Below are 57,421 nucleotides of genomic sequence, written 5' to 3'. Positions count from 1 at the left end.
TGACGCCCTGCCCAACATCCGCGTCGACCCGCAGACCTTCGATGTGTTCGTCGACGGCGAGCTCGCCACCTGCGAGCCCGCGACCGAGCTGCCGCTCGCGCAGCGCTACATGCTGAGGTGACGGCGATGCTGGATGTGACATCCCCCAACGAGCTTCGACCGACCGCCTCGGTGGCGGCGCGCATAGGCGTCGGCGGCCCGGTCGGCTCCGGCAAGACGGCCCTGATCGAGCGGCTGATCCCGGAGCTGCGCGGCCGCGGGGTGAACCTCGCGGTGGTGACCAACGACCTCGTCACCAAGGAGGACGCCGAGCGGCTGCGCCGCTCCGGTCTGATCGACCCCGAACGGGTCTCGGCGGTCGAGGCCGGCGCCTGTCCGCACACGGTGATCCGCGAGGACCCGACGCTCAACATGGCGGCCGGCGACGAGATGGAGGCGCGCTTTCCGGGCCTCGAGCTGGTGATCTTCGAGTCCGGCGGCGACAACCTCGCCTCGACCTTCTCGCTCGACTTGGTCGACTGGTGGATGTTCGTGATCGACGTCGCGGGCGGCGACGACATCCCGCGCAAGCGGGGGCCGGGCGTGCTGAAATGCGACCTGCTGGTCGTCAACAAGACAGACCTCGCGCCGCATGTCGGGGTCGACCTCGAGAAAATGCTGGCGGAGGCGCAGGGCGTGCGCGGCGCCAAGCCGGTCGCGGCCACCAACGCCCGAAGCGGAGAAGGCGTCGCGGCGGTCGCGGACGCGATCTGCCGCGCGGTGCTGTTCCGCGAATGAAGCCCGCCCTCTACGGCGAATATTCAGGCGCGGCGTTCCGAGAGCGGCGGGCGGAGCTGGTCTTCGCCCGGGGCGGCGGGCGGTCGGCGCTCGTCCGGCAGGTGACCCCCTACCCGTTCCACGTCACCCGGCCTTTCGCGCTCGACGCCGCGCGGCCGGACCTTGCGACCCTCTATCTGCAGTCGGCCTCCGGCGGGATCTATCGCGGCGACCGGCTGGAGCTCGATCTTGCTGTGCGCCCGGGCGCGGCCGCCCATGTCACCAGCCAGGCCGCGACGGTCGTGCACCACACCGGGGCGCAGCGGGCGCGCCAGATCACCCGCCTCAGCGTCGCGGAGGGCGCGTTCGCCGCGCTGACGCTCGACCCGCTGATCCTGTTCCCGGGCGCGGAGCTGACGGTGGAGACCTCCGTCCATCTCGCGCCCGGCGCGCTGGCGATCCTGGCCGAAGGCGTGGCGGCGCACGACTTTTCCGGCGCGGGCCGGCCGTTCGGCGAACTGCGCGCCGAGACCTCAGTGTTCGGCCCTGACGGAAAGCTGCTGCTCGCCGACCGCTCGACCGTTCCGGGCGCCGAGTTCGCGGAGCTGCTCGGGCCCGGCATGGCGGCCTACGGCTCGGCGCTGCTGCTCGGCCCCGAAGGGCGCCTGCCGGACCCGGCCGCGCTGGAGGCGGCGCTCGACGCTGTCGGATGCCTCGCCGCCGCTTGCCCGGCGCCGAACGGCGCAGGCTTGAGCGTGCGGATGATCGCCTCGAATGGCGGCCGCATCGTCACGGGCGTCGAGACCGTGTTCGCGCTCGGCGCCGAGGCCATGCTGGGCTTTTCGCCTGCGCGGCGGCGGAAATAGCGCCTCCACTTCCGACGCCGGGCTCCATGTCGGCCATGGATCCTCCGGACGAGCCGGAGGATGACGAGGCGCCTCATGACCACGCGCGGCGGACCAAAGCGCTACAGCCGGGCGAGCCTGAAGTAGAGCTCCGAGAGCCGCGCCGGCAGCTCCTCGATGCGCCGGACAGGCAGCGTGTTAGCGCGGCCGAAGATGCGCGCGTCGCAGCCCTCGCCGAGCGTCACGCCGAACACGTCGACGCCGGTCCGCCGCAGGCCCAGCACGGCGCGGCGGGCATCTTCGACGAGGTCGAGCGGGTCGGCGACGTCGATGTCGGACGGTTCGCCATCGGTCAGCGCCAGCACCAGCTTGCGATGCGAGCGCAGCGGCGCGAGTTCGGCGCCGGCGTGCCGGAGCGCCGCGCCGAGCCGCGTCGAGAGGCCGGAGGACAGGCCGGCCAGGCGCGCCATGGCGGCGGCGTCCATCCGGCCGGAAAACTCCTTCACGCGGGTGAGCCGCACCTCGTCGCGGCCGCAGGAGGCGAAGGCCCGCACCGCGAAGCGGTCGCCGATCGCGTCCATGGCGGCGCCGAGCGCGGCGACCGCCAGCTTCTCGATCTCCAGCACCGTGGCGGCCCCGACGCGGTCGCGGGTCGATTGCGAGACGTCGACCAGCGCGACGGTGGCGACGTCCCGGACGCGCCGCCCGGCGGCGCGATGGATGCGCCCCTCCGGGATCTCTCCCACCCGCAGCGCGATGCCGGCCTCCACCGCGGCGTCGAGGTCGAGGTCGAAGCCTTCCGGCTGGCGCTTCAGCCGCGCCGCGCGGCCCACCCGGGCGCCGCGCACGAGCCGCGCGATCCGCTGGCGAAAGCCCGGCAGCGCCTCGAGAGCGGCGGCGAGCGCCCGCCGGTCGCCCAAAGCCGCCGGAGCATCCCGCACCGTGGTCCATCGCGCGCGCTCGACGCCCGCCGCGCGATCCCACTCCGGATAGCTCGCGACCACCTGGCCGGCGGCGTCCGGCTCGATCTCGCGGGCGCGCCCGGCCTCCTCCCGCGGGGGCGCGTCGGCCATGCGGCCGTCGTCGCCCTCCTCCGGCCGCGGACGCGCGGCGTCGACCGCCTGCTCGATCTCCTCCGCCTCGGCGTCCGGCTCGTCACCGAAGTCCCAGAGGCCGAGATTGTCGTCGCGATAGAGCGGCTCGACCACATAGCCCCTGGGATCGAAGCGCAGGCGCATCTGGCCGATGTCGTTGCCCAGCAGCCCTCCGATGGCGCGGGCGAGCGTCGGATCCTCAAGCCGGCCGGAGGCGTCGGCGAACAGGCGGCGGCCTTTCGCGACGAAACCGTCCGGGTCCTGATAGTCCGGGTCGAACAGGGCGCGCGCGAGCCGAGCCATCAGCAGTGCAGCGTTGGTCGCCGCGACCGGCCGGGCGACATGCCACGGCGCCCAAAGCGCCCGCAGCCCCGGGAAGCGCCGCATGGCGAGCGCCTCGACGCGGGCGTCCTCGATCAGGCCGACAAGGGCGATCTGCAGCGGCTTCAGCTTGCCGGCAGGCCGGCGCGGGCCGCCGAAGACGCGGTGCGCCATCGCGTGCGCGAGCGCGGCCCGGTAGGGGCCGGGCGCCGCGTCCGCCGGGACGCCGCGATAGACATGCGGCATGCGGATCAGGTCGCCTGCGAGCGAGACGCGCTGCGGCGCCGGCGCAGCGCCGACGCCTTCGAGCGGAGCAAGCCGCGGCGGCGCGCCCCACAGCGCCGCGCCGAACAACACGAGGCCGCGCTCCAGCTCATGGAATCCGGCCTGGCCGGCGCCCCGCTCCAGCAGCCGCCGCGCGGCCGGGTCCGCCAGCGTGAAGAACGCCTTCAGCCGGCCGCGATCGCCGCCGCCCGCCTTCAGGCCTGCCGCCACGAAGTCCTCGAAGCCGTGGGCGCCGCCGGCCGCGAGCACCATCGCGGAGCGCTCGACCAGTGGCTCGGCGCAGTCCGGCGCCGCGCAGGCGAGCCGGCTCAGCGCGGCCCACCAGCGCGCCCGGTCGGGCGGCGCGAGACGCGCAGCGACGGCCGGGGCCGCTTCGAGCGCCGCGGCGGCGGCCTTCGAGCCGGCGCCGCGGGCGAGCTCCGCGGCGGCGCAGGCGTCGGCGGCGAGGCCAGCCGCCCCGGCGCCGCGGGACATGTCCGTGAGCCGACAAAACAGCGCAAGGCAGCGGCCGCCGGCGTTGGCGTGGACCAGCGCCAGCGCGCCCTCCGCCCAGTCATCGACATCCTCTGCGCTCCAGCGCCGCCGCAGCCTGTCCAGCGTGGCGCGGAGCTGGGCGCCGACGTCCGCCCGGTCGCCCGCAAGACGCAGCAGACGCGTCGCGGCGCCGGCCGCCGCAGCGGGCCGCGACAGCGCGTCGGTGGTCACGACGCGGCCAGGCCCGCCGGCAGGCTCGCCGCGATGGCGGCGCCGAGCGCCTCGCGCAGGTCGGGCTCGTCGGTGATCGGCAGCAGGATCGCGGCCCGAACCGCGGCGTCCGCCGGCGCGCCGGCGCGCAGCAGCTTGCCGGCGTGGATCAGCATGCGGGTCGAGGCGCCTTCGGCGAGCCCCTGCCCGCGCAGATTTCGCGAGCGCAGGCCCACCTCGATCAGCCCGCGCGCCTGCTCGCCCGAGACGTCCGCCTCCCGCGCGACGACCTCGGCCTCGACGGCCGGGGCCGGATAGTCGAACTCGATCGCCACGAAGCGCTGCTTGGTGGACTCCTTGAGGTCCTTCACGGCGCTCTGGTCGCCGGGGTTGTAGGAGATGGTGAGCTGGAAGTCGGGATGCGCCGGGACGAGCTCGCCCCTCTTCTCGAGCGGCAGGGCGCGGCGGGCGTCGGTCAGCGGATGGATCACGACGGTCGTGTCCTGCCGCGCCTCGACGATCTCATCGAGATAGCAGATCGCGCCCCCGCGCACGGCGCTCGTCAGCGGCCCGTCCTGCCAGACGGTGCCCTCCGGCGCGAGCAGGAAGCGGCCGGCGAGGTCGGCGGCGGTCAGGTCCTCATGCGCCGCGACCGTCACCAGCGGCCGGCCGAGCCGCCACGCCATGTGCTCGACGAAGCGCGTCTTGCCGCAGCCGGTCGGCCCCTTGAGCATGACGGGCAGCCGGCAGGCGTAAGCGGCGGCGAAGATGTCGATCTCGTCGCCGACGGCCCGGTAATAGGGCTCGTCACGGATCGCATAGGCGGACAGGCCGCCTGCGAGGGAGGGTTCGGTCATGTGGGGGCTCCGGTCCCGGCCGGACCCTCGGTCCGGTCGCGCTTAGACGCGCGGCGGATGCACCGCCGCCCGGCGTCTCTGCCGGAGACATCCGGCGACAGCCCTGTCGGCCGGATCAGACGGCCTCATGGCCGCCTTCATATTGGGACCAGCTTTCGCCTCGCGCGCAAGCGCTTTGAGGCCCCGCCGCGTCACCCCGCCGCTGACCTGGCGGCGCGCCGGCCGCCCATCCAGGGCGGCAGGACGAAGCGCTCGGTGTTGTAGGGCTCGGGCGCGATCATCGAGAGCGGCTTACGGTGGTCCTGGATCTGGTAGAAGATGTGCGGCATGCCGAGCGATGGGTCGTGGGTCACGACCGGATAGGGCTGCACCGCCTGCCATTCCGGGTGATAGCGGATGACGCCCTGTACGCTGCGGTAGATCATGCCCTTCAGCGCGAAGGCGACCTTGCGGTTCTGCTCGAAATCCCCCGGCGCGCCCGAGCCGCCCGCCATTGCGGCGGCGACCGCATAGTGATGCATGTTGCTGTAGGTCTGACAGCCGATGCCGGCGGTCGAGCCCTCGCCGAAACGGGCGTTGTAGCGGGCCTCGAAGCGCTTCCCGATGTCGTCGCGCAGCAGACCGATCACCGATGAGACGATGACGCCGACGCTCGCCTCCTGGGCGATGTCCGTGAAGGTGCGGTGCATCGCGCCGTATTGAAGATAGACCAGGCAGTCGATCGGCTTCTCCATGAACTGCCGCTGGAAGTAAGCCAGGTCGCCCGCATAGAAGTGGGTGTTGGCCACCACCGCCGGCTGGGCGGCCCGCACCTCCTCGATCACCTCGCGCCATTGGTTTGTCGGCGTCTGCACGATCTTGGGCCCGAAGCACAGCCGCCAGCCATAGTCGGCGGCGGCCGCCGCCATCGATTGCGCGATGACGATGCTGTAGGGCTTCGAGCCCGAGATGATCGCCAGCCGGTCGGAGCTCGGCGTCCACTGGCCGGTGTCGCGCAGCCAGGAGATGAACTTGATGAAGCCCGGCCCGTACCAGTAGTCGGCCGGGTCGGCCATGAAACATCCGAAGTAGCGCTCCGGATCGCTCATCACCGTATCGTGGTGCTGAAGCAGCGTGTTGGCGTGAACGTAGATGATACCGGCGTCGGCGATCGGCTCATATTCCGAGTTCTGCGGCCCGATATTGTAGCCGTTGACGATCGCGTGGACCTTGTGCTTCTCGATCAGCCAGCGCGCTGCGGCCACGACCTCCTCGGCGGTCTGGCGGCAGGTGTCGGCGAAGATCGGCTCGAACCTGCGCCCGAGCAGCCCGCCCCGCGCGTTGAGCTCCTCAACGGCCAGGATCATCCCCTTGCGGAATTCGGCGCCGTCGGCCGCCGACGGTCCGGTGAGCGGGATCATGCTGCCGATCGGGACAGGTGGAAGGTCGGCGGCCACAGCTCAAATCCTCGCCGGAGGCGTCACTGCCGCGACCCTGAAATCAGGCCGGGCTCGAACAGCAGATTGTGCATCAGCACCCGCAGCCGCGGCGGGCTCACGGGCTTGATCAGCACCGGCAGCCCCTCTTCGCGGATGCTCTCCAGCACGCGCGGCTCCGCGTCCGCGGTGACGATCATCGCCGGCGTCGCCACGCCGAATTCCGCGCGCAGCGCCCGGACGACGTCGACGCCGGTGCGGCTCTTCAGATTGTAGTCGGCGACGATCAGGCTGACCGAGACCCCGCTCTGCGCCAGCCGCACGGCTTCCGCCTCGTCGGCCGCCGCGTGGACTTCGATGCCCCAGCGCTGCAGCAGCTGCGTCATGCTCCGGCGCAGAATGTCGTCGTCCTCGACCAGCAGCACCGGCGTTCCGGCGAATTCGCCCGCGACCATCTCGCTGATCTCGGTCTCGCCGCCCTCGCTGTGCCAGATGTTGCCGAGCGGTACGGTGACGGAGAAGATCGAGCCGCGCCCGACCCGCGAGCGCAGCCGGACCGGCAGCTCCAGCAGGTCGGCGAGGCGCTTGACGATGTTGAGGCCGAGCCCGAGCCCGCTCTTCTGCCGCCGCCGCGCCTCGGCGGCGCGGTAGAACTCCTCGAAGACGCGCTCGCGGTCCTCCTCGCGCACGCCGCGGCCGGTGTCGACCACCTCGATGCGCAGCAGGCGGCCCTCCTTGCGGCAGCCGACCAGCACCGTTCCGACCTCGGTGAAGCGGATCGCGTTCGCGACGAAATTGCTCAGGATGCGTTCGAGCAGCGCCCGGTCCGTCGCGACCGTGCCGCGCGGAGTGACGAATTTGAGCTTCAGCCCTTTCTCCTGCGCCTGGTGGCGAAACTGGATGTCGAGCCGCTCGAAGATCTGGGAAAGCTGGAAGCTGGTGACACGGGGCTGGATGCGGCCCGCGTCGAGCTGGCCGATCTGAAGCAGCGCGCCGAGCAGATCCTCCATGATGAGGGCCGCGACGCTCATGGCGTGCAGCATGTCGGCGCGATGCGCCTCGTCTGGCTCGCGCATGCAGTTGTAGATCAGGATCTTTAGCGAGGCGAGCGGCTGCCTGAGGTCGTGGTTCGCCGCGCGCAGGAAGCGCGACTTGGCCTCGTCGGTCGCCTCTGCGACCTCCTTGGCCTCCCGGAGCGCGCGCTCGTTGCGCTTGACGGAGGTCACGTCGGTCAGCGTCTGGACCATGCCGCCGCCCTCCAGCGGCGCCTGCGACAGGTTGAGGACCCGGCCGTCCGCCAGTACGTAGTCGCTCTCCCGGTCGCGCCCGAAACCGGCGCGCTCCGCGCTCTCCCATTCGGCCGCGGACGTCGGCAGCAGCCATTCGCGGGAGCGCGCAAGTTCCCCGACGAAGCTTTCGAACGAGGACCCGATCGGGACCGGGAATTCGAAGATCCGGCGGAACCTCAGATTGGCGTAGCTGAGCGCGCCGTCGGCCGACCAGATCGCGATTCCGGCGGGAACGGCCTCGAGCCCGGCCCGGAGCGCGGCCAGCTCGGCCGCATCCGACGGTTCGGTTCGGCCGAACGCCGCTTCAGCCACGCCCGGCCGCTGCGATGTCGTTGCCGAGACTGATCGCGTAGTGGATGGCGGCGGAGCGGTCGTGGAGGTTGAGCTTCTTCATGACGCTGCCGAGATGCACCCGGATCGTCTGGCTGCTGAGCTCGAGCTCTTCGGCGATGCGCTTGATCGAATAGCCGCGGCCGAGCAGCGACAGCACGTCACGCTCGCGGCCGGTGAGCGCATGCAGGCTCCGGCCCCGTGGAGCCGGCGCGGGCTCGGCCGCCTTCTGCGCGCCTGCCGGCGCCGAGCGCTCGATGATCCGCCGCGGGAACGACACCTCGCCGGCCAGCACCCGCTCGAGCGCCCGCTCGATCTGCTCGCCGTCGGACGATTTCGGGATATAGCCGATCACGCCCTGCTCGACCGAGCGCAGCACATATTCGACGTCCTCATGGACCGAGATCACCACAACCGGCACGTCGGGGAAGTCGGCCCGCAGCCGGCGCAGCCCGGCGAATTCGTCGAAGCCCGGCATCACCAGGTCGACCAGCATCAGGTCGACGTCGGGATGCCCGCCGAGGATCTCGGCCGCCTCCTCGAACGTCTCCGCCTCATAGATGTCCAGCGTCTTGCGCAGGCGACGCATCACCTGCTTGAGCGACTCCCGGACCACCCAGTGGTCGTCTGCGATCAAGACCTTCATGCCCGCACGCGCCAGACGTTTCCGCTCAATCGCCGCTGTCTTGGAATCGCAATGCGCGCGGACCCGCGGCTCGTCACCCGCACGTTGCGCCCTTCTGTCACGCTCGCCGGTCCTTTCCAAGGCCGCCAAAGGCGGAACATGCGACTCGCGCCTCGGCCGCCGCTCTCCAGAAGCGAAATATATCTAGACATTTCCTTGGAGCCAATCTCGGCGACTCGGCACGGCCCGCCGCCCAGGCGGCGTGCGACGAGGCCACCCGCCGGGCGCGCCAATTCAGCACAACGGCCTTTTTTTTACTTCTGGACGTTCCGGCCAAGCGAACCGGCGGGCGCCTGACCCAAGGCAGGGCCGCTCCCTAGGTCAATGGACAGATTAGACGTTTCGTCTAGGCTGACGAGCATGGGGCGCCCCGCGCTCGCCGAACTTGGCTGGGGACAAGCGCATGCGGCGCGTCACCGCCCGTCCGTCCGGACCGACGCGCCCGCAGGGCCGCGGCGGCGCCGGCCGCGCAAGGCTTATCGGGACGGAGGCGAAATGCCGGCTGAACAGGGCGCGGGAAGCGCAGAGCCGCAACCGTCCCTGCGCCGCTACGAGCAGGTGAAACGGCGCTACTTCAAGACGCTGATCTCTCCCGAGATCATCGAGGAGCACCGCAGCAGACCGCTCGGGCCCCACGGCAGGGAGCTCGCGCGGCTCCTGCTTTATCTGCGCCGCGCGCCTGACGCGAAGCCTTACGCGATCATCGCCGTCGAGCCCTTCCGAGCCTACCGGATCGTCGCCGGAAGCCCGCGGGAAACCGGGGCGCCGGACGCCTCGGACGGGAAAATTTACGCCTCCGCGAGCGAGGCGCGACACGGCGTCTTTCTGCGGCGTGTCCTAGACCTTCTGGAGTCCTGAGGAGGAGCAGACGCGATGGCGCATGAGAGCCGCCGACCGCCGCGGCCAGGTTGCAGCCTCGCAGGAGGCGTCACGACGCCGCACCTGAGGCGAGCGGCCGGCGCCTCGACATTGAGCGACGCCGAATGCCGCCGCCCCTGAGCCGCCAGCCGGCCGGCCGCGCGCTGCCCGCCCACGAGGCGCCGAACGCCCATAAAAAGGTCTGCTGGCGCCCCTTGCCGGATACAACCATCTAGCTGACTTCAGTTTCGTATCTAGAAATTTTGGTTATTCGCAATTGACGGCTCTTGCAGGGGCGTTGTAGCTTTCACTCAAGCTTATCGAGCAAAGGCCCTCGCCTCGCTCAGTATAGACAGCCTCTTGTCGTGAGGTTGCAGCACCTTTTCGCCCTCTCGGAGGGCGTTGCTTCAAAGAGGACCGGCATGATCCCGATTCCGAAGAAGGGCACGCCCGAGCGCGAGGCGCTCATCAAGGAACACCGCGAGTGCGTCGACTCCATGAAGGGCGTTGCGGGCTTCTCGGTGCTGAAATGCGAGACGCCGGGCGACACCACCGTGGTGACCGGCGGCGTCCATGACGACCCGGTGCTGAAGCGCGTCCTGCTGCGCATGCGCGGCGAATCCCCCAAAGGCAAGCTGATCGTCATCTGCACAAAGGTCGACGCGGAGTGGCGGATCGGCCGCCTGTCGGGAATTCGCGGCGTCCCGCCGGAGTTCGTCAACGACAAGGTCTACACCGACGAGCAGGAGATCCAGCACGACATCTTCCTGATGCGGCTGGACGAGCTCCCCGAAACTGCAGGAACGCCTGAGGACTTCGAAGAAGGCTGGAAGCACCGGGACGACAACTGGCCGGTCACCTGAGCTGAGCCTCGCCGTCACAGGCTGAGCGGCGGCCGCGCCGCCCAGCGCCGGGCCTGTCGACTGCGCCCCTGCGGGAGAGCGCAGACGGGATCTTCTTGCCTCGCGCAAACATAATGTCTGGAGAAATCTGATGTGCGCCATGCGGTTGACTGGATACGCCGACAAATTCGGCGTCCACCCCGGCGACAAGATCAAGTTCTATGTCAATTGCGACGGCCCGGCCGAGTTCAAGGCTGAAGTCGTGCATATGATCAACGGCGACACCAATCCGCGCGGACCCGGCTTCATCGAGAAGCCGATCGAGGCCGAAATCAACGGCGCCTATAAGGGCCGCAAGCAGATCATCCACAGCGGGTCCTACGGCTATGTCGAGGATGCGCCGCAGCTGCGCGTTGAAAGCTTCACGTTGCAGTGCTGGATCTGGCCGACCACGCCCAAGACGCATCCGCGCTACTGGAAGCACGGCGCGCAGGGCCTCGTCACCAAGTGGATGGACGGCAAGGGCTACGGCCTCTTCATCAATGAAGACGGCCAGGTCGAGCTGCGCATCAATGACCAGAAGATCACGACGGGCGCCCCGATCCGCGATCACGCCTGGCACTTCATCGCCGCGAGCTTCAACGCCGAGACCGGCGAAGCCACGCTCTATCACGAGCCGCAGATCGTCTATGCGCTCGATCCGGTGATCGAGCCGGTCACCGCAAAGCTCGAGACCAGGATCGAGCACAGCTCGGCGCCGCTGGCGCTGGCGGCCTATGTGGAGAAGATGGACGAAGACCCGCTCGGCGCGTCTTCGCTGCCTGCAGGCGTGTGGTTCACCGGCAAGTATAATGGCAAGCTCGACAGCCCGCGCATCTGCAAGAAGGCGCTGAGCCGTTTCGAGATCGAGCAGATGAAGGGCGGCGCGCAGCCCGGGCTCACCGAGCGCCGCAACTCCGGCCCGACCGGCGCGCTCTCCGAGGCGATCGTGGCCGCCTGGGACTTCTGGGACGGCATCAGCACGATCGTCGCCAAGGACAACGGTCCGTACCGGTTCGACGCGCAGCTCGTGAACTGCCCGACGCGGGCGCTGACCGGCTACAACTGGGCCGGCGAGAACTTCGACTGGAAGCACGCCAAGAAGGAATATGGCGCGATCCACTTCCATGACGACGACGTCGACAACGCCCGCTGGGAGGCGGACGTCGAGTGGGCGGTTCCGGCGGAAGGCCTCAAAAGCCGCTTCTACGCGCTGAAGCTCACGACTTCCGAGGGCGACGAGGACTACATCCCGTTCTGGATCGTGCCGCGCATCGGCGAAGAACAGTCCAAGATCGCCGTGATGGTCCCGACCATCAGCTACATGGCCTACGCCAACGAGCACGTGGCCTGCAACGCCGGCGGCGCGGAGCTGTTCGTCTACCGCGTGCCGATCATGCAGCACCAGAACATGTTTTTGGCTGAGCACCGCGAATATGGCGGCTCGATCTACGACACGCACACCGACGGCTCGGGCATCTGCCTGTCGTCGCGGCTTCGGCCCATCCTGTCGATCCGGCCGAAATACGACCACTTCCTGGCCCAGGCGCCGTGGCAATACCCGGCTGACCTTCATCTGATCTACTGGCTAGAGCAGATGGGCTATGAGTACGACGTCATTACCGACGAGGACGTCACCTATGACGGCCTCGCCAGGCTCGAGAACTACAACGTCGTCATCACCGGCTCGCATCCCGAGCACAATTCCGGAACCCAGCTCGACGCGATCCACAACTACACGCAGCGCGGCGGCCGGCTGATGTATATGGGCGCCGACGCCTGGTATTGGGTGCATTCGTTCCACCCGGCCTATGACGATCTCGGTCGCGGCGTGGTCACCGAGATGCGGCGCTGCGAGTCCGGCATCCGGACGTGGCGGGCCGAGCCCGGCGAATACTACCACCAGGGCACCGGCGAACTTGGCGGCATGTGGCGCTTCCGCGGCCGTTCGCTCTATTCGGTCGCCGGCGTCGGCATGACGAACGAAGGCTTCGACATCTCGACCTATTACAGCCGCACCCCGGACAGCCTGGACCCTCGCGTCTCCTGGGCGTTCGAGGGCATCGAATATGACGACAAGATCGGCAATTTCGGTCTCGTGGGCGGCGGCTGCGCCGGCCTCGAGCTCGACATCGTCGACGTCACGCTCGGCTCGCCGCCGCACACGCTGGCGGTCGCGACCTCGGCGGGCCGGCACACCGAGGCCTACCTGCTCGTGATGGAGGATTTCGGCTTCAACCAGCAGGGCCTGGATGGCACCACGCATCCGCGGGTGCGCGGCGACATCGCCTTCCACGAGACGCCGAACGGGGGCGCGTGCTTCGCCTTCTCGTCAATCGCCTTCTGTGGCTCGCTGCCGTGGAACGAGGGCAAGAACAACGTCTCCACGCTGGTGAAGAACGTGCTCGACCGCTTCTCCGCAGACGGCCCGCTGCCGCCGCCGCCGGCCGACGCCATCAGGCATCGTGGGCGCGCCGACTACGAGTCGCCGGCGCTCGCCAGCGCCTGACGGCGACGACGCTTCCGGTCCGCGGCGGCTCCGCCCGCGGACCGGGCTCCCTGCATCCCAGAGAGGCGCCGCCCGTGTCGAACCGTCCGGACCTCGGCTATTTCGACGAAGGCCAGGATCTCGCCAGCGCCGCCTTCTATGCCGAGGCGCTGAAGCCGCCGGGCGAGGCGCGCGTGCTGCCGCCGGCGGCGTTCCGCTCGCTCGCCTTCACCGCGCTGGAGGACGAGGCGGTCTGGACGCGGGACTGGATCTGCGTCGGCGCGCATGAGGCGATCCCGGGCGTGGGCGACCTGCTGCCCTTCACGGTCGGGACGCATGGCGTCCATGTGCAGCGGACTGAAGAGGGCCTCAAAGCTCGCTTCAACAAGGCGCAGCATGGCGGCTGCCGCGCGGTGCCGCTGCAGTGCCAGACCGGCGCCAAGACCCGCTGCTCCTTCACCTCCTGCGGCCACAGCCGCGACCGGGCCGCGATCCCGGCTGGCGAGCTCGGCGACGGCACGCCCGAGATGCACCAGTATCTCGGGCTCCGGCCCGAGCGCCTGCTGACCGCGCAGGTCCGCAGCTGGGGCCCGCTGATCTTCGTCAATCTCGACGTCACGCCCGAAAGCCCCGAGGCGAGCCTCAAGGCGCTCAACAAGGCGGCCGGGTTCTTCGGCAACCACAAGCCCCTTCGATCCGAAGAGATCTGGCTGGAGTTTCCGGCGAACTGGAAGCTGCTCGCGCAGGCGCTGGCGGCCGGCGAGCCGATCGTCGAGGACGAGGACGCCGGCTGGCTGCTCGCGCGGACGGAGCTTTCCGACGCCACGGACACCGTCACGGCCTGGCTGTTCCCCAACCTCGTGCTGCTCGCGACCGACCGCGAGACCTGCACGCTGACGCTCCAGCCGAGCGCGATCGGCCAGACGATCTGCCGGGTCAGTCTCTATGGCGCGTCCCCTGACGCGGACGCGCTCGCGCGCTGGCGCAGCGTGGTCGAGGCGCGCGCCGCCGCGGCTGTGGCCGGGCAATTCGCTGCATCCCGCTGGGGCGCGAGCTTCCGGCCGGAGACCGTCGGCGCGCCCCTCCCGGTTCAGACCGATCCGCATGGCCAGTGGATGGCCCGCGCGCTCGCCCGCCGCATCGCCCGCGTGCCGCGCGCCGCCCTGCCCCAGCCGCTGTTCCAGACCCCGAGGAGCTGACCCGATGCTCTCCGTCCGCGCCGCCTATCATGAACAGACGCCGCTCGCCGCGGCCGCCGCGGCCTATGACCGGGGCGATTTCGTCGCGGCCGCCGAGCTGTTCTCGGAGCTCGCCGAAGCCGGCGACGTCGAGGCGATCACCTGGCTCGGCGCGCTCTACGCTCATGGCGAAGGCGTCGAGGCGTCGCTCGCGAAAGCCTTCGCGCTCTATCGCAAGGCGGCCGAGGCCGGGAACGTGCTGGCGCAGACCAATGTCGGCGCGATGCTGGCGATGGGCCAGGGCGTGGCGCAGGATCCGGTCGAGGGCGCGCGCTGGCTCGAGCAGGCGGCCGAACAGGGCGATCTGTTCGCCCAGTACAATCTCGCGACCCTCTATTCCAAGGGTCAGGGCGTGGCGCGGGACGACGCAGCGGCCATGCGCTGGTACCGCCGCGCCGCGGAAGCCGGCCATTACCCGTCGCAGGCCCGGCTCGGCTTCATCTGCGCCAATGGCGTCGGCGTCGAGAAGGACCGCGTCGAAGGCTATGTGTGGCTCTCGCTCGCGGCCCAGCACGGCGTCGGCAATGCGCTCAACGCGCTCGAAGCGATCGCCTCGCAGATGTCCACGGACGAGAAGCGGCGCGGCGCGGCGGCGGTCGCTCAGTGGCGGTCGAAGACGCCGGAGATCTCCCGCCATGCGCGGCTCAACCCGACCCCGGGCTGACCCGCCATGGTGTTCAGCGTGCAGCAGATAAAGTTCGAATTCCTGACGTACATCAAGGAATTCGGCGGCCGCGCGGGCGACTGGCGGGTGGGCCTCGCGGCCGACGCGCCGGCGGCGCTGTTCGGGGCGCAGAAGGTCGACCCGGAGGCCGATGTCTGGCTCTGGAAGCCGGCGCTCTCGGCGGCCGCGGCCAGAACCGTGTTCCGCTACATGACCGAGCAGTTCCACGTGCCGCCCGCGGAGGGCGCGACCGACGGCGCGTGCGTCTTCCTGTTCAGGCGCGGCGGCGGCGCCTGAGGCGGTCGCGCCGCCTCACTGCATGCCGAGGGCCTGGAGGTAGAGCTCGAGGATCGCCTCCTGCTCCTGCCGCTCGGAGGCGTCCTGGCGGCGGATCTGGACGATCTTGCGCACGATCTTGGCGTCGAAGCCGCGGCCCTTGAGCTCGGCGAACACCTCCTTGATGTCGTCGGAGATGCCCTTCTTCTCCTCCTCGAGACGCTCGATGCGTTCGACGAACTGCTTCAGCTCCTCGCCGGCGACGCCGTCGTTGGTGATGTCCTGAGCCACTTCGGTTCCTGCCAGAGCGTGACGGAGGCGACGACGGCCGCTTGCGCGCCGCCGCTCGGGACGTCCCGAAGCCTCCTTGAGAGGGATGGGTCCGGTTCGCAGAACCACGCGAGTCCGTCAAGCCGCGGGAGGCCGGCGGCCTGGGTATAGCGGGGACGGTCAGTGCTTCGGCTGCCTCTCGGCGAAGGCGGCCTGCTGCTCAGGCGTCGCCTCGCTCTGGTGCCGCGCCTTCCACTCCTCATAGGGCATGCCGTACACCGCCTCGCGCGACTGCTCCTTGGTCAGGGCGAGCCCGCGCGCGTCGGCGGCGTCCTTCAGCCAGTTGGAGAGGCAGTTCCGGCAGAAGTCGGCGAGGTTCATGAGGTCGATATTCTGCACCTGCGGCCGGTCGCGCAGATGCTGCACAAGGCGGCGGAGCACCTCGGCCTCGAGCTCGTCGCGGGTCCTGTCGTCGATCCCGGGAAGCTGGTTCATGATCTCGATCTCCTGATCTCGGCGCGCGAGCCGTAATGCGTGATGCGCCGCGTCTCCGGAAGGTCCAGCAGCGGCGGCAGAAGGCGCGCGAAGCGAAGCGCCCACTCGGTCTGCCCCGCCTCGTCGCGGACGAGGTCCTGGCGGATCTCGACGAGCGTGTGCGGGAAGCCGCGTTGCGTGCCGTGCTGGTGCAGCGTGTCGCCGACCAGCGCGCCGTCATAGGGCTCGTTGTCGCCGACGATAAGCCCGGGCTCCTGCGCCAACGCCGCGAGCAGCGGCCGCGTCAGCCGGTCGTCCCGGTCCCACAGCAGGCCGACATGCCAGGGCCGCGGCGCGCCCTTCCAGGCCGGCGTGAAGCTGTGCATCGAGAGGATCACCGGCGTGTCGCCGGCGTCCACGATGGCGTCGAGCTGCGCGGTGATCGCCTCGTGATACGGCCGGTGAAACCGAGCGATCCGGCGGGCGATCTCGTCGGCGTCGGCCTTGGCGTTGCCGGGCACCACGGCGCCGTCGGAGAGCCGCATCAGCAGGGTCGGATCGTCTTCGCCACGGTTCGGATCGATCACCAGCCGGGAGAAGCGCGACAGCACCGCAGGCGCGCCCAGCAGCCGAGCGAGCGCCAGCGTGACGCCGCGCATGCCGATGTCATAGGCGATGTGCCGCTCGAACTCCGGCGCGGCGAGCCCGAGGCTGCCGAACTCGGGCGGCACATAGTTCGACGCATGGTCGCACAGGATCAGCAGCCGAGAGCCGGGAAGCCCCTCGACGACCTCGAAAGGTCGCTCTTGGTCTTTGGTCGCAGGCGAAAATGCGTCGCAGCTCATGGCCCGCCGGACAATAGTGACGCAGCGTCCCCGATGCCATAGGAAGGGCGCCCCGAACGCCCTGTCCTGTCCCCTGAACCTCATTCTCTTGGAGCAGCGCCCATGAGTCCCGACGAACGCCGCTCGCTCCTCCGCCGGGCGTTCGACGCGGGCGTGGCCGCAGCCCATCCGGCGGTGTGCATTCCGCCTCATCTGCCCACACCCCCGAAAGGCCGTGTGATCGTGCTCGCCGCCGGCAAAGGCGCGGGCGCCTGCGCCGAGGTCGCGGAAAAGTTCTATCGCGAGAAGTACGGTCTCGGACCCGACCGCCTCACCGGTCTCGCGGTCACCCGCCATGGCCACGCGCGGCCGACCGAGTTCGTGAAGGTTGTGGAGGCCGGGCATCCGGTGCCGGACGCCGCGGGCCTCAAGGGCGCGGCCGACACGCTGAAGCTCGCCGAAGAGGCCGGGCCCGACGATCTCGTGCTGGCGCTGATCACCGGCGGCGGCTCCGCCAACTGGGTGGCGCCTGCGGACGGACTCGACCTCGCGGTGAAGCAGGCGACCACCAAGGCGCTGCTGCGCTCCGGCGCGCCGATCGACGCCATCAACACCGTGCGCAAGCATCTGTCGCGCATCAAGGGCGGCCGGCTGGCGCGCGCCGCCCATCCGGCGCGGGTGGTGTCGCTCGCGATCTCGGACGTCCCCCGTGACGACCCGTCGGTGATCGCTTCCGGCCCGACGGTGCCGGACCCCTCGACGCTCGCCGACGCGCGCGCGGCGCTCGAGCGCTACAAGGTCACGCCGCACCCGGATGTGGCGAAGGCGCTTTCCGAGCCGGCGAATGAAAGTCCAAAGCCGGGCGACGCGGCCTTCGCGCATGCCGAATACATCGTGGTCTCACGCCCGGCCGATGCGCTCGCCGCGGTGATCAAGACGCTGGAGGACGCCGGCGTCGAGGTCAGGGTGGTGGGCGCCGATCTCGAGGGCGAGGCCCGCGAGGTGGCGGCGGAGCACGCCGCGATCGCCCGCGGCCTCGGCCGCCTCGATCACCCGGTCGCGCTGATCTCGGGCGGCGAGCTTACGGTGACGATCCGCGGCGAAGGCGGCCGCGGCGGCCCCAACCAGGAATATGCGCTCGCGCTGGTGCGCGACCTCGGGGACCTTCCCGGATGGGCGGCGCTCGCCGGCGACACCGACGGCGCCGACGGCGGCGGCGGTTCGCCCGAGGATCCGGCCGGCGCGGTCGTGGATTCCGGCACGGCCGAGCGCGCCCGCGCCAAAGGCCTCGAAGCCGCCCGTTTTCTGGAGAACAACGACAGCACCGGATTTTTCGAGGCGACCGGCGACGTGCTGCTGACGGGCCCGACCTGCACCAACGTCAATGACCTCAGGATCGTGCTCGTTGACAGCGCTGACGCCTCGCCGCACAACCCCGCCTGACGAGGCCAAGGCGAGCGTCCCCGTCCTCATGCTGATTCGCGACCGCATCTCCTCTCGCGCGCTACGATTGTTCGGACGCTGCTGCGCGGTCGCAGCGTTGGCGGCGGTTGCGTCGCCGGCGCTGGCCGATTTCCGCCTGTGCAACAAGACGGGCAGCCGGGTCGGGGTTTCGATCGGCTACAAGGACCGCGAGACCTGGTCCACCGAGGGCTGGTGGAACGTCGGCTCGAACTCCTGCGAGACCCTTCTGCGCGGGCCGCTCTCCGCCCGTTTTTATTATGTGTACGCGATCGATTACGACCGCGGCGGGGAATGGAACGGCAAGGCCTACATGTGCACCCGCGACAAAGAGTTCACGATCAAGGGCATAGAAGACTGCCTCGCGCGCGGATATGAACGCTCGGGCTTTTTCGAAATAGACACTGGCGAACAGAAGAGCTGGACCGTGCAACTGACGGAACCGACCGCGAACTCCGCGGCAGCCGCGCCCTCGGGCGCGACCACCCCGCCGGCGACAGCCGGCGTCCGGGCAGGCCTCGATTCCGGCTCTTCGGTTCGATGAGACGGCTTCGCAAGGTCAAGATCGTCGCGACGCTCGGTCCGTCCTCCTCGACGCCCGAGATGGTCACGCGCCTGTTCCATGCGGGCGCCGACGTGTTCCGCATCAATATGAGCCACACCTCGCATGAGCGGATGCGCGAGCTGATCGGCTCGATCCGCGCGATCGAGAAGGACGTTGGCCGTCCGATCGGCATCCTGGTCGACCTGCAGGGACCGAAGCTCAGGCTCGGCCGGTTTACGGACGGCGCGGTGATGCTCGAGAAGGGCCAGAGCTTCACGCTCGATTCCGATCCGACGCCCGGCGACAAGACGCGCGTTCACCTGCCGCATCCGGAGATCCTCGAGGCGCTTGAGCCCGGGCATCATCTGCTGCTCGACGACGGCAAGGTGCGGCTCGTCGCCCGTTCCTCGACGCCGACGCAGACCGTCACCGAGGTGATCGTCGGCGGCCGGCTTTCGGACCGCAAGGGCGTCAGCCTGCCGGACACGATGATCAAGACCTCCGCGATGACGGAGAAGGATCACGCCGACCTGCAGGCGGCGCTCGAGGTCGGCTGCGAGTGGATCGCGCTGTCCTTCGTGCAGCGTCCCGAGGACATCGTGGAGGCCAAGGACATCATCCAGGGCCGCGCCGCGGTGATGACCAAGATCGAGAAGCCGCAGGCGATGACGCGGCTCACCGAGATCATTGATCTCTCGGACGCGCTGATGGTCGCCCGCGGCGATCTCGGCGTCGAGATGCCGATCGAGAAGGTGCCGGGCATGCAGAAGCAGATGACCCGCGCCTGCCGCCGCGCCGGCAAGCCGGTGATCATCGCGACGCAGATGCTGGAATCGATGATCACCCAGCCGATGCCGACGCGCGCCGAGACATCCGACGTCGCGACCGCCGTGTTCGAGGGCGCGGACGCGATCATGCTGTCGGCCGAATCCGCCGCCGGCGCCTATCCGACCGAGGCGGTCGCGATGATGGACTCCATCGCCCGCAGCGTGGAGAGCGATCCGTATTACCGCGGCATCATCGACGCTCAGCGCGCCGAGCCGGAAGCGACCGGCGCGGACGCGATCTCGGCCGCCGCCCGCCAGGTCGCCGAGACGCTCGACCTCGCGGCGATCATCTGCTGGACCTCGGGCGGCACCACCGCGCGGCGCGCCGCGCGCGAGCGGCCCAAGACGCCGATCATCGCGCTGACGCCGAACGTCGACACCAGCCGCCGGCTGACGCTGGTCTGGGGCGTGCACTCGATCCTCGCCCCCGACGCGCATGATCTCGACGACATGGTGAACCGCGCCTGCGCCTTCGCGCATGACGAGGGTTTCGCGCTCGACGGCGACCGGGTGATCATCTCGGCCGGCGTGCCGCTGCGCGTGCCGGGCGCGACCAACATGTTGCGCATCGCCACCATCCAGGGCGGCTTCGAGAGCTGACCTTCGCCCTTCCTGGCTGGAAGGGCGCCACGAAGAACGATCCGCAAAAGAGCCCGCGCCGCGGGCTCTTTTTTTGTCCGCGCGGCTGCGGTCGGCGTCGGCGGGTCTCAGACGCGCCGGAGCGCGCCCTGCATGACCCGGCGCACCGCCCCGGCGGCGGGCGCAAGCCCCAGCATGCGGTCGCAGGCGTCGGCCGCCATCGCTTCGCCGAAGGCGTAACCCTGCGCGTATTCGCAACCGAGATGGAACAGCTCCACCGCGTCGGAATCCGTCTCCACGCCCTCCGCCACGGCCTCCATCCCGAGGTCGTGCGCAAGCCGGATGATCGACTGCAGGATCACCGGCCGCTGGCCCCCGCCGCGCGGGCGGACGAAGGACTTGTCGATCTTCAGCACGTCGAACGGGAAGCGCTGCAGGTAGGCGAGACTCGAGTGCCCGGTGCCGAAGTCGTCGAGCGAGAGGCCGGCGCCGAGCTCGCGCATGCGTGTCAGCATCTGCGCCGCGTGCTCGGGATTCTCCATCACGAGCCCCTCGGTCAGCTCGATCTTGAGCGAGCCGGCCGGCAGATTGACGCGGGCGAGCACGTTCTTGATGTCCTGGACGAGGTCCTGCCGCAGGAACTGGCGGGTCGACACATTGACCGACATGAACAGCGGCGGCTCGCCCGGCACCTCGTCCTGCCACCGGGATAGCTGGCGCGCGGCCTCGTCGAGCGCGAACAGGCCGAGGTCGACGATCAGGCCGCTTTCCTCGGCGATCGCGATGAACTCCGACGGCGGGCGGCGGCCGTAGCGCGGATGCTCCCAGCGCAGCAGCGCCTCGAAACCCGCAATGCTACGATCGTCGAGCCGCACGATCGGCTGGTAGAAGACCTTGATCTCGTTGCGCTCGAGCGCGCGGTTCAGCTCGCCAGCGATCAGCAGCCGATCGGTCGTGGCGGCGCGCATGTTCGGCCGGAACGACTCGATGTGGTCGCCGCCAAAGCGCTTGGCGTGGTACATTGCCACCTCGGCGTTCTTGACCAGCTCTTCCGCCGAAGCATCCTGCACGCCCTCGGCCGTCGCAAACCCGATCGAGGCGGTCAGGAACAGCTCCTTGCCGCCGAACGCGATCGGCGCTCTGAGCGTCCGCTTCAGCGTGTCCGCGAAGGCCGGCACGGCGGCCGGGTCGCGCTCCGAGACCAGCAGCACGCCGAACTGGTCGCCGCCCAGCCGGGCCAGCGTGTCCTGCGGCTTCAGCAGGCGGGAGAGCCGGCGCACCACGGTGATCAGGATGGTGTCGCCGGTCGCGATCCCGACCGTCTCGTTGATCTTCTTGTAGCGGTCGATGTCGAGCACCATGACGGCGGGGCGCAGCCCCTGGTCGCTCCGCGCGAAGCCGAGCGCGGCGTCGAGCCGGTCGACGAACAGCTCGCGGTTCGGCAGACCCGTCAGGGCGTCGTGCACCGCGTTCTGGAGGAGACGCTCCTCGGTGGTCTTTGCGGCGTTGACGTCGAGCAGCGTGCCGACGCAGCGCACCACCTCGCCATCCGCGCCCACCACCGGGCGGGCCCGCAGCGAGTACCAGAAATAGTGGCCGTCCTCGCCGCGCATCCGGAAGGTCTCGACCAGCCGGCCGCGGCGCTCCTCGAGCAGCGCGTCGAGCGCGGCGCGGAAGCGGTCGCGGTCGCCCGGATGCACGAGCTGCAGCCATTCGGCCGGCGAAGCCTCCAGCGCGCCGCGGCGCAGCCCGAGCGCTTCCTCGAGCTCATGGCTGGCGTGGATGCGGTCGCCTTCGACATCCCAGTCCCAGACATAGTCGCCGGCGCCCGTGACCGCGAGCGCGCGGCGTTCGATGTCCGAGACGCTGCCCTGCAGGATCGCGCCGCCCGCGAAGGCGTGCTGCATCACCGTGAAGCCGATCAGCAGGACGATCAGCACCAGCCCGCCGACGAGGGCCGGGGCGACGAGTTCGTTCGCCAGCCCGCCGCCGACGGCGACGGCCGCGGCCCCCACCCAGGCGAGCAGCAGCAGCCAGGTGGGCGCCAGCATCACGGCGCGGTCGTAGCCTTTCATGGCGAGCCAGACGATGATGCCGAAGCCGGCCGCCGCGACCGCGACCAGCGACAGCCGCGCGATGCCGGCCGCGATCGGCGCGTCATAGGCCGAGAGCGCCACCAGCGCGACAAGGAACACGAGCCAGCCGCCCATGACGTGGGCGTAGCGTACGTGCCAGCGGTTGAGGTGCAGATAGGCGAACAGGAACACCAGCAGCGTCGCGACGAAGGTCGCTTCGCTGCCGGCCCGCAGGATCCGCTCGGCCTCAGGCGCAAGATCGAACACCCGCCGCCAGAAACCGAAATCGACCCCGAGATAGAACAGCACCGCCCAGGCGAGCGCGGCCGCCGCCGGGAACATCACGCTGCCCTTGACCACGAACAGGATCGTCAGGATCAGCGCTAGCAGGCCGCCGATGCCGAGCAGGATGCCGCGATAGAGCGTGAAGGAGTTGACCTTGTCCTTGTAGGCGTCGGGCTCCCACAGGGTGAGCTGCAGCAGCTCGGGCGAGCTCAGCTCCACCACGTAGGTGACCGTCGCTCCCGGATCGAGCGTGAGCAGGAAGACGTCGGCGTCGTCCGATTGCTGGCGGTCCGGACGGAAACCCTGGCTCGCGGTGACGGCCCGGATCCGCTCCTCGCCGAGGTCCGGCCAAAGCGCCCCGGAGCCCACGAAACGGTAATGCGGCGAGACAAGCAGCCGGTCGATCTGCTCGTCGCCTTCGTTCTTCAGCGAGAACACCGCCCATTGCCGGCCGTCCCCGGGGGACTCGGAGTGGACTTCGATCCGCCGGGTGATGCCGTCCGGTCCCGGGACCGTCGCGACCTGAATGCGGTCCGCTTCGCCCTGCGGCCGCTCGACCGCCTGAGTGAGGTCGAGCGCCTGGTCGTCCGGACGCAGCGACAGCGTCTGCAGCGCCGCGGAGGGCGCGGCCCAGCCAATCAATGCGGCGACGAGAACGATCGCCTGAAGGAGGGCGCGGGAAAAACGCAACGCCTCAGCTCTCCCTGTTGCCGGCTGGCGGCGATCGTCGACCTGAGGCGGCGGAACCGGCAGCGTCCCGCCGAACACGGCGAAGCGGGCGGCACGTTAGCCTACGGCGTCGCCGCGAAGAAGCGCGTAGAGCAGGTGATCCTGCCAAAGTCCAGCAATGCACAGATACTCGCGGGCGTATCCCTCCCGCTTGAACCCGGTACGCTCGAGCAGGCGAATGGACGCGGCGTTGCGCGGCAGGCAGGCCGCCTCGATCCGCCGCAGCTTGAGCGACTCGAACACGAAGGGCGTCAGCGCCCGAACCGCGGCCGTCATATGGCCCTTGCCGGCGTGCCGCTGCCCCATCCAGTAGCCGATCGAGCAGGTCTGCGAGACGCCGCGGCGGATCTGGCTCACCGTCACGCCGCCGACCAGCTGTCCGTCCTCGCGGAACACGAAGAACGGATAGGCCTGGTCGAGTTCGAGCTCGCGGACGTAGCGCTTCAGCCGTTTGCGGTAGGCCAGCCTCGAGACGTCGTCATGCGGCCAGGTCGGCTCCCAGGGCTGCAGGAAGGCCCGGCTTTCGTCGCGCAACGTCGCCCAGGCCGGGTAGTCGATCATCTGCGGCACGCGGAGGAACACGCCCTGCCCCGAGAGCGTCGGAACCGCCTCCACCGCAGAGAGCGTGCGGAAGAAGGCCACCGGGCGCCCTCAGGCGGCCGTGGCGCGGACGCCGAGGCGCTCCGCCAGCCGTTCAGGCGGGGTCAGCCGCCGGATCGGGCCGATCGCCGCCAGGGTGAAGGCGCTCGCCAGCATGTCGCGGCCGGCGCGGCGCGCGGTCTCGACCGTCACGGCGTCAATCTTGGCGATCGTCTCGGCGACGTCGAGCGGCCGGCCATAGGCGAGCTGGTGGCGCGCATGATGGTCGGCGCGCGAGGCCGGCTGCTCAAGCGACATCAGCAGGCCGGCTTTCATCTGCGCCTGCGCGCGGGCGACCTCGCGCTCGTCCGCGGCGTCTGCGGCCTCGTGCAGCACGTCGATCATCACGGGCAGGATGTCGGCCGCGTCTCCCGCGCCGGTGCCGGCGTAAACGCCGAACAGCCCGGTGTCCGAATAGCCCCAGTGGAACGCATGGACCGCATAAGCGAGGCCGCGCTCCTCGCGGACCTCCTGAAACAGGCGGGACGACATGCCGCCGCCGACCAGATTCGCGAACACCTGCGCGGCGTAGGCGTCCGGCGCGTCGAACGGGCGACCCTCGAAAGCGAGCGTGACGTGCAACTGCTCGAGATCGCGCTTCTCGCGGCGGTCGCCGCCAGCGTAGCGCGCGCCCGACGCTTTCTGGGCCTCCCCGCCCGGCAGCGTCGCAAAGCGGCGCTCGGCCTCGGCCACCACAGCGTCGTGCTCGACTGCGCCCGCCGCCACCACGACGGCGTCCGACGCCCGATAGCCGCGATCCCGGAATCGCCGGAGCGCGTCCTGGTCGAGCGCCGTGACGGTCTGCTCGGTGCCGAGGATCGAGCGGCCGAGCGGCTGGCCTGGGAAGGCGGCCTCCTGCAGCCAGTCGAAGATCAGGTCGTCGGGCGTGTCCTCGACCGCGCCGATCTCCTGGACGATGACGTTCTTCTCGCGGGCGAGCTCGGCGGCGTCGAAGGTCGGCTCCACCACGATGTCGGCGAGCAGATCGAGCGCGAGCGGAATGTCGCCCGCCATGACGCGCGCCGAATAGCCGGTCTGCTCGACGCCGGTCGCGGCGTTCAGGTCGCCGCCGACCTGCTCGATCTCCTCGGCGATGGCGCGCGCGGAGCGCCGTCGAGTGCCCTTGAAGGCCATGTGTTCAAGCAGATGCGCGAGGCCGTGCTCGTCCGACGCCTCGGCGCGCGCGCCCGCTCCGAAAGTGACGCCGACCGCGGCGGTGCCGAGCTCGGGCATCCGGTCGGTGACGACCGCAAGCCCCGACGGCAGGATGGTGAACTTCGCGCTCACGCCGCCGCCTCCCGCGTGACGCGGGCGCGCTCGGCCACATAGGCCTCGACGGCCGCAAGATCGTTGGGGAGCCGGTCCAGCCGCTCGGGCTTCGAAAGCAGGTCGGCGAGATGCGGCGGCAGCGCGGGCCGGATGCCGGAAGCCGTCTCGACGGCCTCGGGGAACTTCGCCGGGTGGGCTGTCGAGAGCACGACCGTCGGCGTCGCAGGATCAAGCCCGGCCCGCTCCGCGACCGAGTAGGCGACCGCCGTATGGGTGTCGAGCAGGTAGCCGGTATCGCGCTTCAGCCGACCGATGGTCTCGGAGACCTGCGCCTCGTCGGCGCGCCCGGCGTCGAAATCCATCCGGATGTTCGCAAGCGTCGCCTCGTCGAGCTCGAAGGCGCCCGACTGCGACAGCGAGGACATGGCCCGGCGCACGGCCTGGGCGTCGCGGCCGCAGGCGTCGAACAGCAGCCGCTCGAAATTGGACGACACCTGGATGTCCATCGAGGGCGAGGTGGTGGGCTCGACGCCGCGCACCTCGTAGCGGCCGGTCGCGAGCGTGCGGGCCAGAATGTCGTTCACGTTGGTCGCCACCACCAGCCGGCCGATCGGCAGGCCCATGCGCTTGGCCACATAGCCCGCGAAGACGTCGCCGAAATTGCCGGTCGGCACCACGAAGTCGACCGTGCGTCGCGGCGCGCCGAGCGCCACCGCGGCGACGAAATAGTAGACGGCCTGCGCCAGCACCCGCGCCCAGTTGATCGAGTTCACGCCGCCGAGCGCGATGCGGTCGCGGAAGGCGTGGTGGTTGAACATCGCCTTCACCAGCGCCTGCGCGTCGTCGAACGAGCCGTCGATCGCAACCGCGTGGACGTTCGCCTCGGTCGGCGTCGTCATCTGGCGGCGCTGCACCTCGCTGACCTTGCCGTACGGCATCAGGATGAAGACGTCGGCCCGGTCGCGGCCGCGGAACGCCTCGATCGCGGCGCCTCCGGTGTCGCCCGAGGTCGCGCCCACGATCGTCGTCCGCAGGCCGCGCTCGGCCAGCACATGGTCCATCAGCCGCGCGAGCAGCTGCATGGCGATGTCCTTGAAGGCGAGCGTCGGACCGTGGAACAACTCGAGCACGAACCGGTTGGCGCCAGTCTGGACGAGCGGCGTCACCGCCGGGTGGCGGAAGGTCGCGTAGGCCTCGCGGATCATCTCGCCGAGCTTCGCGGCCGGGATCGCGTCGCCCACGAAGGGCGTGATCACGGCCTCGGCGACTTCGGCGTAGGGCTTGCCGGCGAAGCCAGCCATCGTCTCCGCCGAGAGCGTCGGCCACTCATCCGGAACATAGAGCCCGCCATCGCGGGCGAGCCCCGCCAGCAGCGCGTCGGCAAAGCCGAGCGTCGGCGCCTCTCCGCGAGTCGAGACATAGGCGACAGACATGGGCAGGCGGTACTCGCGTAATCGGGCGTTGAGGGGGCTCAAACTAGGCTCGCGTGGATGCCGTCGCAAGCGAGAGAGCGAGCGGCTTGCGCTTAGAATTGGTGGTCGGGCGCGCGAGCGGGACCGCCGTCGGCGATACCGTCGAGTAAGTCGTCGCAGCGCTCTTGGCAGAAATCGGCCGTTAAGCCGAACAAGCTTGATAAGAACTGCCTCTGAGCAGCCCTTTCGTCGAGAAGCGAAACCGAAACATCTAACGCCCACTGATCGCCGTAGGCATACCTGCTCTCGGACAAAGCACGCCCGGGCTTGTAAGGATAGTTTGGTGGCAGCAACCCGACGGAGAGCCGCGTCCCAAGATCGCGATGCGCTCCCTCTACGGCATCCCTCAATTCCGTTCCTATGCGCGCGGGGAACGCCGCAGCGCATCGCCTAAGATCCGCGCTGGGGATCTTCCCACCGAAGTACGCATAGACAACAAAGCCGTCGCCTCCGATGTCGGTCGAGCCGCCGGTGAGGACTTTCGGGGGCGCGCGGTCCGGGTAAAGCCGTCTCGCAAACTCAGAAACGATCGCAGGCGTGACCGTCGGCGTATCCGAGCACAATACGATCATTGAGGCATTGGCAGTCCTCGGCCCTATACCGCCGCGCTCCAGCGTCGGAGCCTCGCCTGCAAAGGCGGGGCATGGGAGGGACAGGAGGATCGCAAAGACCCCGCTGATGCCGATTGAACGCGCGCAAGGGATCAAGGCTGTGCCTCTCGTCGGACCTTCCACGCGAGAGCGGCGAAAACGGCGACGAGCGCGGCCGCGAGGCCATACCAGGTCAGCGCATATTCGAGATGCCGGTTCGGGAAGGCGACGCGCGTCTCGCCGCCCTGCGGCAGACCGCCCGGATTGGGCGTCGCGTCGGCGTCGATCGTGAACGGCGCGGCGTCGGCGACACCGATGGCGGCCGCGATCGCCTGCGGGTCGCGGGTGAAGAACAGTCGCTTCTCGGGGACATCCGCGGGCGTGAACATGTTGCGGTCTTCGGGCTCGCGCAGCAGGCCGACGACGGTCTTCTCGCCTGAGGCGTGGCTCTCCGGGCGCGTGGCGGGATCGGCCTTGGCTTCCGGCACGAAGCCGCGGTTGACCAGCACGGAGCCGCCGTCGCGAAGCCTGAGCGGCGCGACGATCCAGTAGCCGGGGCCTCCATAGGGTCCGTTCTGGTCCGTCAGCAGCGTATAGATCCGGACCTCGCGGGCATGATCGAAGGTTCCGACCGCCTGCACGCGGCGATAGCGCCACTGGTCGAGGTCGAGCGTCGGCCACGCCGATGGCGCCGGCAGCGGCGCAGGCGGGGCCGCCATGCGGGCGGCGATCGTCGCGACCAGCGCGTTTTTCCAGGCGAGGCGCTCGAGCTGCCATGTGCCGAGACCGATCAGGATCGCGACGCCCACGAGGGTCGCGAGCCCGGCGCGCAGCAGCCGGCCCCTGGAGGCGACCGCGGCGCTCAGAGGTCGAGCCGCCCTTCGGCGGCGTCATGGCGGTGCTGGAGCGCGATCAGCGCGCCCTTGAAGGCGCGTAACAGCGTGAGACAGACGATCAGCACCACCGGCAGCGAGACCAGCAGGTGAACCCAGATCGGCGGGTCGTAAGTGAACTCGACCCACAGGACGAAGCCGAGCGCAGCGAAGCCCGCGACCAGCATGACGAAGACGGCCGGTCCGTCGCCGGAGTCCGCGAAGCCGAAGTCCAGGCCGCACGCGGAGCAGGAAGGCCGCAGCTTGATGTAGCCCTCGAACAGGCGCCCGCGACCGCAGCGCGGGCAGCGCCCCGCGGCGCCGGCGAGAACCGAGGCGCCGGTCGACAGAGCAGCGCGGCCGTCGTCCATTCGCGCATCCCTCAAACGGACGAGGCCGCCGGCGGTCGCCGGCGGCCTCCGATGTTCAGCCCCGCGAACGCTCTCAGTGAGCGCCGGCCGGACCGTGACCCCAGACGTAGATGGCGGCGAACAGAAACAGCCAGACCACGTCGACGAAGTGCCAGTACCAGGCGGCGGCCTCGAAGCCGAAATGCTGCTTCGGCGTGAACGCCCCGCCCATGGCGCGGAACAGGCAGACCAGCAGGAAGATGGTGCCGACGATCACGTGGAAACCGTGGAAGCCGGTCGCCATGAAGAAGGTCGCGCCGTAGATGTTGCCGTGGAAGCTGAACGCGGCTTCCCGGTACTCGATCGCCTGGCAGGTGGTGAACAGCACGCCCAGGATGACCGTCAGCAGCAGGCCGAGCTTCAGGCCGCGCCGGTCGTTGTGCAGCAGCGCGTGGTGCGCCCAGGTCACCGTGGTGCCGGAGGTCAGCAGGATCAGCGTGTTGAGCAGCGGCAGGTGCCAGGGGTCGAAGGTCTCGATGCCGTTCGGGGGCCAGACGCCGCCGGTGAGCTCCGTGCGCTGGAACTGGTGGACCTCGCCGGGGAACAGCGCGGCGTCGAAATAGGCCCAGAACCACGCCACGAAGAACATCACTTCGGAGGCGATGAACAGGATCATGCCGTAGCGCAGATGCAGCTGCACGACGCGTGTGTGCAGGCCGCTGTTGGCCTCGTTGATGACGTCGCGCCACCACGCGATCATCGTGTAGAGCACGCCAGCGAGGCCGATCAGCGCCACATAAGGCGGCGCGCCCTTGAACCAGTGGACCGCCCCGACCGCCAGCACGAAGGCTGAGATCGAGCCGATGAAGGGCCACGGGCTCGGGTCGACGAGGTGGTAGTCGTGATGCTTGGCGTGGGCGTCGGCCATCGGGGTCCCCCAGGTTTCCTCAGGTTCCGCGCGGCCAGTTCTCCGGGCCGTCGCGGGGCGCGCTCATTCAGGTCTTCGGCCGCTCCGGCCCGGCCGCCGAGGCCGATTTGGCCGAGCTGTCGGGATAGAACGTGTACGACAAGGTCAGTTGGCTGATGCCGTCAAGCTCGTGATCGTCGGCGAGCGACGGATCGACGAAGAACACCACCGGCATGTCGATCGACTCGCCCGGCTGCAGAGTCTGCTTGGTGAAGCAGAAGCACTGGATCTTCGAGAAGTAGCCGCCGAGCTGCTCGGGCGTCACATTGTACGTGGCGGTGCCGGTGATCGGCTTGTCCGAAACGTTCTGCGCGCGGAACAGCGCGAGCTTGGTCTCGCCGATCCGCACCGTCATCTCGTTCTGTTCCGGGCCGAACTTCCAGCCGAGCCCCGGCGCGACGTTGCCGTCGAAACGCACGGTGATCGCGCGGTCGAGCTTCGTCGCCGGCGCCTGTTCGGCGACCTGCGTGGTGCCGCCATAGCCGGTCGCGCGGCAGAACATGTCGTAGAGCGGCACGGCCGCGAACGACGCGCCCACCATCGCGGCGGCGATTGCGGCGCAGCTCAGCGCGACAACGGCGTCGCGGCGCCCACGGGACTGCTTCATGTCGCGCCCCTCCCCGCTCATAGCGCCCGGTTGGCGACGTTCGCGCCCATCTTGAAGATGGTCACGAGGTAGAACAGGCAGACCAGCGCCGCGAGCGCGAGCGCGATCGCGAGGCTGCGCGACCGGCGGCGGCGCTTCTGCTCCTCGGTGAGGACGACGCCTCGTTCATCGTCATCGGCCACGGCGTCACATCCAGCCGCCGAGCAGGTCGGGCAGCGCGGCGACGCCGAGCGCCTTCTCGGCCAGGAGCGTGAAGAACAGCGCGAACAGGTGAAGCAGCGAGAAGCCGAACAGGCCCATCGCGGCGCGCCGGGCGGCGTCGCCCTCGCGCACGCGCCACACCACCCAGGCCCGCTGAACGAAGACCAGCCCGACCCCGACCGAGACCGCCAGATAGGCCGGGCCCCCGAGGCCGATGAAGGCCGGCGCCACGCCGAGCGGCGCGAGCGCGATGGCGTACAGCAGGATCTGCCGCCGCGTCTCGTCAGGACCGGCGACGCAGGGCAGCATCGGAACGCCGGCGCGGCGATAGTCGTCGGACTTGACCAGCGCCAGCGCCCAGAAGTGCGGCGGCGTCCACATGAAGATGATCGCGACCAGCACAGCGCTGGCGAGACTGACCGAGCCGGTCGCCGCGGCCCAGCCCACCATCGGGGGCATGGCGCCGGCGAGACCGCCGATCACGATGTTCTGCGGCGTCCAGCGCTTCAGCCACATCGTGTAGATCACGACATAGAAGAAGATCGTGAAGGCGAGCAGCCCGGCGGCGAGCCAGTTGGCCGTGAGGCCGAGCATCAGCACCGAGCCGGCCGACAGCGTCGCGCCGAAGCCGAGCGCCTCGCCGGGCGTCACCCGGCCGGACGGCACCGGACGGTTGGCGGTGCGCGCCATCACGGCGTCGATGTCGGCGTCCCACCACATGTTGAGCGCGCCCGACGCCCCGGCGCCGATCGCGATGCACAGCAGCGAGATCGCCGCCAGCACCGGATGGATTCCGTGCGGCGCCGCGACGATGCCGGTCAGCGCGGTCACGACGACGAGCGACATGACCCGCGGCTTGAGCAGCGCGAGATAGTCCTCGACGCCCGCGAGGCTCGGCCCCGGCAGGGCCGGGATCGCGGCGCGCTCGAGACGGTCTTCCTGAATCAGCGACATGTGGCGATGCGCCTTGCTCGTTCGGACGCGCCCCCGGCGGCGCCCGAACGCAGTTCCTCAACTGAAGAGGACCGCGCCCCGGCGCGATCCCCGGTTTGTGGCGGAAGGCGCCTGAGCGCCTACCGCCTGCGTTCCGTCACTTGATGCGCGGCAGCGTCTCGAACTGATGGAACGGCGGCGGCGAGGACAGCGTCCACTCGAGCGTGGTGGCGCCTTCGCCCCACGGATTGGCCCCGGCGACGCGCTTCTTCGAGAACGCCTCGAACACGCCGTAGAGGAAGATGAACACGCCGAGCGCCGAGATGTAGGAGCCGATCGACGAGACCATGTTCCAGCCGTGGAACGCCTCCGGATAGTCGGCGTAGCGGCGCGGCATGCCGGCGAGACCGAGGAAGTGCTGCGGGAAGAACACCAGGTTCACGCCGACGAAGGTGACCCAGAAGTGCGCCTTGCCGATCGTCTCGTTGTACATGTAGCCGAACATCTTCGGGAACCAGTAGTACCAGCCCGCGAAGATCGCGAACACGGCCCCGAGCGACAGCACGTAGTGGAAGTGCGCGACCACGTAGTAGGTGTCGTGCAGCGAGCGGTCGATGCCGGCGTTGGCCAGCACGACGCCGGTGACGCCGCCGACTGTGAACAGGAAGATGAAGCCGATCGCCCAGATCATCGGGGTGCGGAGCGAGATCGAGCCGCCCCACATGGTCGCGATCCAGGAGAAGATCTTCACGCCCGTCGGCACCGCGATCACCATCGTGGCGAACACGAAGTAGGCCTGCGTGTTCACCGAGATGCCGGAGACGTACATGTGGTGCGCCCACACCACGAAGCCGACGACGCCGATAGCCACCATCGCATAGGCCATGCCGAGATAGCCGAAGATCGGCTTCTTCGAGAAGGTCGAGATGATGTGGCTGATCATGCCGAAGCCTGGCAGGATCAGGATGTACACTTCCGGGTGGCCGAAGAACCAGAACAGGTGCTGGAACAGGATCGGATCGCCGCCGCCCGACGGGCTGAAGAAGGTCGTGCCGAAGTTGCGGTCCGTCAGCAGCATGGTGATCGCGCCGGCGAGCACCGGCAGCGACAGCAGCAGCAGGAAGGCGGTGATCAGCACCGACCAGGCGAACAGCGGCATCTTGTGCAGCGTCATGCCCGGGGCGCGCATGTTGAAGATCGTGGTGATGAAGTTGATCGCGCCGAGGATCGACGACGCGCCCGCGATGTGCAGCGACAGGATCGCGTAGTCCATCGCCGGGCCGGGCTGGCCGGTGGTCGAGTATGGCGGATAGATCGTCCAGCCGCCGCTCACGCCGTGCGCGCCGGCAGCGCCGGGCACGAACATCGAGGTGATCAGCAGGCCGATCGCCGGGATCAGCAGCCAGAACGAGATGTTGTTCATGCGCGGGAACGCCATGTCGGGCGCGCCGATCATCAGCGGCACGAACCAGTTCCCGAAGCCGCCGATCATCGCCGGCATGACCATGAAGAAGATCATGATCAGGCCATGCGAGGTCACGAAGGCGTTGAAGACGTTCTCATCGCCGAAGATCTGCAGACCCGGGTTCTGCAGCTCCATGCGGATCCCGATCGACAGCGCGCCGCCGAGAATGCCGGCGCAGATCGCGAAGATCAGGTACATCGTCCCGATGTCTTTGTGGTTCGTCGAATAGACGTACCGGCGCCAACCCGTCGGGTGCGCATGATGAGCCGGCGTGTGCCCGTGCGTCGCTGCTGTGGCCATGGCGATCGTCTCCTCAGTCTTCTTTCAGGCCGTCAACGCGACGCGACGGACGTCAGGGAGCCTGCGCTCGCCTGCTGGAGCACTTTCTTGGCGGCTTCGGTGTCGGTCTTCGCCGCATCGAGCCACTTGTTGTACGTGTCTTCGCTCACGACCTGAATCGCGATCGGCATGCCGGCGTGCTGCAGGCCGCAAAGCTCCGAGCACTGGCCGTAGTAGACGCCTTCCTTCTCCGCCTTGAACCAGGTCTCGTTGAGACGGCCCGGCACCGCGTCCGCCTTGATGCCGAAGGACGGCACGGCGAAGGAATGGATGACGTCCTCAGCCGTGACCTGGACGCGCACCACCTTGTTCACCGGCACCACCGCGGTGTTGTCGACCGCGAGGCGGTAGGGTTGGCCGGGCTGAAGCTCTTCGGGCGCCAGCATGATCTGGGTGAGCGTGAGTTCGCCGGCGTCGGGATAGACCACGTCCCAGTTCCACTGGCGGCCGACGACCTTGAGCGTCAGGTCGGCCTTGGGCGGGGTGTACTGGGCGTAGAGCAGCCGGAACGACGGAATCGCGATCACCACCAGGATGAGCACCGGGATCACCGTCCAGGCGACCTCGAGCAGCGTGTGGTGGGTGGTCTTCGACGGGACCGGGTTCTTCTCTTCGCGGAACCGGACGACGCAGATCACCAGCAGCGCCAGCACGAACAGCACGATGGCTGTGATGATGATCAGCAGGAAGCTGTGGAAGCTGTGCGCCTGATGGAAAATCGGCGTCACTGCGTCCTGAAAGCCGATCTGCCAGGGCGAAGGCTGCCCCTCTCCTGCAATGGCCGGAGCGGCGGCTGCGACCGTCGCTGCAAGCGCGGCGGCCAGGAGCGTCGTCGGACGTCCGGTTCGGAGCATGTCTGCGAGCCTCTCGTCGCTTCCCGAAGCCCTTTGGCAGGGCCCCCTTTGTTGTCACGCGCGAGCGCCGCCCCGCAAGGCCGGAAGCGAGGCCGCGCCGCTTTTCGCCGTGCTGGGTTCCGGCGGGCCACACTCGCCGCGGTCCGCGCCCAATTTGGCGGACTTCTGAAACCATAAGCGTCGCGAAAGCTCAATGTGACCAATCGTAGGCAGCGATGCGGCATTTGGGCGCGAAATTCCGCCCGCGCCGTGTGCTCTCAGGGCGAACGGCTGCGGCGGGCGCGCTTTGCTTGACACCGCCTTGGGCTCTGTTACGCCCCAGACACCACGCACCGGGAGACCGCCGAACGTGCCCTCGAAACGCTCCGTGGCGCTGATTCTCGCCGCCGTCCTCGCCGCCTTCTCGCCGGCCGCGGCCTCAGCTCAGGGCGCCGTCAAGGCGACGCATGGCGACTGGCAGATGCGGTGCGACACGCCGCCGGGCGCTGAGGGCGAGCAGTGCGCGCTCGTCCAGAGCGTGACGGCCGAGGACCGGCCCAATGTCGGCCTGACGGTGATCGTGCTGAAGACCGCCGACAAGAAGAGCCGCCTGCTGCGCGTGCTCGCGCCGCTCGGCGTGCTGCTGCCCTCGGGCCTTGGGCTCAGGATCGACCAGACGGAGGTCGGCCGCGCCGGCTTCGTGCGCTGCCTACCGAACGGCTGCGTCGCCGAGGTGGTGCTCGAGGACAAGCTCGTGAACCAGCTCAAGACGGGCAAGCAGGCGACCTTCATCATCTTCCAGACGCCCGAAGAAGGCATCGGGGTTCCGGTCTCGCTCAACGGGTTCGGCCCGGGCTTCGACGCGCTGCCCTGAGCGGCCGGCCGGGCTCAGGCGCGCTGCGGCGCGCCGCAGACATGCGCGATCGCTGACGCGAGACGGGCGACGAGCGGCTCCGCCGCGCCGGAAATCTCCGCGCCGTCGATGGACTTCACCGTCATCACCAGCCGGACGCTGTTGGTGGCGAAGACGGCGTCGGCGCGCATGAGCTCTTCCGTCGCCAGCGCGCGCTCCACCGGCTCGAGCCCGACGGTCGGCGCGAGCTCCAGCGCTGCGGCCCGGATGATCCCCGGCAGAACGCCTTCCGAGAGCGGCGGCGTGACGAGTTCGTCGCCGAGGATCGCGAACAGATTGGCCATCGCGGTCGAGCCGACGCGGCCCGCGACGTTCAGCATCAGCGCGTCGTCGGCGCCGGCGGCGCGGGCTTCGTCGAAGGCGATCACATTGTCGAGATAAGACAGCGTCTTAGCGCGGGACGCGAAGGACGTCGGGTTGCGCCGGACCGACACGCCCGCGAGGCGCGCCGGCGAGAACAGCGCGGCCTTCGGGTAGGCGGACGCGGACGCGATCACCGTGGGCGTTGGATCGCCCGGGAACGCGAGGCCGCGCGCGCCGCCGCCGCGCGTGACGGTCAGCCGGATCACGGCGTCGGTCCCGGGCTGCGCCAGCGCCGCCACCTCCGCGGCGAGAAAGTCGCGGTCCACCGGCAGGCGGATTTCGGCGGCGGCGGCGGAGAGCCGGTCGAGATGCGCCTCTAGCAGCGCCGGCCGGCCGTCGAACGCCGCGATCGTCTCGAACAGCCCGTCGCCTAGCGTGAGGCCCCGATCCGACAGGTCGAAGGCGACGGCGCCCTTTTCGACCGGGACCCCGTTCAGGCGGTGCATGGCTGCCGGCGCTCGGCGATGGCGAGGAAGTTTTCGAGCAGCTTGTGCCCGCCCTCGGTGAGGATCGATTCGGGGTGGAACTGGACCCCGAAGGTCGGGTGTTCGGCATGGGCGAGCGCCATCGCCTCGCCCTCCTCCGACCGGCCCGTGACGGCGAGCGGCCCGGCATAGCCTTCGTCGAACTCGACGATCAGCGAATGATAGCGCGCGACCGACACCGGGTTCGGCAGCCCCTCGAACAGGCCCGTCCCGTCATGCCGGACCCGGGAGGCGCGGCCGTGCAGCGGCCGGCGCGCCCGCTCGACCCGGCCGCCAAACGCCTGGCCGATCGCCTGATGGCCGAGGCAGACGCCCAGGATCGGGATCGCGCCCGACAGCCGGCGGATCAGCTCGAGCGAGACGCCAGCTTCGTTCGGCGTGCACGGACCGGGCGAGATCACGATCGCGTCGGGCCGCGCGCGCTCGATCTCCTCCACCGTCACGGCGTCGTTGCGGACGACCTCGGTCGTGCGGCCGAGCTCCTCGAAATAGCGCGCGAGGTTGAAGACGAAGCTGTCGTAATTATCGAGGACGAGGATCACCTGAGGCCTCCCGCCGCCGCGAGCGGCCGCGCGCCCTCGGCCTGCTCGGCGAGCCGACCGCCGAAGGCGTCGAACACGGCGCGCGCCTTGGTGAGCGTCTCGTCATATTCGGCCGCCGGGTCCGACAGCGCCGTGATGCCGCCGCCGGCCTGGAACAGCGCCTTGCCCTTGGCGATGGTCGCGGTCCGGATCGCGATGTTGAAATCGGCGTCGCCCGAAAAGCCGATCCAGCCGATCGATCCGCAATAGACGCCGCGGGCGTGGCGCTCGATCTCGGTGATGATCTCCATGGCGCGCAGCTTTGGCGCGCCTGTGATGGAGCCGCCCGGAAAGCTCGCGCGCAGCAGATCGACGACGCCGAGCCCCTCGCGCAGCTGACCGGTGACCACCGAGACGAGGTGATGGACCGACGCGTAGGTCTCAAGGCCGCACAGGGTCGGGACCTCGACCGTGCCCGGCCGGCAAACGCGCGACAGGTCGTTGCGCAGCAGGTCGACGATCATGACGTTCTCGGCGCGGTCCTTCTCGGACCCGAGCAGCGCGCGCGACGACGAGCCGTCGGCGATCGGGTCCGTCCAACGCTTCGCGGTGCCCTTGATCGGCCGGGCCTCGACGCGGTCGCCTTCGACCCGCACGAAGCGCTCTGGCGAACTCGACGCCACCACCACGTCGCCGAAATCCAGATAGGCCGCGAAGGGCGCGGCGTTGCGCGTCCTGAGGCGCCGGTAGAACGCCCAGGGATCGAAGCCCTCTGGCAGATCGGCCAGGAAGCGCTGGGCGACGTTCGCCTGGAAAATGTCGCCGGCGAGCACGTATTCGACGGTCCGGGCGATCGCCGCCACATAGGCGGCGCGGTCGAAGTTCGACGCGAAGCTGAGCGGCGCCGCCGGGAGCGCGGGTTTTCTCGTCGCCGCCGGACGCGACAGCCAGACCAGCGCCTGCTCCGCCCGCGCCTTCGCGCGATCGTCGCGCGCGCGGCCCTCCGGCGCCGGCGCGCCGGTCGAGATCAGCCAGGCCCTGCCCTTGGCGTGGTCGCAGGCGACGACCCAGTCGTAGAGCGGCAGGATCGCGTCCGGGACGCCGAGATCGTCGACCTCCGGCGCGGGCAGCCTCTCCAGGCGACGGCCATACTCATAGGAGACGAAACCGGCGGCGCCGCCTTGGAAAGGCGGCAGATCAGGGTGCGGCGCGGCCCGCATGGACTCGAGCGCGCGGCCGAGCGCCGTAAAAGCGTCCCCGACGGGCTCCCCGCCGAGCGTCGCGCCGCCGTCGCGGGCGTCGAGCACCGCGTAGGGGTCGGCCGCCAGATAGGAATAGCGCCCGAGCGTGGCGTGCGGCATCGCGCTGTCGAGGAAGACGAGATGCGGCAGGCCCGCGAGCCGTTCGGCGAGCGCGGGCATGTCGGTGGTGGGAAGCTCGTGAACCTGCATCGCCCGCACGCGTAACGCCGCGGCGGCGGAAACGCGCTGCGGCTTCAAGTCCCAAGATAAGCCTCCCGGGCGGCCGCGTCATGGGCCGCGCCCGAATCCGGCCGCGAGGCGGACCACAGCCCGGCAGACGTTCTATAACGCTTGGCCGATAACGTTTGGCCGGCGGCGCGACGAACGCCGACGGGAGCCCGGCATGCGAGCCGCGCCAGGAGGAGCTGATGGAGGAGTCGAGCATGGCGCGGCCGGCGCAGCGCGACTGCGTCGTCGTGATGGGACCGTCGGGCGTCGGCAAGACCACCATAGCCGAGTTGCTGTCGCGCCGGCTGGGCTGGAGCTTTGCGGAGGCCGACGAGTTCCACCCGCAGGCGAACATCGACAAGATGACGGCCGGCGTGCCGCTCACCGACAAGGATCGCGCGCCATGGCTTGCGCTGATCCGCGACTGGATCAGCGCGGAGGCGAAAGCCGGCCGCTGTTCGGTCGTGACCTGCTCGGCGCTGAAGCGCCGCTACCGCGACGTCTTGCGCGACGCCGGAGCGCGGGTGCGCTTCCTCGAACTCGCCGCCGATCCGGAACTGATCGCGGGCCGGCTCGCCGGCCGCAAGGGCCACTACATGCCGCCCTCGCTGCTGGGATCGCAGTTCGCGACGCTGGAGCCGCTGACGCCCGACGAAGATGGCGCGCGGATCAGCGTCGTCGCCGGGCCCGAGGCGGTCGGGGACCAGGCGCTCGCGGCGCTCGGTCTGGCGGCCGATCTGCGATCCGCCCGCGGCGGCGCCCGCTGAAGCGACTGAGGGCGAGCCGATGACCCCCGCCGCCGCCGACGCCCCCGGGCTTTCTGCAGCGCCCTTGCTGATCATCGCCGCGCTCGCGGTCGCTGCGCTGCTCGTGCTGATCATGCGGTTCAGGATGCACGCCTTCCTGGCGCTGATCCTGGTCAGCCTGATCACCGGGCTCGTCGCCGGCATCCCGGCCGAGAAGGTCGTGCCGACGCTGCTCTCCGGCTTCGGAACGACGCTCGGCAGCGTCGCGCTGCTGGTCGGGCTTGGCGCCATGCTGGGCCGGCTCGTCGAGGTCTCCGGCGGCGCGCAGGCGCTCGCCGATGATCTCATCCGGCTGTTCGGCGAAAGGCGCGCGCCGCTCGCGCTCGGCGTCGCTTCACTGATCTTCGCCTTCCCGATCTTCTTCGACGCCGGCCTCGTCGTGATGCTGCCGATCATCTTCACGGTCGCGCGGCGGGTCGGCGGCGGGCTGCTGCGCTACGGCATTCCGGCGGCGGGCGCGTTCTCCTGCATGCACGTCTTCGTGCCGCCGCATCCCGGGCCGGTCGCCGCGACCGAACTGCTCAAGTCCGACATCGGCCTTGTCACCCTGGTCGGCTTCGTCATCGCGATCCCGACCTGGTACGTGACCTCCTACCTGTTCGGCCTGTGGATCGGCCGCCGGATCGACGTGAAGGTTCCGGACATCCTGAGCGGCGGCCCGCAGGCGGCCGCCGTGGCGAACCCGCCGAAATCCTCCACCGTCATCCTGCTGCTGCTCCTGCCGCTCGCGATCATCTTCCTGAACACCGGGCTCGACGCGCTTGGGGCGGCGGGGACCTTCGACCGCAAGGCGCAGTGGTTCCAGGTCGCGCGCGGTCTCGGCGCCACCCCGATCGCGCTGCTCGTGGCGGTGCTGGTCGCCTCTTACGCGCTCGGGGCGCGGCGGGGCCGCAGCGGCGCGGACATCGAGAAGCTGGTCGATTCCGCGCTGGGGCCGATCTGCTCGATCACGCTGATCACCGGCGCCGGCGGCATGTTCGGCGGCGTCCTCAGGGCGAGCGGCATCGGCGACGCCCTCGCCCAGGCGCTCGACGGGCTCGGCCTGCACATCTTTATCGCCGCCTATGTGATCGCCGCGGCGCTGCGGATCGCGCAGGGCTCCGCGACGGTCGCGCTGATCACCGCCGCCGGGCTGGTGCAGCCGGCCGTGGAGGCGGCGGGCTATGTCGGCGTCGACCGCGCGGCGATCGTGATCGCGCTCGGCGCCGGCTCCGTGATCGCGAGCCACGTCAACGATTCCGGGTTCTGGCTCGTCGGCCGGTTCTTCGAGATGGACCTCAAGACCACGCTGAAGACCTGGACGGTGCTGGAGACGCTGATCAGCCTGATGGGCTTCGCGCTCGCTGGCCTGGTCTTCGCGCTGTTCTAAGAGACGCGGGCGGCGCCCCGAACATCGATCAGCGCCTCGAGCGTCTCCAGCCGGTCGGCCTCGTGGGGCGGCTTGTCCCAGCGGATCCGGGCGACGCGCGGAAACCGCATCGCGACGCCGGACTTGTGGCGGGCGGAGCGCGCCACGCCCTCGAAGGCGACCTCGAGAACGAGCCCGAGATCCTCAGTGTGCGAGACCTCCCGCACCGGCCCGAAACGGTTGATCGTGTGCTTGCGCACGAACCGGTCGAGCTCGACCAGCTCCTCGTCCGTGAAGCCGAAATAGGCCTTCCCGACAGGCACGAGCTGCGGTCCCGCGTCGTCCTCGGTCCACAGGCCGAAGGTGTAGTCGGAATAGAAGGACGAGCGCTTGCCGTGCCCGCGCTGCGCGTACATCAGCACGGCGTCCACCGTCATCGGGTCATGCTTCCACTTGAACCACAGTCCCTTGGGCCGGCCGACCACGTAGGGGGCGTCGCGGCGCTTCACCATCAGCCCCTCGACAGCGGCTGAGTCGCCCGCCCCCGCGGCGGCCGGGTCGAGCCGCGCCGCCGCGAGCTCGTCCCAATCCGCGAACGGGACGATCGGCGAGAGGTCGACCCGCGGATTGCTCTCGCGCGCGATGAAAGCCTCGAGCCGCGCCCTCCGCTCCATGAACGGCTTTTCGCGCAGATCCTCCTCGCCCTCGACCAGCAGGTCGTAGGCGCGGATGTGGACCGGAAACTCCGATATCAGCTTCGGGGTCACGCTCTTCCGGTTGAGCCGCTGCTGCAGCACGTTGAAGCTCTGCACGCGGCCGTCGCGCAGCACCAGCAGCTCGCCGTCGATCGCCGCGTCAAAGGTCAGCGCCTCGATCAGGTCCGGAAAGGCGCCGGAGACGTCCTCGCCGGACCGGCTCCACAGCCGCGCCACATGGCGGCCGTCCTCGTCCCGCCCGGCCGAGGCCTGCACGCGGATGCCGTCCCACTTCCACTCCGCCACGAAGTCCGCGGGATCGAAGGCGCGATAATCCGCGTCCTCCAGCGGATGGGCGAGCATCGGCGGCCGGAACGGCGCCGGGTCCAGCGCGGACGGCTTCTCGCCCCGGCCTTCCACCCAGGCGAACAGGTCCTCGTAAGGCGGCTCGAGGCCGGGCCAGACCAGCTCGATCTCGTCGGGCTTGTGGTCGCCAAGCGCGGCGACCGCGGTCTTGGCCAGCCGCGCCGAGGCCCCGATCCGCAGACTGCCGGTGATGAGCTTGAGCAGCGCCCAGCGCCCGACCTCGTCGAGCGCGTCGAGCCAGGTCGCGAGCCGGCGCGGCAGGTCGAGCTTGGCGGTCGAGGTCAGCCCCTCGACGATTTCGGACAGCGGCGGCACCCGGTTGGCGCGCGGCTCGCCGGGCCACATCAGCGCGACCGTCTCGGCGAGGTCTCCGACATAGTCGTAGGACAGGCCGAACAGGACCGGGTCCGTGCGCTCCATGATCAGAGCGCGGATCATCCCGGGCTTGGCGTGCCGGAACGACAGCGCGCCGGTCAGCGCCGCCAGCGCCCAGCCGCGCTCCGGATCCGGCGTCTCGCGGAAATAGTCCGCGATCAGCCGCACCTTGGCGTTGCGCCGCGGCTCATAGGCCAGCCGGTCGAGCAGGAAGGCGAAGCGGTTCATTCGCCGGACGCCTCCTCGGCGGGCGTCTCTTCGGCCTCGCCCTCGTCGCCATAGCCGACGAGACGCAGCGGGCGCGCCTTCAGGCCGGCCGCGCCGCACCAGTGGACCAGCGCGTCCTCCTCGCCATGCGTCACCCAGATCTCCTCAGCGCCGGTGTCGAGGATGGTCTGGCGAAGCTCGTCCCAGTCCGCGTGGTCGGAGACCACCAGCGGCAGCTCGACGCCCTTCTGGCGCGCGCGGGCGCGCACCCGCATCCAGCCGGAGGCCGCGACCGTCACGGGGTCAGGAAACTTGCGGGCCCAGAGCTCGCGCAGCGCGGAGGGCGGGCAGAGCACGATCGCCCCGGCGAGCGCCTTTCGGTCGGCGGCCATCACCCGGATCGTCTCGCCGAGATCGACGCCGAGCGCCCGGTAGGTTTCGGTCACCCGCTCCATCGCGCCGTGCAGGTGAATCGGCCTGTCCCAGCCGGCCTCACGCAGCAGCTTCATCAGCCGCTGCGCCTTGCCGAGCGTGTAGGCGCCGACGAGATGCGCGCGATCCGGAAACAGCTCGACGCTGTCCAGCAGCTTGGCGACCTCGCCGGCGGCGTCCGGGTGCCGGAACACCGGCAGGCCGAAAGTCGCCTCGGTGATGAAGAGATCGCACGGCACGACCTCGAACGTGGCCGCGGTCGGATCATGGGCGCGCTTGTAGTCGCCCGAAACGACCGCGCGAAAGCCCTTCCACTCCAGCAGGATCTGGGCCGCGCCGAGCACGTGGCCGGCGGGGTGGAAGCTCGCCTTCACGCCGCCGCCGACATCATGCACCTCGCCATAGGCGGCGGGCTGGCGCGTCGCGCAGAACGCCTCGCCATAGCGCGCCGCCATGATGGCGAGCGTCTCGGGCGTCGCCATCACGGCGGCGTTGCCGGGCCGGGCGTGATCCGCATGGCCATGGGTGACCAGCGCCCGCTCCACGGGGCGGAGCGGATCGATGTGCAGATCGGCGGGCGGACAGTAGAGCCCCTTGGGGCTCGGACAGAGCAGGTCTTCGGGGCGCATCTGGCCCACAGATATGCTTTTGCGGCCCGAGAAACAGACGGCGCGCCTCTATCCCTCCCTCGCAGGGCAGAGGGTGGACGGCAGAGCCGGCCGGGTGGGGTGCTCGCAAAGGCAAAGCAACACGCCCGACGAAGAGCCCCACCCGACCCGTCGCTGCGCCGGGCCACCCTCCCCAGGCTGCGCTTGAGGAGGGATCAGGAACCTCGCCCCTCCCTTCCATCTCCTGCGCGCTTATCTTTCCCGCTGTGACCGCCCTCCCCCGCCCAGAGAACGCCGCAGTGCTGCCCGAGCGCTTCATGCGCTGGTTCGCGGGGCGAGGCTGGACGCCGCGCCCGCACCAGCTCGAGCTGCTGGCGCATGCTCGCGCCGGGCGGGATTCCCTGCTGATCGCGCCGACCGGGGCCGGCAAGACGCTCGCGGGCTTCCTGTCGACGCTGGTCGAGCTCGCGGCCGCGCCGCGCGGCGAGAGCGAGGGCATCCACACGCTCTACGTCTCGCCGCTCAAGGCGCTCGCGGTCGACGTCGCGCGCAATCTCGAGCGGCCGGTGAGCGAGATGGGGCTCGGCGTCCGGATCGAGGGCCGCACGGGCGACACGCCGGCCTCGCGCCGCCAACGCCAGAAGCGCCAGCCGCCGGACATTCTCCTCACCACCCCCGAGCAGGTCGCGCTGCTGATCGGCGACCCGGGGGCCGCAAAACTGTTCGAGACGGTGCGGCGGGTCGTGGTCGACGAACTGCACGCGCTCGCGCCCACCAAGCGCGGCGACCAGCTCGCGCTGGCCCTCGCCCGCGTGCGGGCGCTCGCGCCTTCGGCCACGATGGTCGGGCTGTCCGCGACCGTGCGCGATCCCGATGAGCTTCGCCGCTGGCTCGTCGACCCGCGCCGCGGGCAGGAGCTGGCCGATCTGGTCGAGGTCAGAGGAGGCGCCGCGCCGGTCATCGACGTCCACGAGACCGACGAGCGCCTGCCCTGGGCCGGGCACTCCGCGGCGCACGCCATGCCGGCGGTGTACGAGGCGATCCGGAAGCATCGCACCACGCTCGTCTTCTGCAACACCCGCGCCTTCGCCGAACTCGCCTTCCAGGAGCTGTGGCGGATCAACGACGACAATCTGCCGATCGCTCTGCATCACGGCTCGCTCGACGTCGGCCAGCGGCGCCGGGTCGAGGCCGCGATGGGCGAAGGCCGGCTGCGCGCGGTCGTCTGCACCTCGACGCTCGACCTCGGCATCGACTGGGGCGACGTCGACCTCGTGGTGCAGGTCGGCTCCCCGAAGGGCTCGTCGCGCCTGCTGCAGCGGACCGGCCGCGCCAACCACCGGCTCGACGAGCCCTCGAAGGCGCTGCTGGTGCCGGCGAACCGCTTCGAGGTGATCGAATGCGAGGCCGCGCGCGAGGCCGCGCTCGCCGGCGAGCAGGACGCCGAGGCCGCCAAGCCCGGCTCGCTCGACGTGCTGGCGCAGCACGTGCTCGGGGTCGCGTGCGGCGGGCCGTTCGACGAGGACGCGCTCTACCGCGAGGTGACGTCCGCCGCTCCTTACGCCGACCTCGACCGCAAGACCTTCGCCGAGGTGGTGCAGTTCGTGGCGACCGGCGGCTACGCGCTGCGCGGCTACGAGCGGTTCGCCAAGATCCGGCGCACCAAGGACGGGCTGTGGCGCGTCTCGAATCCGATGGTGGCGCAGAGCTGGCGGCTCAATGTCGGCACCATCGTCGAGGCCACCATGCTCAAGGTGCGCTTCGCCCGGTCGAAGGGGCCCGTCGGCCGCATGGCTGGCGGGCGCGTCATCGGGCAGGTCGAAGAATATTTCGTCGAGACGCTGACGCCGGGCGACACCTTCATGTTCGGCGGCGAGGTGCTGCGCTACGTGGCGCTGGTCGAAAACGAGGTGTTCGTCACCCGCGCCGTCTCGGAGACGCCGAAGGTCGCGGTCTACGCCGGCGGCAAGATGCCGCTCACCACCGGCATCGCGGCCCATGTGCGGTCGGCGCTCGCGGACCCGGCGCGGTGGGGCGCGCTGCCGACGCAGGTGCGCGAATGGCTCGGCTTCCAGCAGGAGCGCTCGCTGATCCCGCAGCCCGACCAGCTGCTGATCGAGACCTTCCCGCGGGGCGGACGGCATTTTCTCGTCGCCTACCCGTTCGAAGGCCGGCTCGCGCACCAAACGCTCGGCATGCTGCTCACCCGCCGGCTGGAGCGCGCCCGCGCGAAGCCGCTCGGCTTCGTGGCGACCGACTATGCGCTCGCGATCTGGGGCATGGGCGATCTCAGCGCGATGATCGACGCGGGCGCGCTGTCGCTCGACGCGCTGTTCGACCAGGACATGCTCGGCGACGACCTCGAGGCCTGGATGGCCGAGAGCGCGCTGATGAAGCGCACCTTCCGCAACTGCGCGATCATCGCCGGGCTGATCGAGCGGCGCTTCCCCGGCAAGGAGAAGACCAGCCGGCAGGTCACCATGTCGACCGACCTCGTCTACGACGTGCTGCGCCGGCACGAGCCCGACCATCTGCTGCTGCGCGCCGCCCGGGCCGACGCCGCGCGCGGGCTGATCGACCTCGAGCGCGTGGCGGAGTTCCTGGCGCGCGCGCGCCAGCACATCGTGCACCGCGCGCTCGACCGGATCTCGCCGCTCGCCGTGCCGATCCTGCTCGATGTCGGCCGCGAGCAGGTCTATGGCGAGGCGCAGGACGCCCTGCTGCGCGAAGCGGCCGAGACGCTGGTCGAGGAGGCGATGGGGCCGCGGTGAGTTTGGCGGTATCCCACGATGGACCGCGCCGAACAGTTCCTGCTACGTTCCGGCCGATGATTCTCTCCGCCCTCCTCCGCCGCGACGAAATCGAGCCGACGCTCTCCATCGCAGGAGCGACCCTCGTGGTCGACGTCTCGGGCGCGCTTTACGAGCCGGCCTCCGGCGCGCTGATCGTCGCGGACCTTCATCTCGAGAAGGGCTCGTCCTTCGCCCGCCGGGGCCAGTTCCTGCCGCCTTACGACACGGCTACGACGCTGGGCCGTCTGGCGGGCGCTCTGGAGACCTACCGGCCGCGCGCCGTGATCGCGCTCGGCGACAGCTTCCATGACCGCTGGGGCGCGTCCCGGCTCGGCGCCGGCGACCGCGAGACGCTGGCGGCGCTCCAGCTCGGCCGGGACTGGATCTGGATCGCCGGCAACCATGATCCGGAGGCGCCGAAGGGCTGCGGCGGCGAGGCGGTGGACGAAATGCGGCTCGGGCCGCTCACGCTGCGCCATGAACCGCAGGCCGGCGCAGCGCCGGGCGAACTCGCCGGTCACCTGCATCCGGTGGCGAAGGTGGCGGCGCGCGGGCGCGGCCTGCGTCGCCGGCGCTGCTTCGCGACCGACGGCGCGCGGGTCGTGCTGCCGGCTTTCGGCGCCTATGCGGGCGGGCTGAACGTACGCGACGCCGCCTTCGGGGGCCTGTTCGGCGCAGCCGAGATGACGGCGTGGGTGCTTGGCGAGACGGCGGTGTACGCAATCCCAGCGATCGGGCTAAGGCCCGACTGAGGCAGCGCCGTCAGGCGCGGCTCACCACGTGTAGCGCAGGCCGACCGTCTGGTACTGCGAACCGCCGCTGTTGCGGTTGAACACGCTGAGCTTGCCGCCCGAGCGGTGGTGGAACCGGAACACCACATCCCAGTGCGGATTGTCCGGCAGGCCGAAGGTGATCTCGGGCGAGAGGTAGTGAAGTATGTGCGAGGTGTGGCTCGCCTTGTCGCGCTCGATGCCGTCGATCTTCGAGGCCCAGTTGAGCCCCGTCGATACGGCGACAGTGGTGCGCAGATAGTCGTTCCACGGGAACGCCTTCCAGCGCCAGTACAGCGCCCCCCAGGCTTCCGCCGCGTGCAGGTCGCCGAATCGCTTGCCGACGCCGAGCTCGGTCTCGAACGCCCACAGGTCCCGATAGGTCAGAACCTCGCGCGAGAAGGAGCCGCTCACCAGCGTGGAGTCCTTAGTCTTCCAGTTCCACGGCGCGGTGTTGAACTTGGTGAAGATGTCCGACATCGGCGTGCTGATGTAGCGGCCGACATAGATCGTCGCCGAGCAGTTCATCTCGCAGGGACCGAAGGGCGAGTGGAACTGCAGCGCGCTTTCCGCAGCCGGGGCCTCCACCGCCGTCGCCGGGGCTTCGGGGGCCAGATCGGCGGCCCGAGCAGGACCGGCCGCCGCCATGCACAACCCCATCGCTACGGCTCCGAAACGGACCGCCTGCAACACCACGCTGTTTCTCACGAAATCTGCCGCCCCTGAAGACGTTTTCCCGCCCGCTCCGAGCGCACAGCTAGCACTGTCCGCCGCGTTTTCCAATCGGGCCTCAGCCGGCATGGGCTACCACCACGGCCGCCGCTGTGGTCGAGATCGTCGCAAGCGTGGCGAGCAGAATGCGCAGCCGCGGGTACCAGCGCGGCGCCGCGAAGCGGGTCGCCCGGGCGGCGTCGAGCGCGCCGTGCGCCGCAAGCCCGAAGGACAGCAGGCCAAGCCCCGCCGCGCCGCCGGCCATCAGCCCGAGCCAGCTCCAGAGCGGCGGCGCGACCGCGATGACGTAGAGCAGGTTGCGCGTCCCACGGGCGGGATGCCGCAGGGCGAGACCCCAATGCGCGCCGCCGAGGAAGGAGAGAATCACGGCACCATAGCCCGTGAGGGCGGCCGGAACGTCGACGCCTTCCGCGGCCCCCGGCTGCAGGGCGATGATCAGCGACAGCCCGATGAAAGGGACAAGCCCCGCCAGCCCGAGCGCCAGCGGAACCTCAGGGATCTCCCGATCCCCGCCGACCGGCTCTGATGCGATGAGCGTCATGAAGAGCCCTCAGCCCGGCGGCCAGAATAGCAGCAGGCGCGAGGCCGAACAGGCGCTGGCGCCCGACGCGCCACGGGCGTCGCCTTTCGGAGACAGTCGGCGCCGGAGAGGCGTCAGCGCTTGGCGGTCTTCGCCGCCATCTGGTCCCAGCCGCCGGCGGGTTCGGGCGGCGTGTTGGCGGCGGCGTCGACCGGCCGCGGCCGGAACGCGTCGACCGCCGCCTTCGCGGCCGGCAGCCCCGCGCCGAGCGCCTTGGCCACGTCGTCGCGCTTGCGCGCCGCGTCGTCGTCGCCCTGCGCGGCCGCGAGCGCGAACCATTTGTAGGCCTCCGCGAGGTCTCGCTTGCCGCCGAGGCCGCGGGCGCGCAGCACCGCCAGATTGTACTCGCTGTCCACCAGGCCGCGCTCGGCGGCCATGCGGAACCAGACGACGGCGGCGTTGTAGTCCGGCTTGCCGAGCCCGCCCTCGGCGTGGATCACGCCGAGATTGTGCATCGCCCGAACATTGCCCGAGGCGGCCGCCTGCTCGTACCAGCGGCGCGCCGTCTGGACATCGCGGGTGACGCCCGTGCCCTTCTCGTAAAGGCTTCCCAGCCGGTGCTGCGCCGGCGCCAGCCCTTGCGCGGCGGACTTCTCCAGCCAGCGCGCAGCGGCCGTCGGATCCGGCGCCACGCCGCGGCCTTCAAGCAGGCGGGACGCGAGCTCGAACTGCGCGGCGGCGTCGCCCGCGGCGGCCTTGCTGCCGAGCAGCGACTTGCCGAGCGCCGGCGGGAGATCGTCGGCGTTACGGGAAATCGAGCCGGTCACCGCCGGATCGGCGGTCTTCCAGGCCTCGGCGCCCTTCGGGGCGGCTGCGCCGCCGGCGGTTCCGAAGGCGTACTGGGTCAGATCCGCAGCCGGGGCGCGCGGCGCCGCGATCCGCGCCGGCTTGTCGGCCTCCGGCGCGGAAGCGGATTTGTCGGCGGCGATCTCGGGCGCGGGCGGGGTGAGCTCCGAGCGCTTCTCTGCGGGAGCCTCAGCGGGGGCCGGCTCAGCGGGCGCTGGCTCAGCGGCGTTCGGCTCAGCCGCGGCCGGCGAGCTCTCGTCGGCGGGCGCGGCGCTGGAAGGCTCCGAGAGCGATGTGGGCGCCGGCTCCGGCGCGAGCTCGGGCTCGCCGCCGGTCATGCCGCTCGCGACGTAAAGCGCGGCGAGCACGATCAGCGCCGCGCCGACGCCGATCAGGATCGGCCGCTTGCGGGCCTTGAGCGCCGCCAGGACGCCGGTCAGGCGGGAGGCGCGCGCCTCCTCGATCTCGGTCGCCTCAGCGACCTCGTCTTCGGCCGCCGACTGCACGGCGGCGCGGCGGGCGGCGGCGATGAAGGAGGCGGCCGTCTGGGCGGCGGAGGACTGCCCCGCGAATTCGCCGCGGCCGTGCGGCGCGCTGCCCGGCTCCAGCGGGTGGTCGGGCGCGAGATCGAGGTCGAGCTCGATCGGCCGGAACGGGGCGGCCTCGGGCTCGACGCGAGGGGCGGCGAGCTGCTTGCCGGGCGCTTCCGCCTCGAGCTCCGCCATTGCACGGCGCGCCGCTGCGCGAGCCGCCTCGGTGGCGCTTGCGTTGGGGGCCTCGGCGACCGCCCGGGGCCGCTCGGGCTCGGGCGCCGGCGGCGGGGTCCAGGCGGATGCGGCCGGCGCGAGCCCGCGCGGCTCGCGGTCCTCCATGCGCTCGAGCAGCCGCTCCAGCGTCAGCCGAACGGCGTCGAGAGTATCGGCGGTGCGGCGCTCGGCCTGCGAGGCCGCGCTCCGGAGCTCGGCGAGGGCCTGCGCGATCTCGCCGCCTGCAGCGCCGCCCGAAAGCGCCGAGCGGCTCGCGTCGGCCGCGGCGCGCGCGGCTTCCGCGCTGAGATTGGCGCAGCTCTGTTCGATGCGGGCGGCGACGCCCGTCATGGCCGCATTGAGGTCGTCCAGCCGGCCGTCATTGCGCTCGAGCCCGCAGACCAGCCGGCCGATCTGCTCCTCCAGCGCCTGAGAGGACTGCGCTTCGCCGGGGCGCGCGCCGAGCAGCTGCTCGGCGATCGAGCGCACCGCCTCCTCGACCCGATCGAACGAGGCGCCGCGGGCCCGCGTCGCCGCGGCCATGTCGTCGATCCGCTCGCCGAGGCCGTCCACCTTGCTGACGAGCTCGCCGATGGCTTCGGGCTCCGTTCCGGAGGGCCGCGCCGCGAGATTCGCCGCGAGCGTGTCGATCTTGCGGCCGATCCCGTCGAGCGCCTCCGGCCGGGCGACGGCGGCGATCTTCTCGATCTTGTCGTCGATGATCTCGAGCTTGCCCGAGATGTCCTGGAAGGCGGGGCCGCTCGGCGCCGCCGGCGGGCGCGCCTTCAGACCCTCGGTCAGGGCCTCGATCTGGCGGCCGAGATCGCTCATCGCATCCGCCCGCGGGCGGGTCTCGAGCTCGGCGCGGAACGCCTCGTTCATGCGTTCGAGCTCGTCGGCGCGGGCGCGCGACGTTTCGGCGATGGCGTCGATCTTGCCGTCGAGCGCCTCGACCTGGCCGGTCAGGCCTTCGACGGCCTCGCGCGCCGGAATGGCGGCGCTCTCGTGCCGGTCGAGCCGGGCGACGATCGACTGGATTTCGGCCAAGAGCTCCTCGACGGCGGAGGCGCGCGGAAAATGGTCGAGTTCGCCGCGGACCTCCTCGATGCGCTGCGCCAGCGCCTCGACGGCCTCGGCGCTGCGGGGGCCGATCGCGTCGAGCCGGGCGGAGATCGCCTTCAGCTCGGCGGCGAGTTCGTTGATGATCTGCGGGCTCGCGGCCTCGCCGCGCATCTGCTCGACCTGGGTCACCAGCGCGTCGATCGCCTTCAGCGCGCCGGAGTCGAGCCCAGAGGGCCTAGCCTCGCCAAGGAGTCGCGACAGCGTGACCATCTCGCCGGTGAGCCCGTCAAGATCGGAGCGCCGCGGCAGCTCTTCGATCGTGCGGCTGAGCCGCTCGATCTCGGAGCGCATGCCGGCGATGACGTCCGGATCGATCGACGGACGCGCGGCGGCCGGCGACCTGGGCTCCTCCCGTAGAACGGCGCGCGGCGGCGAGGCGTCGGCCTCGTCGTCGAGGGTTTTTTGGCGCGCGGCGATCTCGGCCAGCGCGGCCCGCAGCGACGCGATCGGCGGCGCCTCGCGGCGCGCCGGCGCGGCGGGCGCCGGAGCGGGCTTCGGGCTTTCGGTCAGCGTGCGGGCGAAATCGGTCAGGCGCGCCTCGATCTCGGGAGCGACGTCCGGCGCGCGGCGTTCTGCGGGCGCGGGCTCGGCGCTGTCGACGCGCTTTGCGGTCTCCGCCCAGCGCGCCAGGCCTTCCAGCGCCTTGGTCAGGCGGTCGTCGGTCTCGGGGGCGCGTTGCGCGAGCATCCCGACCAGCCGTTCGAGCTCCTCGGGGGCCGGCTCCCCCGCCTGCCTCGCGCGGGCGAGACGTTCGGAGAGCGCCGTGAGCGGGCGAGCCTCCTCGTCCGGCCTCACATGCTCCTGCTGGCGGCCTCTCGGGTCGCTCACGCTCATATGATCCACCCCGAGAGCCCCCCGCGGCAGCGGGAGCCTTGCGAAACTGTTAGCGACGCGGCGCGCCGATCCGCCTCCGGCCACTTTTGACCGCCATGGTAAACAACCCGTTAACCACCCATGGACGGCGACGGCCGCGGGCGCGTCCCTGCGGCGTCTGGCGCAGCGGCGCGCGGTCGGGCAGATAGGCCGCCCGTCCAAGCCTGCGCGAGCCTCCAGATGTCGGCGCCGACCTCCTCCGAGCCTGCGCGGACGCGCAGCGTCCTGACGATCTACCGCCGCACATGGGGGCTGCTCGGCGGCGAGCGCCGGCTCGCCGGCTGGCTCGCGGCCGGCAATGTCGCGCTCGCGGTCGCGGCCTTCGCCGAGCCGGTGCTGTTCGGCCGCATCATCGACCGGCTGACGAAAGGCGGCGAGGGCATCCCGGAGCTCGCGGCGCTCTGGGCGGCGCTCGCGCTCGCCGCCATCGGCGGACGGGTGCTGGTCGGACTGCACGCCGACCGGCTGTCGCATCGCCGGCGGCTCGCCGTGATGACCGAGGTGTTCGGCCACGCGCTGTCGCTGCCGCTCAGCTTCCACCGCCGGACCCATTCGGGGCGGATCGTGAAGGCGCTGATCACGGGCGCGAACGCGCTCGCGGACGTCTGGCTGTCCTTCTTCCGCTCCGGCTGCGCCACGCTGGTGGGGCTCGTGGCGCTGCTGCCCGCAAGCCTCGCGCTCAACCCATGGCTCGGCATGATCCTGATCGCGCTCGCCGTGATCTTCGGCGTCGCGATCACGCTGCTGCTGCGGATGACCCAGAACCGGCAGGAGAACGTCGAGAGCTACCATTCGGACCTCGCCCAGCGCGCCGCCGACGCGATCGGCTCGGTCGCCGTGGTGCAGAGCTTCGCGCGGGTGAACGCCGAGATGGCGGGGCTGAACGGCGTGATGCGCCGGCTGCTCGACGTGCAGATGCCGGTGCTGTCCTGGTGGGCCTATGCGGCGGCCGCGACGCCCGCCGCCGGCACGATGACGGTGCTCGGCGTCGTGCTCGCCGGCGCTGCGCTGAACGCGCAGGGGCTCGCCTCCGTCGGCGACATCGTGACCTTCGCGGCCCTTGCGACGCTGGTGATCGGACGGCTCGGCGACGCCGTGTCGCTGATCAACATGTTGCTGCTGAACGCGCCGCGCATCGGCGAGATGCTGGATCTGGTGGACGTGCGGCCGGAGGTGGCGGACCGGCCGGGCGCCCGCGATCCGGGCCGGCTCGCGGGCCATGTCGCTTTCGACGGCGTCTGCTTCGCCTATGAGCCGGGCCGCCCGACGCTCGTGGACGTCACTTTCGACGCGCGTCCGGGCGAAATGGTGGCGCTGGTCGGCGCGACCGGCTCCGGCAAGTCCACGACTCTCGCTTTGCTCCACCGCGCCTTCGACCCGCAAGCGGGACGCGTGACGATTGACGGCCTCGACATCCGCGACATGACGCTCGACGGCCTGCGCCGGAACGTGGGCGTGGTGTTTCAGGAGCCGATGCTGTTCGCCCGCTCGATCGCCGACAATCTCCGGGTCGGCAAGCCCGACGCGACCGACGCCGAGCTCGAGGCCGCCTGCGCCAAGGCCCAGGTGCTGGACGTGATCCGCCGGCTCCCGGAAGGCTTCGAGACGCTCCTCGGCGAACGTGGGGCGTCGCTTTCCGGCGGCGAACGCCAGCGGCTCGCGATCGCCCGCGCGCTGCTGAAGGATCCGCCCGTGCTGGTGCTCGACGAAGCCACCAGCGCGCTCGACGCCGCCACCGAGACGCGCGTCCAGGCCGCGCTCGACGAGGCCCGCCGCGGGCGCGCGACCCTCGTCATCGCGCACCGGCTCGCGACGGTGCGCAGCGCCGATCTCGTACTTGTGTTCGACCATGGGCGGATCGTCGAGCGCGGCTCGTTCGCCCAGCTGGTCGCCGCGGACGGGGCGTTCGCACGGCTTGTCGCCGCCCAGGAGCTGACGGCGCCGAAGCCGGCCGTCCTCAAGGTCGGGGAACCGGCCGCGATTGGCAATCCAGCCTCCAGCGGCTAAGCATGACGCTGCCGAGAGACTGACCCAGAGCGGTCGGCGCAGCCCGCGAGCCCCGCCCGCCCCAGCACGCATGTTTCGAGTTCCGCCGATGACGATGCAGATCCGCCGCCTCGCGGCGCCCCTTCTCGCTCTCATGCTCGGCTGGACCGGCGCTGCGGCCGCCAATCCGATGATCGTGGTCGACGTCCGGACCGGCGGCGTGCTCGAGGCCAACGAGGCGACGACGCCCTGGTATCCGGCCTCGCTGACCAAGCTGATGACGACCCTCGTCGTGCTCAACGCGATGAAGGCCGGCCGCCTCACGCCGCAGACGCCGCTGGTCTACAGCGCCCGCGCGCAAGCCGAGCCGCCGAGCAAGATGGGTTTCCAGGTCGGCCAGACCGTGACGGTCGACGACGCGCTCAAGATGCTCATGGTGCAGTCGGCGAACGACATCGCGGTCGCGCTGGCCGAGGGCGTGTCGGGCAGCGTCGAAGCCTTCGTGGCCGAGATGAACCGCACGGCCCAGCAGATCGGGATGACGAAAACGGTCTTCGTCAATCCGAACGGCCTGCCGGTGAGGCCCGGCCCGGACCTGCAGCACAGCACCGCCCGCGATCTTGCGGTGCTCGCGGTGACGCTGGTCCGGCAGCATCCGGAGCATGCGTGGCTGTTCAACATCGACGCCATCCGGATCGGCAACCGGATCCTGCGCAACCACAACGGCCTGATTGGCCGCTACCCGGAAGCCGACGGCATGAAGACCGGCTACACCTGCTCGGCCGGTTACAACCTGGTGGCGACCGCCACGCGCGGCGACCGCAAGCTCGTGACCGTCATTCTCGGCTCGCCCAATCCTCTGCTGCGCTCCGAAAAGGCGATCGACGCGTTCGAGCGCGGCTTCCAGGCGACCTCCGCGCGGGTGACGCTCACGGCGCTTCCGGACGTCACCGCCGCCTTCACGACCGATCTCAGGGAGCAGATGTGCGGCAAGGCCTTCGCCAAGGAACGCATGGCGCGGCGGAAGGAGGCCGACGACCACCCGTGGCGGGACCGGCTGATGACCAAGCCGGCGGTGTCGCCGATCCTGGTGGCGGCGGCCCCGGCGCCGGGGCAGACCCAGGTCGCCGGCGAGCCGAGCGGCGTGGACGAGGATTCGCCTTCGGCGTTCGCGCCGACGCCCGGAACCACGCCGGCGATCGCCGGACAGACGGTGAAGCCCGGCTCCGCCAAGGTGCATTCGCTCGCCGCGCCGAAGCCCAAGGCCAAGCCGGCCTCCAAGAAGGCGGCCTCGAAGTCCAAGAAGACGCTGCCGACCGCCCTGAAAAGGGAAAAGGTCAAGATCGACCTCAAGCCGGCGCTGAACGGCGGCTCCAACGGCAACGGCGCTGAGCCGGTGCCGGGCTCGATCTATCGCAAGGCCGCGCCGGCCGACGGCAAGTCGGCCTTCTGAGGCCGACCGCGCCCTTCCGCACATGACCGCCCAACGGCCGGAGCCGATCCCTCTCGCGGTGCTCACCGGCTTCCTCGGGGCCGGCAAGACGACCCTGCTCAACCGGCTGCTGCGCGACCCGGCGCTCGCCGACGCCGCGGTCGTGATCAACGAGGCCGGCGAGATCGCCGTCGACCACCTCCTGGTGGAGCATGTCGCGGACGGCGTCGTTGCGCTCGCCGGCGGATGCCTGTGCTGCTCGCTGCGCGGCGACCTGATCAACACGCTCGAGGATCTGCTGCGCGCCCGCGACAACGGCCGCATTCCCCCCTTCCGCCGGCTAGCGATCGAGACCAGCGGACTCGCCGATCCGGTCCCGATCCTGCAGACGCTGACGCTGCACCCCTATCTCGCGATGCGCTACCGCCTCGCCGCCGTGCTCGCCGTGGTCGACGCGACCTCCGGCCCCGAGACCATCGCGGCGCATCCGGAAGCCGCCCGGCAGGTCGCGATGGCCGACCGGATCGCGCTGTCCAAGCTGGACCTCGCGACCGCGGAGGACATCGCCCGCACGTCCGCCCTGCTCGGCCGGCTGAACCCGGCGGCGACCGTCATCGACGCCCGCGAGGCGGAGGCGGACGCCCTGTTCGGCGAGGCGGCGCCGCGGGTCCGGGATATGGCGCCGCTCGCCGAGGCGCATGGCGCGATCCGGGCGATCTCGCTCGCCAGCGAGGCGCCGCTGACGCGGGCGAGCTACGACATGTTCGTGGATCTGCTGCGCTCGGCGCACGCGCCGAAACTGCTGCGCCTGAAGGGCCTAGTGAAGATCGCCGAGGACCCGGCGCGCCCGCTCGTCGTGCAGGGCGTGCGCCACGTCTTCGCCGAGCCGCGCTTTCTCGACTCCTGGCCGGACGGCGACGACCGGACGCGGCTCGTCGCGATCGGCGAAGGCCTCGCGCCCGACCTGCTCGCGACGCTCTACGCCGCGTTCGCGGGGACGGTCGCGCCCGACCGGCCGGACCGCGCAGCCCTGCTCGACAACCCGCTCAGCCCGCGCGGCGGAGGGCTGCTCTCCTAGACGCCGCTGTAGGCTGGACAGAGCGCCCCGCAGCGGGCTTCAGTCCAATCCAATCACGACGCCCGCCGTTCCGGCGAGACGGGCGCGAGCAGGAGGGGACATGGCCGGAAGGTCACGATTGGCGCGCGAATGGGCCTGTCTCGCGGGCGTCCTGCGGGCGCTCAAGGCGACCACGCATATCGGCCGCAATCGCACGCGCGTCTTCCCGCACGTCATCGCCGAGCTCGCCGAACAGCATGGCGATCGGCTCGCGCTGATCTCGGACCGCGAGACCTACACCTACGAACAGCTCGACGCCCGCGCCAACGCCTATGCGCGCTGGGCGCTGGCGAACGGCGTGCGCAAGGGCGACGTGGTCGCGCTGATGATGCCGAACCGGCCCGACTACCTCGCCTTCTGGGTCGGCGTGCTGCGGGTCGGCGGCGCGGTCGCGCTGCTCAACACCAACCTGTCGGGCGGCGGACTGGCGCATTGCGTCTCCATCGTGCGGCCGAAACACGTGGTGATCGGCGCCGAGTTCGAGGACGCCTACCTCTCGGCCGCGCCGTTCGTGACCTCGACGCCGGCCCCGGCCGTCTGGCTGCATGGCGCGGGCGCGGCGGGCTGGCCGCGCATCGACGCAGCCGTGGAGGCGCTTTCGGGCGATCCCCTGCCGCCCGCCGAACTGCCGGAGCTCACGATCGAGGACCGCGCGCTCTTCATCTACACCAGCGGCACCACAGGCCTGCCGAAGGCCGCCAACATCAACCACTACCGGCTGATGTCGATCAGCCACGGCTTCTACGGCGCGATGGGCATCGAGGCCGAGGACCGGATGTATGACTGCCTGCCGATGTACCACACGGCCGGCGGCGTGATCGCCGCCGGCAGTCCGCTGCTGGCCGGCGCATCGGTGGTGATCCGCGAAAAATTCCAGGCGCGCCGGTTCTGGGAGGACGTGGTCGCGACCGAATGCACGCTCGCGCAATATATCGGCGAGCTCTGCCGGTACCTGATCCACCAGCCGGAATGCGACGCGGAGAAGCGCCACAAGCTGCGCCTCGTCTGCGGCAATGGCCTGCGCCCGGACGTCTGGCCGCTGTTCGCCAAGCGCTTCCGGGTCCCGACCATCCTGGAATGGTACGCGGCCACCGAGGGCAATGTCGCGCTGTTCAACTTCGACGGAACGCCGGGCGCGGTCGGTCGCATTCCCTGGTATCTCAAGCGCAAGTTCCCGGTGAAGATCGTGCGCTGCGACCTCGCGACGGGCGAGCCGACGCGCGGGCCGGACGGGTTCTGCGTCGAGTGCGCGCCGGGCGAGCCCGGAGAGGCGATCGGCCTGATCCTGAACGATCCCGCCAAGCCTTCGGCGCGTTTCGAGGGCTACGCCGACCCCGAAGCCACCCGGCGCAAGATCCTGTCCGACGCGTTCCAGAAGGGCGATCGCTGGTTCCGCACCGGGGACCTGATGCGGCGCGACGAGCGCGGCTACTTCTACTTCGTCGACCGCATCGGCGACACCTTCCGCTGGCGCGGCGAGAACGTCGCCACCACCGAGGTGGCCGAGGTGATCTCGACCTATCCAGGGGTCCGCGAAGTCTCGGTCTACGGCGTCGCTGCCCCGGGCTATGAAGGCCGCGCCGGCATGGCGGCGGTGTCGCCGGCGGGCGCGGCCTTCGACCTCGAGGGCCTGCACGCGCATATCGAGCGCCATCTGCCCTCCTACGCCCGCCCGGTGTTCCTGCGGATCACGGGCGAGCTGCAGGTCACCGGAACGCTGAAGCAGCGCAAGGTCGAGCTCGTGAGCGAGGGCTACGATCCTTCGCGCGTGACCGACCCGCTCTACGTCGCGCATCCGGAGGAGCGGCGCTTCCGGCCGCTGGATTCCGCGCTTCACGCCGAGATCGGCGCCCGCCGGATGCGGCTTTAGGGGCGTCCGCGACGCGGCGGGTCTTGCTGATTAACGAATTCCTGCCAGCCGGCGGCGGATTTTCCAGAATCGCGCCCGCGCTTCGTTTACGGCGTTTCCGAACCCATCCTTAAGCGAACTCCGCTACTCGTCGGGGGACCGGATGAGGACGAAGCCAGACATGAGCGTCGAGGCGAGCACGCCTTATGATGCGGGGCGGCAAGCTCGCATGAGCGGCCCCGCGCGGCTCGCTGCGCGCGCGCGCCGGCTGATCGCCGACCGGTCCGACACCGCGGTCGCCCAGAAGGTCGCCGGCGGCGCCTTCCTGATCCGCGTGGTCAACGCCGGCATCGCCTTCCTGTCGCAGATCCTGCTGGCGCGCTGGATGGGCGACACCGAGTACGGCGTCTACGTCTATGTCTGGACCTGGGTTCTGCTGCTCGGCGGGCTGACCAGCTTCGGCCTCGCCTCGGCGCC

50 protein-coding genes (2 of these 50 cut by a window edge) are annotated in these 57,421 nt (G+C 70.4%); 22 read left to right on the top strand and 28 right to left on the bottom strand.

The window, feature by feature from the left end:
- The 3 genes in view from ureC to VM780_RS16540 are tightly spaced (at most 5 nt apart) and all read left to right on the top strand, a layout consistent with a single transcriptional unit that may run on beyond the window.
- A protein-coding gene (gene ureC / locus VM780_RS16550) for an urease subunit alpha (RefSeq protein WP_325449334.1) crosses the window boundary here: on the top strand, positions 1–121 show its end. Its footprint begins 1,592 nt before the window's first position; only the last 121 of its 1,713 coding nucleotides appear in the window; the start codon falls outside the window, past its left edge; it ends in the stop codon at positions 119–121.
- A gap of 5 nt (positions 122–126) precedes the next feature.
- Positions 127–777, top strand: coding sequence for an urease accessory protein UreG (gene ureG / locus VM780_RS16545; RefSeq protein ID WP_325449332.1), 651 nt, complete (start codon positions 127–129; stop codon positions 775–777).
- The gene (locus tag VM780_RS16540; protein WP_325449330.1) at positions 774–1,622 is read left to right on the top strand and encodes an urease accessory protein UreD; all 849 of its coding nucleotides are present in this window, start codon (positions 774–776) and stop codon (positions 1,620–1,622) included. Before ureG ends, VM780_RS16540 begins: the two co-directional genes overlap by 4 nt.
- Positions 1,623–1,723: 101 nt before the next feature.
- Here VM780_RS16540 and VM780_RS16535 read toward each other — a convergent pair whose 3' ends face one another.
- The 5 genes from VM780_RS16535 to VM780_RS16515 form a co-directional block, all read right to left on the bottom strand.
- Positions 1,724–4,006, bottom strand: coding sequence for a nitric oxide reductase activation protein NorD (locus VM780_RS16535; protein ID WP_325449328.1), 2,283 nt, complete (start codon positions 4,004–4,006; stop codon positions 1,724–1,726).
- Positions 4,003–4,842, bottom strand: a complete 840-nt coding sequence (locus VM780_RS16530) for a CbbQ/NirQ/NorQ/GpvN family protein (RefSeq protein WP_325449326.1) — start codon at positions 4,840–4,842, stop codon at positions 4,003–4,005. Before VM780_RS16530 ends, VM780_RS16535 begins: the two co-directional genes overlap by 4 nt.
- A 191-nt stretch (positions 4,843–5,033) precedes the next feature.
- Positions 5,034–6,278 carry an ABC transporter substrate-binding protein gene (locus VM780_RS16525; protein WP_325449324.1) on the bottom strand — a complete coding sequence of 415 codons (1,245 nt, stop codon included), beginning with the start codon at positions 6,276–6,278 and terminating at the stop codon, positions 5,034–5,036.
- A gap of 23 nt (positions 6,279–6,301) precedes the next feature.
- Complete coding sequence (locus VM780_RS16520; protein WP_325449322.1) at positions 6,302–7,858, bottom strand: ATP-binding protein; 1,557 nt, start codon at positions 7,856–7,858, stop codon at positions 6,302–6,304.
- Positions 7,851–8,522 carry a response regulator transcription factor gene (locus VM780_RS16515; protein WP_325449320.1) on the bottom strand — a complete coding sequence of 224 codons (672 nt, stop codon included), beginning with the start codon at positions 8,520–8,522 and terminating at the stop codon, positions 7,851–7,853. The genes VM780_RS16520 and VM780_RS16515 overlap by 8 nt, the downstream gene beginning before the upstream one ends.
- Before the next feature lie 534 nt (positions 8,523–9,056).
- On the opposite strand from VM780_RS16515, the gene VM780_RS16510 reads away from it, so the two are divergent.
- From VM780_RS16510 to VM780_RS16485, 6 genes are all read left to right on the top strand, one after another.
- Positions 9,057–9,419 (top strand): hypothetical protein, encoded by a 363-nt coding sequence (locus VM780_RS16510; protein WP_325449318.1) that lies wholly within the window; start codon positions 9,057–9,059, stop codon positions 9,417–9,419.
- A gap of 422 nt (positions 9,420–9,841) precedes the next feature.
- Complete coding sequence (locus VM780_RS16505; protein ID WP_325449316.1) at positions 9,842–10,282, top strand: N,N-dimethylformamidase, small subunit; 441 nt, start codon at positions 9,842–9,844, stop codon at positions 10,280–10,282.
- Positions 10,283–10,421: 139 nt separating this feature from the next.
- A complete protein-coding gene (locus tag VM780_RS16500) occupies positions 10,422–12,809 on the top strand; it encodes a N,N-dimethylformamidase beta subunit family domain-containing protein (protein ID WP_325449314.1) in 2,388 nt (795 codons plus the stop codon).
- Between the two features lie 74 nt (positions 12,810–12,883).
- Positions 12,884–13,987, top strand: a complete 1,104-nt coding sequence (locus tag VM780_RS16495) for a ring-hydroxylating oxygenase subunit alpha (RefSeq protein WP_325449312.1) — start codon at positions 12,884–12,886, stop codon at positions 13,985–13,987.
- Positions 13,988–13,991: 4 nt separating this feature from the next.
- The gene (locus VM780_RS16490) at positions 13,992–14,690 is read left to right on the top strand and encodes a tetratricopeptide repeat protein (protein ID WP_325449311.1); all 699 of its coding nucleotides are present in this window, start codon (positions 13,992–13,994) and stop codon (positions 14,688–14,690) included.
- A gap of 18 nt (positions 14,691–14,708) precedes the next feature.
- The gene (locus VM780_RS16485; RefSeq protein ID WP_325449309.1) at positions 14,709–14,987 is read left to right on the top strand and encodes a hypothetical protein; all 279 of its coding nucleotides are present in this window, start codon (positions 14,709–14,711) and stop codon (positions 14,985–14,987) included.
- A gap of 15 nt (positions 14,988–15,002) precedes the next feature.
- Here VM780_RS16485 and VM780_RS16480 read toward each other — a convergent pair whose 3' ends face one another.
- From VM780_RS16480 to VM780_RS16470, 3 genes are all read right to left on the bottom strand, one after another.
- Positions 15,003–15,257: a DUF2312 domain-containing protein gene (locus tag VM780_RS16480; protein WP_325449308.1), complete on the bottom strand. Its 255-nt coding sequence runs from the start codon at positions 15,255–15,257 to the stop codon at positions 15,003–15,005.
- Positions 15,258–15,416: 159 nt separating this feature from the next.
- Complete coding sequence (locus VM780_RS16475; protein WP_325449306.1) at positions 15,417–15,731, bottom strand: DUF1244 domain-containing protein; 315 nt, start codon at positions 15,729–15,731, stop codon at positions 15,417–15,419.
- Entirely contained in the window at positions 15,728–16,555 is an 828-nt protein-coding gene (locus VM780_RS16470) for an N-formylglutamate amidohydrolase (protein WP_325449305.1), read from the bottom strand. Before VM780_RS16470 ends, VM780_RS16475 begins: the two co-directional genes overlap by 4 nt.
- A 102-nt stretch (positions 16,556–16,657) precedes the next feature.
- On the opposite strand from VM780_RS16470, the gene VM780_RS16465 reads away from it, so the two are divergent.
- Genes VM780_RS16465 through pyk form a run of 3 tightly spaced genes read left to right on the top strand, consistent with a single transcriptional unit; the run spans position 16,658 to position 19,966 of the window.
- Positions 16,658–17,977, top strand: coding sequence for a glycerate kinase (locus VM780_RS16465; RefSeq protein ID WP_325449303.1), 1,320 nt, complete (start codon positions 16,658–16,660; stop codon positions 17,975–17,977).
- A 28-nt stretch (positions 17,978–18,005) separates the two neighbouring features.
- Positions 18,006–18,539 (top strand): DUF1036 domain-containing protein, encoded by a 534-nt coding sequence (locus VM780_RS16460; protein WP_325449301.1) that lies wholly within the window; start codon positions 18,006–18,008, stop codon positions 18,537–18,539.
- Positions 18,536–19,966, top strand: coding sequence for a pyruvate kinase (gene pyk / locus VM780_RS16455; protein ID WP_325449299.1), 1,431 nt, complete (start codon positions 18,536–18,538; stop codon positions 19,964–19,966). Before VM780_RS16460 ends, pyk begins: the two co-directional genes overlap by 4 nt.
- A 107-nt stretch (positions 19,967–20,073) precedes the next feature.
- On the opposite strand, the gene VM780_RS16450 is transcribed toward pyk, so the two are convergent.
- The 12 genes from VM780_RS16450 to coxB form a co-directional block, all read right to left on the bottom strand.
- Entirely contained in the window at positions 20,074–22,995 is a 2,922-nt protein-coding gene (locus tag VM780_RS16450; protein ID WP_325449297.1) for an EAL domain-containing protein, read from the bottom strand.
- Positions 22,996–23,091: 96 nt separating this feature from the next.
- On the bottom strand, positions 23,092–23,676 hold the full coding sequence (locus VM780_RS16445) for a GNAT family protein (protein WP_325449295.1): 585 nt from the start codon (positions 23,674–23,676) through the stop codon (positions 23,092–23,094).
- A 9-nt stretch (positions 23,677–23,685) separates the two neighbouring features.
- On the bottom strand, positions 23,686–24,960 hold the full coding sequence (locus VM780_RS16440; RefSeq protein WP_325449293.1) for a pitrilysin family protein: 1,275 nt from the start codon (positions 24,958–24,960) through the stop codon (positions 23,686–23,688).
- On the bottom strand, positions 24,957–26,375 hold the full coding sequence (gene thrC / locus VM780_RS16435) for a threonine synthase (protein ID WP_325449291.1): 1,419 nt from the start codon (positions 26,373–26,375) through the stop codon (positions 24,957–24,959). Before thrC ends, VM780_RS16440 begins: the two co-directional genes overlap by 4 nt.
- Before the next feature lie 742 nt (positions 26,376–27,117).
- Entirely contained in the window at positions 27,118–27,813 is a 696-nt protein-coding gene (locus tag VM780_RS16430) for an SURF1 family protein (protein ID WP_325449289.1), read from the bottom strand.
- A gap of 53 nt (positions 27,814–27,866) precedes the next feature.
- On the bottom strand, positions 27,867–28,247 hold the full coding sequence (locus tag VM780_RS16425; protein WP_325449287.1) for a DUF983 domain-containing protein: 381 nt from the start codon (positions 28,245–28,247) through the stop codon (positions 27,867–27,869).
- A 73-nt stretch (positions 28,248–28,320) separates the two neighbouring features.
- A complete protein-coding gene (locus tag VM780_RS16420; protein WP_325449286.1) occupies positions 28,321–29,154 on the bottom strand; it encodes a cytochrome c oxidase subunit 3 in 834 nt (277 codons plus the stop codon).
- A 67-nt stretch (positions 29,155–29,221) separates the two neighbouring features.
- Complete coding sequence (locus VM780_RS16415) at positions 29,222–29,800, bottom strand: cytochrome c oxidase assembly protein (RefSeq protein ID WP_325449284.1); 579 nt, start codon at positions 29,798–29,800, stop codon at positions 29,222–29,224.
- 17 nt (positions 29,801–29,817) lie between these two features.
- Positions 29,818–29,982, bottom strand: coding sequence for a hypothetical protein (locus VM780_RS16410; protein WP_325449282.1), 165 nt, complete (start codon positions 29,980–29,982; stop codon positions 29,818–29,820).
- A 4-nt stretch (positions 29,983–29,986) separates the two neighbouring features.
- Positions 29,987–30,955 carry a heme o synthase gene (locus VM780_RS16405; RefSeq protein ID WP_325449280.1) on the bottom strand — a complete coding sequence of 323 codons (969 nt, stop codon included), beginning with the start codon at positions 30,953–30,955 and terminating at the stop codon, positions 29,987–29,989.
- 136 nt (positions 30,956–31,091) lie between these two features.
- Positions 31,092–32,699, bottom strand: coding sequence for a cytochrome c oxidase subunit I (gene ctaD, locus VM780_RS16400; RefSeq protein WP_325449278.1), 1,608 nt, complete (start codon positions 32,697–32,699; stop codon positions 31,092–31,094).
- A 32-nt stretch (positions 32,700–32,731) separates the two neighbouring features.
- Entirely contained in the window at positions 32,732–33,592 is an 861-nt protein-coding gene (coxB, locus tag VM780_RS16395; protein ID WP_325449276.1) for a cytochrome c oxidase subunit II, read from the bottom strand.
- Positions 33,593–33,941: 349 nt separating this feature from the next.
- Between coxB and VM780_RS16390 the strand changes: the two genes are divergently transcribed.
- Entirely contained in the window at positions 33,942–34,445 is a 504-nt protein-coding gene (locus VM780_RS16390; protein WP_325449274.1) for an invasion associated locus B family protein, read from the top strand.
- A gap of 14 nt (positions 34,446–34,459) precedes the next feature.
- Here VM780_RS16390 and VM780_RS16385 read toward each other — a convergent pair whose 3' ends face one another.
- From VM780_RS16385 to pabB, 3 genes are read right to left on the bottom strand one after another with little or no spacing between them, the layout of a single operon-like run.
- Positions 34,460–35,293 carry an aminotransferase class IV gene (locus tag VM780_RS16385; RefSeq protein ID WP_325449272.1) on the bottom strand — a complete coding sequence of 278 codons (834 nt, stop codon included), beginning with the start codon at positions 35,291–35,293 and terminating at the stop codon, positions 34,460–34,462.
- Entirely contained in the window at positions 35,281–35,874 is a 594-nt protein-coding gene (locus VM780_RS16380; RefSeq protein WP_325449270.1) for an aminodeoxychorismate/anthranilate synthase component II, read from the bottom strand. The genes VM780_RS16385 and VM780_RS16380 overlap by 13 nt, the downstream gene beginning before the upstream one ends.
- On the bottom strand, positions 35,871–37,304 hold the full coding sequence (gene pabB, locus VM780_RS16375) for an aminodeoxychorismate synthase component I (RefSeq protein ID WP_325449710.1): 1,434 nt from the start codon (positions 37,302–37,304) through the stop codon (positions 35,871–35,873). The genes VM780_RS16380 and pabB overlap by 4 nt, the downstream gene beginning before the upstream one ends.
- A 218-nt stretch (positions 37,305–37,522) precedes the next feature.
- Here pabB and VM780_RS16370 point away from each other — a divergent pair, with 218 nt between their 5' ends.
- Positions 37,523–38,089, top strand: a complete 567-nt coding sequence (locus VM780_RS16370; RefSeq protein ID WP_325449268.1) for a gluconokinase — start codon at positions 37,523–37,525, stop codon at positions 38,087–38,089.
- 19 nt (positions 38,090–38,108) lie between these two features.
- Positions 38,109–39,497 (top strand): gluconate:H+ symporter, encoded by a 1,389-nt coding sequence (locus VM780_RS16365; RefSeq protein ID WP_325449266.1) that lies wholly within the window; start codon positions 38,109–38,111, stop codon positions 39,495–39,497.
- On the opposite strand, the gene VM780_RS16360 is transcribed toward VM780_RS16365, so the two are convergent.
- Both VM780_RS16360 and VM780_RS16355 read right to left on the bottom strand, forming a co-directional pair.
- On the bottom strand, positions 39,494–41,140 hold the full coding sequence (locus tag VM780_RS16360) for a cisplatin damage response ATP-dependent DNA ligase (protein ID WP_325449264.1): 1,647 nt from the start codon (positions 41,138–41,140) through the stop codon (positions 39,494–39,496). The genes VM780_RS16365 and VM780_RS16360 overlap by 4 nt on opposite strands.
- A complete protein-coding gene (locus VM780_RS16355; RefSeq protein WP_325449708.1) occupies positions 41,137–42,180 on the bottom strand; it encodes a ligase-associated DNA damage response exonuclease in 1,044 nt (347 codons plus the stop codon). Before VM780_RS16355 ends, VM780_RS16360 begins: the two co-directional genes overlap by 4 nt.
- 296 nt (positions 42,181–42,476) lie before the next feature.
- Between VM780_RS16355 and VM780_RS16350 the strand changes: the two genes are divergently transcribed.
- Positions 42,477–44,930 (top strand): ligase-associated DNA damage response DEXH box helicase, encoded by a 2,454-nt coding sequence (locus VM780_RS16350; protein ID WP_325449706.1) that lies wholly within the window; start codon positions 42,477–42,479, stop codon positions 44,928–44,930.
- A 56-nt stretch (positions 44,931–44,986) separates the two neighbouring features.
- Positions 44,987–45,703 (top strand): ligase-associated DNA damage response endonuclease PdeM, encoded by a 717-nt coding sequence (pdeM, locus tag VM780_RS16345; RefSeq protein WP_325449262.1) that lies wholly within the window; start codon positions 44,987–44,989, stop codon positions 45,701–45,703.
- 21 nt (positions 45,704–45,724) lie between these two features.
- On the opposite strand, the gene VM780_RS16340 is transcribed toward pdeM, so the two are convergent.
- The 3 genes from VM780_RS16340 to VM780_RS16330 all read right to left on the bottom strand — a co-directional run bounded on the left by VM780_RS16340 (position 45,725) and on the right by VM780_RS16330 (position 50,515).
- Positions 45,725–46,429: a hypothetical protein gene (locus VM780_RS16340; protein WP_325449260.1), complete on the bottom strand. Its 705-nt coding sequence runs from the start codon at positions 46,427–46,429 to the stop codon at positions 45,725–45,727.
- An 82-nt stretch (positions 46,430–46,511) separates the two neighbouring features.
- Positions 46,512–46,994, bottom strand: coding sequence for a DUF3429 domain-containing protein (locus tag VM780_RS16335; protein WP_325449258.1), 483 nt, complete (start codon positions 46,992–46,994; stop codon positions 46,512–46,514).
- A 113-nt stretch (positions 46,995–47,107) separates the two neighbouring features.
- Positions 47,108–50,515: a hypothetical protein gene (locus tag VM780_RS16330; protein WP_325449256.1), complete on the bottom strand. Its 3,408-nt coding sequence runs from the start codon at positions 50,513–50,515 to the stop codon at positions 47,108–47,110.
- A 225-nt stretch (positions 50,516–50,740) separates the two neighbouring features.
- Between VM780_RS16330 and VM780_RS16325 the strand changes: the two genes are divergently transcribed.
- From VM780_RS16325 to VM780_RS16305, 5 genes are all read left to right on the top strand, one after another.
- Positions 50,741–52,567: a glucan ABC transporter ATP-binding protein/ permease gene (locus tag VM780_RS16325; protein ID WP_325449254.1), complete on the top strand. Its 1,827-nt coding sequence runs from the start codon at positions 50,741–50,743 to the stop codon at positions 52,565–52,567.
- A gap of 88 nt (positions 52,568–52,655) precedes the next feature.
- The gene (locus VM780_RS16320) at positions 52,656–53,999 is read left to right on the top strand and encodes a D-alanyl-D-alanine carboxypeptidase family protein (RefSeq protein WP_325449253.1); all 1,344 of its coding nucleotides are present in this window, start codon (positions 52,656–52,658) and stop codon (positions 53,997–53,999) included.
- A 22-nt stretch (positions 54,000–54,021) separates the two neighbouring features.
- On the top strand, positions 54,022–55,056 hold the full coding sequence (locus tag VM780_RS16315) for a GTP-binding protein (RefSeq protein WP_325449252.1): 1,035 nt from the start codon (positions 54,022–54,024) through the stop codon (positions 55,054–55,056).
- Between the two features lie 100 nt (positions 55,057–55,156).
- Complete coding sequence (locus VM780_RS16310; RefSeq protein ID WP_325449250.1) at positions 55,157–56,965, top strand: long-chain-acyl-CoA synthetase; 1,809 nt, start codon at positions 55,157–55,159, stop codon at positions 56,963–56,965.
- A 208-nt stretch (positions 56,966–57,173) separates the two neighbouring features.
- Positions 57,174–57,421 carry the 5' portion of a GNAT family N-acetyltransferase gene (locus tag VM780_RS16305; RefSeq protein ID WP_325449248.1) on the top strand. The gene runs 2,311 nt beyond the window's last position, so the window shows 248 of its 2,559 coding nt (coding positions 1–248); its start codon is at positions 57,174–57,176; the stop codon falls past the right edge of the window.

It is taken from the genome of Hansschlegelia sp. (genome assembly GCF_035538955.1).
Lineage (GTDB): Bacteria > Pseudomonadota > Alphaproteobacteria > Rhizobiales > Methylopilaceae > Methylopila.
This window is presented reverse-complemented; position numbering and strand designations above follow the sequence as displayed.

Bases quoted from the DNA above. Each gene is read 5' to 3' on its own strand.
- ureG (WP_325449332.1), top strand. From the start codon at position 127: ATGCTGGATGTGACATCCCCCAACGAGCTTCGACCGACCGCCTCGGTG.
- VM780_RS16540 (WP_325449330.1), top strand. From the start codon at position 774: ATGAAGCCCGCCCTCTACGGCGAATATTCAGGCGCGGCGTTCCGAGAG.
- VM780_RS16530 (WP_325449326.1), bottom strand. From the start codon at position 4,842: ATGACCGAACCCTCCCTCGCAGGCGGCCTGTCCGCCTATGCGATCCGT.
- VM780_RS16515 (WP_325449320.1), bottom strand. From the start codon at position 8,522: ATGAAGGTCTTGATCGCAGACGACCACTGGGTGGTCCGGGAGTCGCTC.
- VM780_RS16510 (WP_325449318.1), top strand. From the start codon at position 9,057: ATGCCGGCTGAACAGGGCGCGGGAAGCGCAGAGCCGCAACCGTCCCTG.
- VM780_RS16505 (WP_325449316.1), top strand. From the start codon at position 9,842: ATGATCCCGATTCCGAAGAAGGGCACGCCCGAGCGCGAGGCGCTCATC.
- VM780_RS16500 (WP_325449314.1), top strand. From the start codon at position 10,422: ATGCGGTTGACTGGATACGCCGACAAATTCGGCGTCCACCCCGGCGAC.
- VM780_RS16490 (WP_325449311.1), top strand. From the start codon at position 13,992: ATGCTCTCCGTCCGCGCCGCCTATCATGAACAGACGCCGCTCGCCGCG.
- VM780_RS16475 (WP_325449306.1), bottom strand. From the start codon at position 15,731: ATGAACCAGCTTCCCGGGATCGACGACAGGACCCGCGACGAGCTCGAG.
- VM780_RS16470 (WP_325449305.1), bottom strand. From the start codon at position 16,555: ATGAGCTGCGACGCATTTTCGCCTGCGACCAAAGACCAAGAGCGACCT.
- VM780_RS16465 (WP_325449303.1), top strand. From the start codon at position 16,658: ATGAGTCCCGACGAACGCCGCTCGCTCCTCCGCCGGGCGTTCGACGCG.
- VM780_RS16460 (WP_325449301.1), top strand. From the start codon at position 18,006: ATGCTGATTCGCGACCGCATCTCCTCTCGCGCGCTACGATTGTTCGGA.
- pyk (WP_325449299.1), top strand. From the start codon at position 18,536: ATGAGACGGCTTCGCAAGGTCAAGATCGTCGCGACGCTCGGTCCGTCC.
- thrC (WP_325449291.1), bottom strand. From the start codon at position 26,375: ATGTCTGTCGCCTATGTCTCGACTCGCGGAGAGGCGCCGACGCTCGGC.
- VM780_RS16425 (WP_325449287.1), bottom strand. From the start codon at position 28,247: ATGGACGACGGCCGCGCTGCTCTGTCGACCGGCGCCTCGGTTCTCGCC.
- VM780_RS16420 (WP_325449286.1), bottom strand. From the start codon at position 29,154: ATGGCCGACGCCCACGCCAAGCATCACGACTACCACCTCGTCGACCCG.
- VM780_RS16415 (WP_325449284.1), bottom strand. From the start codon at position 29,800: ATGAAGCAGTCCCGTGGGCGCCGCGACGCCGTTGTCGCGCTGAGCTGC.
- VM780_RS16405 (WP_325449280.1), bottom strand. From the start codon at position 30,955: ATGTCGCTGATTCAGGAAGACCGTCTCGAGCGCGCCGCGATCCCGGCC.
- ctaD (WP_325449278.1), bottom strand. From the start codon at position 32,699: ATGGCCACAGCAGCGACGCACGGGCACACGCCGGCTCATCATGCGCAC.
- coxB (WP_325449276.1), bottom strand. From the start codon at position 33,592: ATGCTCCGAACCGGACGTCCGACGACGCTCCTGGCCGCCGCGCTTGCA.
- VM780_RS16385 (WP_325449272.1), bottom strand. From the start codon at position 35,293: ATGCACCGCCTGAACGGGGTCCCGGTCGAAAAGGGCGCCGTCGCCTTC.
- pabB (WP_325449710.1), bottom strand. From the start codon at position 37,304: ATGCAGGTTCACGAGCTTCCCACCACCGACATGCCCGCGCTCGCCGAA.
- VM780_RS16370 (WP_325449268.1), top strand. From the start codon at position 37,523: ATGGAGGAGTCGAGCATGGCGCGGCCGGCGCAGCGCGACTGCGTCGTC.
- VM780_RS16365 (WP_325449266.1), top strand. From the start codon at position 38,109: ATGACCCCCGCCGCCGCCGACGCCCCCGGGCTTTCTGCAGCGCCCTTG.
- VM780_RS16360 (WP_325449264.1), bottom strand. From the start codon at position 41,140: ATGAACCGCTTCGCCTTCCTGCTCGACCGGCTGGCCTATGAGCCGCGG.
- VM780_RS16355 (WP_325449708.1), bottom strand. From the start codon at position 42,180: ATGCGCCCCGAAGACCTGCTCTGTCCGAGCCCCAAGGGGCTCTACTGT.
- VM780_RS16350 (WP_325449706.1), top strand. From the start codon at position 42,477: ATGCGCTGGTTCGCGGGGCGAGGCTGGACGCCGCGCCCGCACCAGCTC.
- pdeM (WP_325449262.1), top strand. From the start codon at position 44,987: ATGATTCTCTCCGCCCTCCTCCGCCGCGACGAAATCGAGCCGACGCTC.
- VM780_RS16335 (WP_325449258.1), bottom strand. From the start codon at position 46,994: ATGACGCTCATCGCATCAGAGCCGGTCGGCGGGGATCGGGAGATCCCT.
- VM780_RS16325 (WP_325449254.1), top strand. From the start codon at position 50,741: ATGTCGGCGCCGACCTCCTCCGAGCCTGCGCGGACGCGCAGCGTCCTG.
- VM780_RS16320 (WP_325449253.1), top strand. From the start codon at position 52,656: ATGACGATGCAGATCCGCCGCCTCGCGGCGCCCCTTCTCGCTCTCATG.
- VM780_RS16315 (WP_325449252.1), top strand. From the start codon at position 54,022: ATGACCGCCCAACGGCCGGAGCCGATCCCTCTCGCGGTGCTCACCGGC.
- VM780_RS16310 (WP_325449250.1), top strand. From the start codon at position 55,157: ATGGCCGGAAGGTCACGATTGGCGCGCGAATGGGCCTGTCTCGCGGGC.